Origin of the sequence: Klebsiella quasivariicola (assembly GCF_002269255.1) — a bacterium.
In the GTDB taxonomy this organism is placed as follows: Bacteria; Pseudomonadota; Gammaproteobacteria; order Enterobacterales; family Enterobacteriaceae; genus Klebsiella; species Klebsiella quasivariicola.
Map to the genome: position 1 here is coordinate 4,554,944 of NZ_CP022823.1, position 57,324 is coordinate 4,612,267.

The 57,324-nt window shown below is 55.5% G+C and carries 54 protein-coding genes (2 of these 54 only partly in view); 19 read left to right on the forward strand and 35 right to left on the reverse strand.

The annotated features are described in order from the left end of the window. The 6 genes in view from B8P98_RS23020 to B8P98_RS31940 are tightly spaced (each overlapping or abutting the next) and all read right to left on the reverse strand, a layout consistent with a single transcriptional unit that may run on beyond the window. Window positions 1–252 carry the beginning of a DUF927 domain-containing protein gene (locus B8P98_RS23020; RefSeq protein ID WP_095033441.1) on the reverse strand. 1,878 nt of this gene lie to the left of the window's left edge, so 252 of the gene's 2,130 nt are visible here — the first part of the coding sequence; it begins with the start codon at window positions 250–252; the stop codon falls past the left edge of the window. Beyond that, window positions 249–620: a hypothetical protein gene (locus B8P98_RS23025; protein ID WP_095033442.1), complete on the reverse strand. Its 372-nt coding sequence runs from the start codon at window positions 618–620 to the stop codon at window positions 249–251. Before B8P98_RS23025 ends, B8P98_RS23020 begins: the two co-directional genes overlap by 4 nt. Continuing rightward, window positions 613–810, reverse strand: coding sequence for a hypothetical protein (locus B8P98_RS23030; RefSeq protein ID WP_095033443.1), 198 nt, complete (start codon window positions 808–810; stop codon window positions 613–615). The genes B8P98_RS23025 and B8P98_RS23030 overlap by 8 nt, the downstream gene beginning before the upstream one ends. Beyond that, complete coding sequence (locus B8P98_RS23035) at window positions 803–1,081, reverse strand: host cell division inhibitor Icd-like protein (protein ID WP_064377760.1); 279 nt, start codon at window positions 1,079–1,081, stop codon at window positions 803–805. Before B8P98_RS23035 ends, B8P98_RS23030 begins: the two co-directional genes overlap by 8 nt. Beyond that, window positions 1,074–1,274 carry a hypothetical protein gene (locus B8P98_RS23040; RefSeq protein ID WP_064377759.1) on the reverse strand — a complete coding sequence of 67 codons (201 nt, stop codon included), beginning with the start codon at window positions 1,272–1,274 and terminating at the stop codon, window positions 1,074–1,076. The genes B8P98_RS23035 and B8P98_RS23040 overlap by 8 nt, the downstream gene beginning before the upstream one ends. Continuing rightward, the gene (locus B8P98_RS31940) at window positions 1,267–1,611 is read right to left on the reverse strand and encodes a host cell division inhibitor Icd-like protein (RefSeq protein ID WP_313899254.1); all 345 of its coding nucleotides are present in this window, start codon (window positions 1,609–1,611) and stop codon (window positions 1,267–1,269) included. The genes B8P98_RS23040 and B8P98_RS31940 overlap by 8 nt, the downstream gene beginning before the upstream one ends. A 64-nt stretch (window positions 1,612–1,675) precedes the next feature. On the opposite strand from B8P98_RS31940, the gene B8P98_RS31735 reads away from it, so the two are divergent. After that, a complete protein-coding gene (locus B8P98_RS31735) occupies window positions 1,676–1,861 on the forward strand; it encodes a YlcI/YnfO family protein (protein WP_064158208.1) in 186 nt (61 codons plus the stop codon). 369 nt (window positions 1,862–2,230) lie between these two features. Here B8P98_RS31735 and B8P98_RS23055 read toward each other — a convergent pair whose 3' ends face one another. The 5 genes from B8P98_RS23055 to B8P98_RS31205 form a co-directional block, all read right to left on the reverse strand. Next, window positions 2,231–2,848, reverse strand: coding sequence for a BRO-N domain-containing protein (locus B8P98_RS23055; protein WP_095033444.1), 618 nt, complete (start codon window positions 2,846–2,848; stop codon window positions 2,231–2,233). A gap of 138 nt (window positions 2,849–2,986) precedes the next feature. Further along, on the reverse strand, window positions 2,987–3,271 hold the full coding sequence (locus tag B8P98_RS23060; protein WP_053289919.1) for a helix-turn-helix transcriptional regulator: 285 nt from the start codon (window positions 3,269–3,271) through the stop codon (window positions 2,987–2,989). Window positions 3,272–3,367: 96 nt separating this feature from the next. After that, a complete protein-coding gene (locus tag B8P98_RS30545; RefSeq protein WP_053289920.1) occupies window positions 3,368–4,207 on the reverse strand; it encodes a hypothetical protein in 840 nt (279 codons plus the stop codon). Between the two features lie 92 nt (window positions 4,208–4,299). Next, window positions 4,300–5,526 carry a tyrosine-type recombinase/integrase gene (locus B8P98_RS23070; RefSeq protein WP_053289921.1) on the reverse strand — a complete coding sequence of 409 codons (1,227 nt, stop codon included), beginning with the start codon at window positions 5,524–5,526 and terminating at the stop codon, window positions 4,300–4,302. 195 nt (window positions 5,527–5,721) lie between these two features. Then, the gene (locus B8P98_RS31205) at window positions 5,722–5,850 is read right to left on the reverse strand and encodes a hypothetical protein (RefSeq protein WP_165931888.1); all 129 of its coding nucleotides are present in this window, start codon (window positions 5,848–5,850) and stop codon (window positions 5,722–5,724) included. 70 nt (window positions 5,851–5,920) lie between these two features. Here B8P98_RS31205 and B8P98_RS23075 point away from each other — a divergent pair, with 70 nt between their 5' ends. Further along, window positions 5,921–8,311, forward strand: coding sequence for a glucose/quinate/shikimate family membrane-bound PQQ-dependent dehydrogenase (locus B8P98_RS23075; protein ID WP_025714112.1), 2,391 nt, complete (start codon window positions 5,921–5,923; stop codon window positions 8,309–8,311). 73 nt (window positions 8,312–8,384) lie between these two features. Here the strand turns inward: B8P98_RS23075 and cueO are convergent, their stop codons facing one another. After that, complete coding sequence (gene cueO, locus B8P98_RS23080) at window positions 8,385–9,986, reverse strand: multicopper oxidase CueO (protein ID WP_087805074.1); 1,602 nt, start codon at window positions 9,984–9,986, stop codon at window positions 8,385–8,387. Window positions 9,987–10,131: 145 nt separating this feature from the next. Between cueO and B8P98_RS23085 the strand changes: the two genes are divergently transcribed. From B8P98_RS23085 to speD, 5 genes are all read left to right on the forward strand, one after another. Continuing rightward, window positions 10,132–10,479, forward strand: coding sequence for a YacC family pilotin-like protein (locus tag B8P98_RS23085; protein ID WP_002888808.1), 348 nt, complete (start codon window positions 10,132–10,134; stop codon window positions 10,477–10,479). Between the two features lie 247 nt (window positions 10,480–10,726). Next, a complete protein-coding gene (locus tag B8P98_RS23090) occupies window positions 10,727–11,137 on the forward strand; it encodes a hypothetical protein (RefSeq protein WP_025714694.1) in 411 nt (136 codons plus the stop codon). 740 nt (window positions 11,138–11,877) lie between these two features. After that, entirely contained in the window at window positions 11,878–13,068 is a 1,191-nt protein-coding gene (locus B8P98_RS31495; RefSeq protein ID WP_165931889.1) for an FKBP-type peptidyl-prolyl cis-trans isomerase, read from the forward strand. A 145-nt stretch (window positions 13,069–13,213) separates the two neighbouring features. Beyond that, window positions 13,214–14,074, forward strand: a complete 861-nt coding sequence (speE, locus tag B8P98_RS23100) for a polyamine aminopropyltransferase (protein ID WP_025714692.1) — start codon at window positions 13,214–13,216, stop codon at window positions 14,072–14,074. Between the two features lie 24 nt (window positions 14,075–14,098). Further along, window positions 14,099–14,893, forward strand: coding sequence for an adenosylmethionine decarboxylase (gene speD, locus B8P98_RS23105; protein WP_080897868.1), 795 nt, complete (start codon window positions 14,099–14,101; stop codon window positions 14,891–14,893). A 157-nt stretch (window positions 14,894–15,050) separates the two neighbouring features. Here speD and yacL read toward each other — a convergent pair whose 3' ends face one another. Both yacL and acnB read right to left on the reverse strand, forming a co-directional pair. Further along, window positions 15,051–15,413: a protein YacL gene (gene yacL / locus B8P98_RS23110; protein ID WP_004204373.1), complete on the reverse strand. Its 363-nt coding sequence runs from the start codon at window positions 15,411–15,413 to the stop codon at window positions 15,051–15,053. A gap of 187 nt (window positions 15,414–15,600) precedes the next feature. Beyond that, window positions 15,601–18,198, reverse strand: a complete 2,598-nt coding sequence (acnB, locus tag B8P98_RS23115) for a bifunctional aconitate hydratase 2/2-methylisocitrate dehydratase (RefSeq protein WP_016160302.1) — start codon at window positions 18,196–18,198, stop codon at window positions 15,601–15,603. A 432-nt stretch (window positions 18,199–18,630) separates the two neighbouring features. Between acnB and B8P98_RS23120 the strand changes: the two genes are divergently transcribed. Further along, entirely contained in the window at window positions 18,631–20,241 is a 1,611-nt protein-coding gene (locus B8P98_RS23120; RefSeq protein WP_095033446.1) for a DUF3300 domain-containing protein, read from the forward strand. Window positions 20,242–20,252: 11 nt separating this feature from the next. Beyond that, on the forward strand, window positions 20,253–21,053 hold the full coding sequence (locus tag B8P98_RS23125) for a DUF2950 family protein (RefSeq protein ID WP_095033447.1): 801 nt from the start codon (window positions 20,253–20,255) through the stop codon (window positions 21,051–21,053). Window positions 21,054–21,098: 45 nt separating this feature from the next. Here the strand turns inward: B8P98_RS23125 and B8P98_RS23130 are convergent, their stop codons facing one another. The 5 genes from B8P98_RS23130 to pdhR form a co-directional block, all read right to left on the reverse strand. Further along, window positions 21,099–21,383 (reverse strand): hypothetical protein, encoded by a 285-nt coding sequence (locus B8P98_RS23130; RefSeq protein ID WP_025710972.1) that lies wholly within the window; start codon window positions 21,381–21,383, stop codon window positions 21,099–21,101. Between the two features lie 164 nt (window positions 21,384–21,547). Further along, complete coding sequence (gene lpdA / locus B8P98_RS23135) at window positions 21,548–22,972, reverse strand: dihydrolipoyl dehydrogenase (RefSeq protein ID WP_002888731.1); 1,425 nt, start codon at window positions 22,970–22,972, stop codon at window positions 21,548–21,550. A gap of 206 nt (window positions 22,973–23,178) precedes the next feature. Next, window positions 23,179–25,074, reverse strand: a complete 1,896-nt coding sequence (gene aceF, locus B8P98_RS23140; protein WP_087805024.1) for a pyruvate dehydrogenase complex dihydrolipoyllysine-residue acetyltransferase — start codon at window positions 25,072–25,074, stop codon at window positions 23,179–23,181. A gap of 14 nt (window positions 25,075–25,088) precedes the next feature. Then, on the reverse strand, window positions 25,089–27,752 hold the full coding sequence (gene aceE, locus B8P98_RS23145; protein WP_025710975.1) for a pyruvate dehydrogenase (acetyl-transferring), homodimeric type: 2,664 nt from the start codon (window positions 27,750–27,752) through the stop codon (window positions 25,089–25,091). A 136-nt stretch (window positions 27,753–27,888) separates the two neighbouring features. Then, window positions 27,889–28,668 (reverse strand): pyruvate dehydrogenase complex transcriptional repressor PdhR, encoded by a 780-nt coding sequence (gene pdhR / locus B8P98_RS23150; RefSeq protein WP_002888699.1) that lies wholly within the window; start codon window positions 28,666–28,668, stop codon window positions 27,889–27,891. Window positions 28,669–29,310: 642 nt separating this feature from the next. Between pdhR and aroP the strand changes: the two genes are divergently transcribed. The 3 genes from aroP (at window position 29,311) to B8P98_RS23165 (ending at window position 33,222) form a co-directional block, all read left to right on the forward strand. Beyond that, window positions 29,311–30,681 carry an aromatic amino acid transporter AroP gene (aroP, locus tag B8P98_RS23155; RefSeq protein WP_080924727.1) on the forward strand — a complete coding sequence of 457 codons (1,371 nt, stop codon included), beginning with the start codon at window positions 29,311–29,313 and terminating at the stop codon, window positions 30,679–30,681. Between the two features lie 184 nt (window positions 30,682–30,865). Further along, entirely contained in the window at window positions 30,866–32,272 is a 1,407-nt protein-coding gene (locus tag B8P98_RS23160; RefSeq protein ID WP_080924728.1) for a glycoside-pentoside-hexuronide (GPH):cation symporter, read from the forward strand. Beyond that, window positions 32,272–33,222, forward strand: coding sequence for a glycoside hydrolase family 43 protein (locus B8P98_RS23165; RefSeq protein WP_080924729.1), 951 nt, complete (start codon window positions 32,272–32,274; stop codon window positions 33,220–33,222). Before B8P98_RS23160 ends, B8P98_RS23165 begins: the two co-directional genes overlap by 1 nt. A 221-nt stretch (window positions 33,223–33,443) precedes the next feature. Here B8P98_RS23165 and ampE read toward each other — a convergent pair whose 3' ends face one another. Both ampE and ampD read right to left on the reverse strand, forming a co-directional pair. Then, entirely contained in the window at window positions 33,444–34,298 is an 855-nt protein-coding gene (gene ampE / locus B8P98_RS23170) for a beta-lactamase regulator AmpE (protein ID WP_025710979.1), read from the reverse strand. Beyond that, window positions 34,295–34,858, reverse strand: a complete 564-nt coding sequence (ampD, locus tag B8P98_RS23175; protein ID WP_025710980.1) for a 1,6-anhydro-N-acetylmuramyl-L-alanine amidase AmpD — start codon at window positions 34,856–34,858, stop codon at window positions 34,295–34,297. Before ampD ends, ampE begins: the two co-directional genes overlap by 4 nt. 133 nt (window positions 34,859–34,991) lie before the next feature. On the opposite strand from ampD, the gene nadC reads away from it, so the two are divergent. From nadC to hofC, 4 genes are all read left to right on the forward strand, one after another. Beyond that, window positions 34,992–35,885 (forward strand): carboxylating nicotinate-nucleotide diphosphorylase, encoded by an 894-nt coding sequence (nadC, locus tag B8P98_RS23180; RefSeq protein ID WP_025710981.1) that lies wholly within the window; start codon window positions 34,992–34,994, stop codon window positions 35,883–35,885. A gap of 181 nt (window positions 35,886–36,066) precedes the next feature. Next, entirely contained in the window at window positions 36,067–36,498 is a 432-nt protein-coding gene (gene ppdD, locus B8P98_RS23185; RefSeq protein WP_025710982.1) for a prepilin peptidase-dependent pilin, read from the forward strand. Between the two features lie 10 nt (window positions 36,499–36,508). Further along, window positions 36,509–37,894, forward strand: a complete 1,386-nt coding sequence (gspE, locus tag B8P98_RS23190) for a type II secretion system protein GspE (protein WP_025710983.1) — start codon at window positions 36,509–36,511, stop codon at window positions 37,892–37,894. Next, window positions 37,884–39,089, forward strand: a complete 1,206-nt coding sequence (gene hofC / locus B8P98_RS23195) for a protein transport protein HofC (protein WP_025710984.1) — start codon at window positions 37,884–37,886, stop codon at window positions 39,087–39,089. Before gspE ends, hofC begins: the two co-directional genes overlap by 11 nt. A gap of 36 nt (window positions 39,090–39,125) precedes the next feature. Here the strand turns inward: hofC and B8P98_RS23200 are convergent, their stop codons facing one another. Continuing rightward, window positions 39,126–40,169 (reverse strand): GMP reductase, encoded by a 1,044-nt coding sequence (locus B8P98_RS23200; RefSeq protein WP_025710985.1) that lies wholly within the window; start codon window positions 40,167–40,169, stop codon window positions 39,126–39,128. Between the two features lie 343 nt (window positions 40,170–40,512). Here B8P98_RS23200 and coaE point away from each other — a divergent pair, with 343 nt between their 5' ends. Genes coaE through yacG form a run of 3 tightly spaced genes read left to right on the forward strand, consistent with a single transcriptional unit; the run spans window position 40,513 to window position 42,080 of the window. Then, entirely contained in the window at window positions 40,513–41,133 is a 621-nt protein-coding gene (gene coaE / locus B8P98_RS23205) for a dephospho-CoA kinase (RefSeq protein ID WP_025710986.1), read from the forward strand. Beyond that, the gene (zapD, locus tag B8P98_RS23210) at window positions 41,133–41,876 is read left to right on the forward strand and encodes a cell division protein ZapD (protein ID WP_025710987.1); all 744 of its coding nucleotides are present in this window, start codon (window positions 41,133–41,135) and stop codon (window positions 41,874–41,876) included. The genes coaE and zapD overlap by 1 nt, the downstream gene beginning before the upstream one ends. A gap of 9 nt (window positions 41,877–41,885) precedes the next feature. After that, on the forward strand, window positions 41,886–42,080 hold the full coding sequence (yacG, locus tag B8P98_RS23215) for a DNA gyrase inhibitor YacG (protein WP_025710988.1): 195 nt from the start codon (window positions 41,886–41,888) through the stop codon (window positions 42,078–42,080). A 53-nt stretch (window positions 42,081–42,133) separates the two neighbouring features. On the opposite strand, the gene mutT is transcribed toward yacG, so the two are convergent. The 13 genes from mutT to mraY all read right to left on the reverse strand — a co-directional run. Next, a complete protein-coding gene (mutT, locus tag B8P98_RS23220; protein ID WP_025710989.1) occupies window positions 42,134–42,526 on the reverse strand; it encodes an 8-oxo-dGTP diphosphatase MutT in 393 nt (130 codons plus the stop codon). A 52-nt stretch (window positions 42,527–42,578) separates the two neighbouring features. Next, on the reverse strand, window positions 42,579–45,284 hold the full coding sequence (gene secA / locus B8P98_RS23225) for a preprotein translocase subunit SecA (RefSeq protein ID WP_080897855.1): 2,706 nt from the start codon (window positions 45,282–45,284) through the stop codon (window positions 42,579–42,581). Window positions 45,285–45,347: 63 nt separating this feature from the next. Continuing rightward, entirely contained in the window at window positions 45,348–45,845 is a 498-nt protein-coding gene (secM, locus tag B8P98_RS23230) for a secA translation cis-regulator SecM (RefSeq protein ID WP_202806976.1), read from the reverse strand. A 323-nt stretch (window positions 45,846–46,168) separates the two neighbouring features. Next, a complete protein-coding gene (gene lpxC, locus B8P98_RS23235; protein WP_025710992.1) occupies window positions 46,169–47,086 on the reverse strand; it encodes a UDP-3-O-acyl-N-acetylglucosamine deacetylase in 918 nt (305 codons plus the stop codon). 100 nt (window positions 47,087–47,186) lie between these two features. Further along, a complete protein-coding gene (gene ftsZ / locus B8P98_RS23240; RefSeq protein WP_002888628.1) occupies window positions 47,187–48,338 on the reverse strand; it encodes a cell division protein FtsZ in 1,152 nt (383 codons plus the stop codon). A gap of 62 nt (window positions 48,339–48,400) precedes the next feature. Beyond that, window positions 48,401–49,663, reverse strand: coding sequence for a cell division protein FtsA (gene ftsA, locus B8P98_RS23245; protein ID WP_002888625.1), 1,263 nt, complete (start codon window positions 49,661–49,663; stop codon window positions 48,401–48,403). Further along, window positions 49,660–50,493 (reverse strand): cell division protein FtsQ, encoded by an 834-nt coding sequence (gene ftsQ, locus B8P98_RS23250; protein ID WP_025710995.1) that lies wholly within the window; start codon window positions 50,491–50,493, stop codon window positions 49,660–49,662. Before ftsQ ends, ftsA begins: the two co-directional genes overlap by 4 nt. Window position 50,494: 1 nt before the next feature. Further along, a complete protein-coding gene (locus B8P98_RS23255) occupies window positions 50,495–51,415 on the reverse strand; it encodes a D-alanine--D-alanine ligase (protein ID WP_025710996.1) in 921 nt (306 codons plus the stop codon). Continuing rightward, entirely contained in the window at window positions 51,408–52,883 is a 1,476-nt protein-coding gene (murC, locus tag B8P98_RS23260) for a UDP-N-acetylmuramate--L-alanine ligase (protein WP_025710997.1), read from the reverse strand. Before murC ends, B8P98_RS23255 begins: the two co-directional genes overlap by 8 nt. A 47-nt stretch (window positions 52,884–52,930) precedes the next feature. Beyond that, entirely contained in the window at window positions 52,931–54,001 is a 1,071-nt protein-coding gene (murG, locus tag B8P98_RS23265) for an undecaprenyldiphospho-muramoylpentapeptide beta-N-acetylglucosaminyltransferase (protein WP_025710998.1), read from the reverse strand. Then, window positions 53,998–55,272, reverse strand: a complete 1,275-nt coding sequence (ftsW, locus tag B8P98_RS23270) for a cell division protein FtsW (RefSeq protein ID WP_025710999.1) — start codon at window positions 55,270–55,272, stop codon at window positions 53,998–54,000. Before ftsW ends, murG begins: the two co-directional genes overlap by 4 nt. Beyond that, the gene (gene murD / locus B8P98_RS23275) at window positions 55,272–56,588 is read right to left on the reverse strand and encodes a UDP-N-acetylmuramoyl-L-alanine--D-glutamate ligase (RefSeq protein WP_025711000.1); all 1,317 of its coding nucleotides are present in this window, start codon (window positions 56,586–56,588) and stop codon (window positions 55,272–55,274) included. The genes ftsW and murD overlap by 1 nt, the downstream gene beginning before the upstream one ends. Before the next feature lie 2 nt (window positions 56,589–56,590). Beyond that, window positions 56,591–57,324 carry the 3' portion of a phospho-N-acetylmuramoyl-pentapeptide-transferase gene (gene mraY, locus B8P98_RS23280; protein WP_004204335.1) on the reverse strand. The gene runs 349 nt beyond the window's last position, so the window shows 734 of its 1,083 coding nt (coding positions 350–1,083); its start codon lies beyond the right edge, outside the window — the gene reads right to left on this strand; its stop codon occupies window positions 56,591–56,593.

Consider the following 57,324-nt stretch of genomic DNA (forward strand, 5'->3'; position numbering starts at 1 on the left):
CTGTATCGGTTCAATATCTCCGGCCAGATATACGCGGGCACTCCGTCGCCCTTTATCGACAATATTCAGGTTTGCCAGCTCAGCCAGCTGTTTTGGTCCCAGGTAGATAGGAGGGGTTGTATCCTCTGCAACCTGTTTACCCAGGCCTTCCTCCCATCCTTTTGCATGCGCATATGCATCTGCTCCCGCAAAAATAATCGCCTCAGTAAATTTTTCCCTGGGAAGATGTTTAAGGTTCGGTGCATTTTTCACTTAGGGATCCCTCCGCTCATCTGGAATTTACCTAACAACGGGTGATACCAGTAGGCCGATCCGTATTTACGTTTAGCGCCACGTAACACCTGCCTGGCCACTTCCCTGAATTTCTCTTCCGGCGCAACAAAGCCACCCGCTTTTAACTTCACCATCATCACGCCAGTATTTTTCGCCAGCTCTTCCGCCTTTTTGGTGGAAATACCGAACTCAGCGGCCAGAGTAGATACCGGCGCCATACCAGGGGGTATTTCTCCCCCCTGGCTGTCAGTCAGTGATTTGATCTGCAGCTCAAGGAACAGCACCTTTTCAGTCAGCAGGTCCACACGCCGTTCAAGCGATTCGTTTAACTCAGCCGGGTTATGCATGGCCTACCTCCGGCAATTCTTGTTCAAGCATGAAGGAAGCAAGCTCACACGAAATGTCGTAAGCAAGCTCGACCAGAGATTGCCTTTCATGCTCCTGCATAGCGTTCTGTGAAATCACCATAAGCAGCGTTGAAAGCTGTAAAGTTCTCGATTTCGCCTTCTTCGGGGTCAATATTTCGAGCTTAGACATTGCCGGCCCCCTTCATTTGCTGAAGTGAGGCGTCAGCATCGCAGCCCATGACAGACCACAAAACAGAACTATCCCGATCCACCCAATGACAGGTGAGAGGACAATCGGAACGGATTTTAGCCGCGAATGTCAGAGAAAAATCACCAGCAAGCTGCGAACGCGCTTCATCTTCGGTATTAGCCTGAGTGCGCAGAACGACAGGGAGCGCCCATGGATCGGCGTAAGTGGCCAGAAACAACCAGGTAAAGTTTTTAGGCTGAGGGTTACGCATTTTCCTCCTCCTCGCGTAATGCTTCTTCACCAAGAAAACCACCTACATCGCCAATCAAACTTTTTATCACCTGGATCAGTGCATTGATTTCGCAATCCTCCATGCTTTCAGCTTTCTTTTCTTTCATCAGAGCGAGAATAATTTCTGCCTGAAATGCTTTTTCAGCAGCCTGATGGACGGTTAGATCACTCATGGCGCACCTCCATAGCCTGAAAGGCATGGTATGGGAGGCGGGAGTCGAGAATGAGGCTTACTCCCGGCATAGTGTCGCGGGCCTCCTGCTCGCTGGATGCGTTGACATAAATAACCAACGGTCTGGCGACAGGAGAACGCTCAGAAATCGAGAGAAAACGCCATGTAAATTTGGGGTGAGTTTGGGTATGCTGTTGATCAGCCATAACTGTTACCTCGACTAACGGTTTGTGGTTAGACGCCCCGCCCGCGCTTCCGACGCTGGTGGGGCGTTGTTTTTTTGTGAATGCAAAAACACTCATCTGGCACCCACTATAATCAACAACTGGCACCCACATCAAGTGTTTTAGTTTGCTTTTTTTTGTGTATACTGGCACCCACAACAAAGTAAGGAGTCCAGTTATGGCAGTAGATAACGTCAACAATAAATCACAAAAGATGAGCGCTCGCGTTCCACACGAAATAGCCAGTAGTGTAGAAAGCTTAAAGGAGCCAGGAGAAAGCACTGCGCAATTTATCGTCACTTCATTGCAGGGCGAGATCAAACGCCGGCAGCGCAAGAAAGCCAAGGCTGAGCCAGAGGAATGAGTTATGCCTGACTCAACACGGGGTAAATGGCGAGACGCAATCGCTGTTGTTTTTTTAGTTGCAACTGCGTATTCCTCATACTGGGTAGTTAAGGCTATCGTGTCGCTAATCAGGTAACTGAGTTGGAAAAGCATAAAGCAGAGGGTAGGATTCGGAATCCTGCCCTTTTTCCCCAAAGTGAGGATTGTTGCAATAATCAATGGCTTAGGCACAATGCTTATTTTTGAGTTTCGGCATAAAAGCTGAATAAAATCAGCGTACTCAATATTGAGCCGGCTCATTCTTTGACCACCAGCATTAACCCTGGTATGCTGGCTCTGCTTGGATATTCCGTAGTGACATTGGCAGCTCTGCAAAGCTGCCTTTGTTTTATGCATCATCTTCAATTCCCTCCAGCAATCCGGGTTGATACTTTCTCCATAATCCAATTTCTTCCATCTCAAGACGGGCTTTCTCTCCTTTGCACGCCTGTAGGTCACTACCGCACTTACTGGCTTTCTTTGTGTACTGATCCTTGCGGCGGCTGAAGTCATTCAGGAATGAGAACGGGACGCCGTATGAACCGGTTTTACGTATGGACGGGATAACTTCGCGGAATACCCAATTGCTGAAGCGGTGGGCGAACGTCCCAGCAGTGGATGCCTTGCGACTGCGGGCAATCAGTTTATAGAAGCCGGATTCTGCGGCCATATTCCAGCTACGTGCTCCACCACGCTTACCCGAATGACCCTCAGTTAAAGTTAGGGTCATTACCTCGTCACCATCCAGAGAGGCAACGGCACTGGTTGGATTGCTGATTTCCAGCGCCTGGCACACATCAGATACAACGAACCACGGCTCACCGAAAACATTCACGATCCTGACCGTGCGGCCTTCAAATTTAATTACTGAAATATCATTTTCACTTGCCGTGAAATTAGCCTTTTTGCTGGCTTCAGGGTGAGTCTTGCCGCTGCCAGTTAAGGCAGTAAATTTTTTCTGAGTCATTTCTATCGCTCCAAAAGTTGTTATTCAGAGCTGCCGCGACAGCGTTAGGTATGCTGCAATATTTCTAACGCAACACCACGCAACAAATTTTCTTTTCGCTGATCAGACGAAGTTGCGTGTGGTTGCATTGGCCTTGTGTTAGGCCGATTTACGGCTATATGGGTTATTGACGTTAGGTACAGCAGGGGGATTACGAACCCACCAGAGCACATCGGACAAAAGCCAGGCGCAGCTATTGCGGCCAAAGTGGCAGCGCGGAGGAAAGCGGCCCTCTTGCTCCATCTTCCAACGACTGGAGCGGGAAAGGCTTGTGATTTCGCCACATTCATCTTCACGAATCCGGCGATCAAACTTGAAGCCGTACTCCTCAAGAAGGTTACGGCGTTGTTCGGGGTTAGGTGGGGTAAAGATAATATTGTTCATACTGCCTCCACTGTTTCTAGGTTTGTGGAGGTTATTGTTATCAATCAAAAAGAACTTGTCTGAAATATTCCGGAAAATTAACGGAATTTCCGCAGATTACTCATCGACAGAGAAAGGGATATCAACATTATCAACCCATCCCTGAACAGCCCTTCCTGAGGGTGCCACGATGTTAAGATTTTTAAAATCTTTGCTTATATCACTGTCATTTTTATCAAGAAATCGGCGCGGATTTTCTGCCACCTCGTTTCCATAATGAATGCGCAAAAGCGACTTTATAAACTGAGCACGTTTATTTATGGTTTTTGCTGAGTGAGCTTCATCGGGATTTTTTGACGGTTCTATCTTTTCTTTTTCACCATTAATATAACTTGGAAATTCATCACCATCATTACATTTTTTAATTGAAACAAAATCAGATTTAGAAATATAGAGATCTTCAACCTCGAAATTAAGAAATTCATCCGTTTCAAAAGAAACAAACATCTTGCTTTCTGCCGAAAACCAAAAATCATCCAAGCTTGGTTGGAAACTGTAAAGTGCGGTCATTCCGTATGCATTTTGCGGTAAAGCCCATAATCCGCTAAATGAGCAGGGATAAAACCTTTCTTCGCGTGGGAGGTTATCTAAATCTATATCTTCATATCTCATTAATGAGACAACTCTGGAAAATTTATCGATGGTATATTTTTCTTTAAAAAGTTCATCTCTGAGACGTTGAGCAGATTCAAATTGTTCCTCTGTGAATCTCTTTAAATTCCTTTCTTCTTTTTCTACACCATCACCAATAAAACGGACATATCCGCGGCCTTCCTCAAAAGAAACATACAACTTGATTGCTCCAATCGAAGCCCAATGAAGCAAATCTTCAACTTTACATCCGAGCAACTCAGCAGCGCGAACTACTGAGTAATATTCCCGTAATGGCATTCCCATATCGTCACCCTCAACGCCCCTAAATAACTTGCGGGCCAGGCGGGTAGGGTTTCCCGCTTTTCGGTTGGCCGACCTAGACCCGCAATATCAGTTTAATCTCTATTCGCTACAGGTAACAGAACCACATTTTTATGATTACCCGCAAGAAGTTCTAAACGTTCATGCCATTTGTTCAGCGCATCCAGCTTCTCCGGCAAGTACAGGCTACGGTTATATATAGCCATGACGCCCGGTAGAGCATGACCCAGCAGCAACTCTACAATATGCGGTGCTATGCCCATATTGTTTAACCCCGTGGAGAACGTGCGCCGCAGATCGTGAAGTGTCCACGGCTCGTTATGATGGAAATCTTTAAAAAGCCGTCGCCCTTTCAAAGATACAGCTTGCCGGGTGCGCTCTTCTCCCAGCAGCAGGCCTGTTTTACCCGTCTCGCGTTTTAACTCTTCCAGCCACGGGCGTATAGCTTCAGGGATTGATCTCACGATTTTCTCGCGGGTTTTGCTGTGCTCTTTCGGGACTGTCCAAATCCACGAGGTAAAATCCCACTCCGACCATCGAGAGAGGCGAACTTCCATCGTTCGAGCGCCAAACAGCACCAGCATTTTGAGAAGACGTGAATAATACGGCTGCTGATCATCGCTGTCTGTGCAGCGCCATACATCGGCCAGCTCGCTATCTGACAATACGCGGTCACGTTGACCGGATGGCTGGCCTACATCCTGAATGGTGAGAAAGGCTAGAGCATCACTGGCGGCATAGCGGCGAACCTTGCAGAAGCGTAACGCCTGTTTAGAAATCTGGAACATGCGGCCGGCGGTCATGGGTTTGGTCAGATTTATTTCATCAAAACAGGCCACCCAATGACGGGTTTCACATCTGGTGAGGGGATAACGACCAAGGCGCGGGTAAATATGCTTGCGTAGCTGTGCCCTTACCAGCTCCTCATCGCTGCGCTTTCTCCTGGCGTAGTTCACCAGCCAGTATTCGAGAGCATCCTGTACTGTCACAGGTTTAAGCGTTTCTTCGGTGCTCAGTTCAAGCTCTGTTTTTGGATCAAGACCACCAGCCAGCCACTGGCGACACTTTTCCCGCTTTTCTCTCGCCGCTTTTAGCGACAAATCCGGGTAACGGCCAAGCGTTAAACGTTCGAGTTTGCTACCCCTTCCGCCCAATCGGTAAGCGAACACCCAGCTAACGTTACCTTGCTTCGAAACCTTAATGCTCAGTCCTTCACCATCGGCAATCATGATCGGTGCTTCACGCTCAGAACCCTGCAGCGCTTTTAGCTTTTTGTCGCTCAGTTTGTTTGTACCAGCCATAAACCATCCTGAACCTGTTGCGAGTGATACACCGAGTGATACACCGTTCGTTGCTACAGTCAAAAAGAGTGCATAAACACACGGACAAAAAACACCGTATCTTACTGATAATAAAAATTAAATTTGATGATTCACGAAATCATCTAAAAGCATGAAAACATGAAGTTTTATGCTTCTACAGTATGTTTCATAAGACTAACCATTTGATTCTAAATATAAATCATCAAAGCCGCTGCTTTCGCCCCGACGATGACCGGCAAGCCATCCAGTATACCAGCAAAAAGAAATCTTCGGTGCAGGGATTAATAAAGCCCATTTTGTGATTCCGATCACACTTGTTAAAACCTATAATTAATTGCAGTTAAAAAATTAACAAACACATGAGTAACTTTCTATGGCTGAAACAAAGTCTCAACAATCAAGGCTCCTGGTGACGCTGACTGCGCTATTTGCAGCGTTCTGCGGCCTCTATCTTTTAATCGGCGGAGCATGGCTGGTCGTGCTTGGCGGCTCCTGGTACTACCCTATCGCTGGTCTGGTGATGCTGGGCGTGACCGTAATGCTGTTCCGCGGCAAACGCGCTGCGCTGTGGCTATACGCCGCGCTGCTGCTGGCGACGATGATCTGGGGCGTCTGGGAAGTCGGCTTCGACTTCTGGGCGCTGACGCCGCGTAGCGACATCCTCGTCTTCTTTGGTATCTGGTTGATCCTGCCCTTTGTCTGGCGCCGCCTGCCTATCCCTTCCGCTGGCGCCGTAGGTGCCCTGGTCGTCGCCCTGCTGATTAGCGGCGGCATGCTGACCTGGGCCGGCTTTAACGACCCGCAGGAAGTCAACGGCACCCTGAGCGCCGACGCCACCCCGGCTGCACCCATCTCCACCGTCGCCGACGGCGACTGGCCGGCCTATGGACGTAACCAGGAAGGCCAGCGCTTCTCCCCGCTGAAGCAGATTAACGCTGAGAACGTGAAGAATCTGAAGGAAGCCTGGGTGTTCCGCACCGGCGACCTGAAGCTGCCAAACGATCCGGGTGAAATCACTAACGAAGTGACGCCGATTAAAGTCGGCGACACGCTCTTCCTGTGTACCGCCCACCAGCGTCTGTTCGCCCTCGACGCGGCGACCGGTAAAGAGAAGTGGCATTTTGACCCGCAGCTGAACGCCGATCCGTCGTTCCAGCACGTTACCTGCCGCGGGGTCTCTTATCACGAAGCGAAAGCGGACAACGCGCCTGCCGACGTCGTGGCCGACTGTCCGCGCCGCATTATTCTGCCGGTGAACGATGGCCGCCTGTTCGCGGTGAATGCTGACAACGGTAAGCTGTGCGAAACCTTTGCCAACAAAGGTATTCTCAACCTGCAGACCAACATGCCGGTCACCACGCCGGGCATGTATGAACCCACTTCCCCACCGATTATCACCGATAAGACCATCGTGATTGCCGGCGCGGTCACCGATAACTTCTCAACCCGTGAGCCGTCAGGCGTGATCCGCGGCTTTGATGTGAATACCGGTAAACTCTTGTGGGCCTTCGATCCGGGTGCGAAAGACCCGAACGCCATCCCGAGCGATGAGCACCACTTCACGCTCAACTCACCGAACTCCTGGGCGCCTGCCGCCTACGACGCGAAGCTGGATCTGGTCTATCTGCCGATGGGCGTGACCACCCCGGATATCTGGGGCGGCAACCGCACGCCGGAGCAAGAGCGCTACGCCAGCTCGATTGTGGCGCTGAACGCCACCACCGGTAAACTGGCCTGGAGCTACCAGACCGTCCACCACGATCTGTGGGATATGGACATGCCTTCCCAGCCGACGCTGGCTGACATTGAGGTCAACGGCAAAACCGTGCCGGTCATTTATGCTCCGGCGAAAACCGGTAACATCTTCGTACTGGATCGCCGTAACGGCGAGCTGGTAGTGCCGGCGCCGGAAAAACCGGTTCCGCAGGGTGCTGCCAAAGGGGATTACGTCACCAAAACCCAGCCCTTCTCCGATCTGAGCTTCCGTCCGAAGAAAGATCTCACCGGGGCGGACATGTGGGGCGCCACCATGTTCGACCAGCTGGTGTGCCGGGTGATTTTCCATCAATTGCGTTATGAAGGTATCTTCACCCCGCCGTCCGAGCAGGGCACCCTCGTCTTCCCGGGTAACCTGGGGATGTTTGAATGGGGCGGTATTTCCGTCGATCCGAACCGTCAGGTGGCTATTGCCAACCCGATGGCGCTGCCGTTCGTCTCTAAACTGATCCCGCGCGGCCCGGGTAACCCGATGGAGCCACCGAAAGATGCGAAAGGCTCTGGCACCGAGTCCGGCGTGCAGCCGCAGTACGGTGTCCCGTACGGCGTGACCCTGAACCCGTTCCTGTCGCCGTTTGGCCTGCCGTGCAAACAGCCGGCATGGGGCTATATCTCCGCGCTGGATCTGAAAACCAATGAAGTGGTATGGAAAAAACGTATCGGTACGCCGCAGGATAGTCTGCCGTTCCCGATGCCGGTTAAGCTGCCGTTCACTATGGGTATGCCAATGCTGGGCGGGCCGATCTCCACGGCCGGTAACGTTCTGTTCATTGGCGCGACCGCGGATAATTACCTGCGCGCGTACAATATGAGCAATGGTGAGAAACTATGGGAAGCCCGTCTGCCAGCTGGCGGTCAGGCGACGCCGATGACTTACGAAGTGAATGGCAAACAGTATGTTGTCATCTCTGCCGGCGGTCACGGTTCGTTCGGTACTAAAATGGGCGATTACATCGTCGCCTATGCGCTACCGGATGACGCGAAATAAAACGCAAAACGGCAACGAAAGTTGCCGTTTTTTTGGGTTATCCCAGCTCCCCACGCTTTCGCGCCGTACCGCCCTAAACCGTGAATCCCAACATCATGCCAGTGTCTTCATGCTCCAGCAGATGGCAGTGGGCCATATAGGCAAACTCCTTCGGTGCCGGATGATCAAACTTCACTAACACTTCACTAATTTCACCTTCCACGCGGACGGTGTCTTTCCAGCCGCTACGATGCGCCGCAGGCGGCTTACCGTTCTCGCTGAGGATACGGAACTGGGTGCCGTGGATATGAAACGGATGCAGCATCATGTCGCCCTTACCCGAAATCACCCAGCGCTCATACTGCCCTCTGGCGGCGGCAAACATCGGCACATTCATGTCGAAGGCTTTGCCGTTGATGCGGTTGGCGTTATGGAAATCAAAGCCCTTTCCTGATGACATGCCATGCCCCATGCCGGCCCCGTGGTTCATGTTACTCATGTCGCCGTGGTGCATATTCCCCATGCCGCCCGTCCCGCCATGGCCCATCATGCCGTGGTCCATTCCCGCCATCGCCTGGTCGCCATACTTCTCCATCAGCGCCTGCATGCCCATTCTGTCGAGCATCGGATCCATCGACAGCTGGAGTTGACGCTGCGACAGCCCCGTCAGGGACGGTAACGCCGGCAGAGCGGCCAGGGTATCCAGCAGCTTGCCGGAGGCAGGAATGACCAGCGGCTGGATGCGCAGCACCGGCTGCGGTTTATCAAAAGGCGCAATGGCCATGCCCATCTGGCTCACCGGCAGGGTCACCAGATCAAAAGGTTTTCCGTCGCTGGTGTCCACCAGCACCTCAAAGCGTTCCCCCATTAATACCGGCAATTCATCGACCTTCACCGGCTCGGCCAACAGACCGCCGTCGCTGGCCACCACGTACAGCGGCCGCTTATCGCTGGTCGCAAAATTAAGGGAACGGGCATTGCAGCCGTTTAACAAACGCAGGCGTAGCCAGCCGCGCGGCGCGGCATGTTCGGGATAGAGGGCCCCATTGGTCAGTAGCGTATCGCCAAACCAGCCGACGGCGGCGCTCATCACATCCAGCTGATAGTCGATCTCGCCGGCGGCGGTGAACTTCTTATCCTGGACGATCACCGGCACATCATCGATCCCCCACTGCTTAGGCAGCAGCAGGCGCCCGCTCTCTTCATCCTCGATCAGCACCAGGCCGGCCAGCCCCATCGCCACCTGCCGGCCGGTGCTCCCATGCTGATGCGGATGAAACCAGCAGGTCGCCGCCCGCTGCGTTGGCGTGAAGCTTACCGTGCGGGTGGCGCCCGGCGCGATAACCCCCTGTGGCCCCCCGTCGACCTCGCCCGGTACCTCCAGACCATGCCAGTGCAGCGTGGTCTCTTCCGCCAGCTGGTTAGTAATATCCACCGTGACGGTCTTCCCCTGCGTCAACTGCAGCGCAGGGCCCAGCAGCGACCCGTTGTAGCCCCAGGTAGTGGCATTCAGGGCGCCAAACCGCGTTTTGCCCGCCTGGATCCTGAGCGCGATGCGGTTGCGCGCATCGGCGGCTAACAGCGACGGTATCGGCAGAGCCGGGCTACTGGCGGCAAAGACCGCCCGGCTCCATAACGGCAATGCGCTGGCCATGCCGACCGCGGCGGTCAGTTTGAGGAAGTCTCGACGTTGCATATTCACATCCTTTTATTCTGCGGGCGAATATTTGAGCTTAAACCCTACCGTAACGGGAAGGTCAAGCAGAAGAGTAAGAATAAAGATCGGCGCTGTGTAAAGAAGTATGCTAATTTGAAGCGTCGGTGATCTAATGGTAGAAAAAATGAAGACGCTTTTCAGAACAATGGTACTCGGCAGCCTGCTTGCTCTCTCCGCCAACAGCTACGCGCTCAGCGAATCAGAAGCGGAAGATATGGCTGATTTAACCGCGGTTTTTGTGTTTCTGAAAAACGACTGTGGCTACCAGAACCTGCCCAACACGCAGATCCGTCGCGCACTGGTGTTCTTTGCTCAACAGAACCAGTGGGACCTCAGCAACTATGACAGCTACAACATGAAAGCGCTTGGCGAAGACAGCTATCGCGATCTCAGCGGCATTAACATTCCGACGGCGAAAAAATGCAAAGCGCTGGCCCGCGATTCACTCAGCCTGTTGGCTTACGTTAAATAATGCCTTGCGCGGGCGGCGACGCTCCGCGCCTTTACCATTTCCTTTATCTCACTCGAATAGTTATATTTATTATTGTATATAAATAAATCTTATTCCCCTTCAAACATATCAATCCACCAAATAAATTAAACCCCTACTAATAATGAATTACTAAAAAACTAATAAAATATCATTATTCATATATTGCAAAATAAAAAACACCCTTCTAGAATCCGGTGAAAATATACCTACTTCATGGACTGAAATTGTGAATATCTCGCCGACTCTTCGTATTATCCCGCTTACCGCACTTTTATTAGTGGGCTGTAGCAATACCTCATCTCGCCAGCAGGTAAAGCCGATTACCACGCCGCTAACGTCGCAACAACAGGCTGAGCAGGAGCGCGCTGCCAGCGAACAGGAGCGTATTGAGTCCTGCCGTCAGGCGCTGGATTCGCTTAAAGAGGTGAACCCACAGCAGGCAACTAAACTCAGCAACGAGTTCAATGCTCTGGTGCGCGCGGCGTCACAATATAACAAGGTGCGCGAGAAAGTGGCCGATCCAACCCGGATGGGCATTGACTCCATGTATCAGTTCAAATCTATCAAGCTGTGCTCCGATATCCAAAAAACGCTGATCGATAGCCTGGTACAGCGTGGTGAAAGCAAACAACCATGAACAGAACCGCCACGCTGACCCCAAAAGCACCTCTGCTGATGCTCGCCGCGGCGCTGGCGCTTTTACCCTCATTTTACGCCGGCGCCGCGCCGGCCTTCCTCGACTACGCGCAGCAGCAAACTCAGACGCAAGAAAAAAACGATACTGACACCGTAAAGCAAACGGCAGGGGATCGTCCTAACGCGGATAATAAAAAAAATGCGACCAACACCGCACAGTTGCAAAAAAAAATCATCAGTCAGCAGGCAACGATTGCGCAAAAAGATAAAACTATTCAGCAATTAAAAAAAGAGCTTACCGCCACGCCGTCAGCAGAAACATCCACCGCGAATGACCACGCGGAATTGAATAATAAAATAAAACAATTGCAGAAAGCGTTAGCCGCCGCGACCGCGGAAAATGAGGCGTTGATAAAAAAAGGGAGCGTTGCCCAGAATAATAATCTGCAGCAAAGCCAGACTGCCGCGCTTAAACAGATTCAGCAACTCACCTCGCAGCTTCAAAACGCCGAAACTGAAAATCAGCGGCTCAGCGCGAGCCTCACTACGCTGAATACGGATAAGCAAACGCTGACCACCCGACTGGCCGCCGCGGAAAAAGCACAGCAGACCGCCCTTAACCAGGCCAAAGCCCTCGATACTGACAAGCAGTCGCTTATCACCCGGCTGGCCACCGCGGAAAAAGTCCAGCAGATAGCCCTTAACCAGGCTAAAGCTCTCGATACTGACAAGCAGTCGCTCATGACTCAACTGGCCGCCGCGGAAAAAGCGCAGCAGACCGCGCTCGAGCATGCCAAAGCCCTTGATGCCGACAAGCAGTCGCTCGCCAGCCGGTTGGCAGCCGCGGAAAAAGCCAAACAGACTGCTCTCGAGCAGGCCAAAGCGCTTCAGGCCGACAAACAGCCGCAGGCCACCCAGCTGGCCTCAGTGGAAAAAGCACAGCAGGCGGCTCTCGATAAAGTCAAAGCGCTTGATGCCGATAAGCAGTCTCTCACCGCCCAACTGGCCGCTGCGGAAAAAGCCAAACAGGACGCCCTCGATCAGGTCACCGCACTTAAGGCCGATAAGCAGTCCCTCTCCACCCGGCTCGCCGCTGCGGAAAAAACGCCACCTGGCCACGATACCACCGCCGCGGCCACAAAGAGCGAACCTCCGGAGATGGCGGCGGTTGTTGCGGCCTACCGCCTGCAGGCGGACAAAGACAACGCCCAGCTAAGGATGAAAGAAGACGAAATCCAGTTGCTGAAAACCCAGCTGTCGGTGCAGCCTAAAATCGCGGGTAGCAAGACTGCCAGCGCCAAACTCAACGCCTCGGGCGAGCAGCAGGCTTATGCCATCGGCGCCTCAATGGGCACCGAGGCCCTTAACGTCCTCACCACCCGCCGCACACAGGGAATTATCGTCGATGCCGGACTGGTGCTGCAGGGTATCGAAGATGCCTTTAGCGGGCAGCTTCGCCTCGGAGAACAGGAGCGGAACAAAGCGCTGTTTGACATTTCGCAGCAGGTGTTCCAGAACCTGAATAAAATCGAACAGAAAAACATCAGCGCGGGCAAAAAATATCAACAGGCGTTTGCGCGCAAAAAAGATGTGGTCTTCAAAGAGGGCGTCTACAGTCGTGTCGATTACCTGGGTAAAGGTAAAATAAGCGGCAACGACATAGTCACCGTGGTGATCAAAGAGATGCTGACGGATGGGACAGTGATCAACGATATGGAAGCGAAAGATCAGGCGCTCACCCAGAAGCTGGATGCCTATCCGCCGGTGTTTCGCGGACCGCTGCAACGTCTGCAGAACCACGGTTCCATTACGCTGGTCGTACCGCCCGACAAAGCCTATGGCAGTAAAGGACTACCGCCGAAAATCCCGCCTGGCGCCACGATGGTCTATTCCGTACGAATAGTGGATACGCAACCTGCACCGGCGAAATAGTTCCGCGCCCACCGCCCTCTCCGGGCGGTGGCGTTATCCCTGCCGCATTGCTGCAATAACCGCCGTGCATCCTCATCTATAGTTGTCTATGATGTTGCACTCGTTTTACGGGTGTAACAGATGTTAACGAAGGAGGAGCCTCATCGTGGCCGATTACCCACAGTGGCATGAAACGCTGCATGACCATTTTGGTCAGTACTTTAGCGTTGATAACGTGCTGTACCACGAAAAAACCGATCATCAGGATCTAATCATCTTTGACAACCGCGCTTTTGGCCGGGTGATGGCGCTGGATGGCGTCGTACAAACCACCGAACGCGATGAGTTCATCTACCACGAAATGATGACCCACGTGCCGCTGCTGGCTCACGGCAACGCGAAGCATGTGCTGATCATTGGCGGCGGTGACGGCGCGATGCTGCGCGAAGTCTCTCGTCACCATAGCATCGAAACCATCACCATGGTGGAAATTGACGCTGGGGTAGTCTCATTCTGCCGCCAGTACCTGCCCAACCATAGCGCCGGCGCCTATGATGATCCGCGTTTTACGCTGGTGATTGATGATGGCGTCAATTTTGTTAACCAGACAACGCAAACGTTTGACGTGATCATTTCTGACTGCACCGACCCTATCGGTCCGGGCGAAAGTCTCTTCACTTCAGCTTTTTATGAAGGCTGCAAACGCTGCCTGAACCCGGGAGGCATCTTCGTTGCGCAGAACGGTGTCTGCTTCCTGCAACAGGATGAAGCGGTAGGTAGCCATCGCAAGCTGAGCCACTATTTTCGCGACGTCAGCTTCTACCAGGCGGCAATTCCAACCTATTACGGCGGGATCATGACCTTTGCCTGGGCAAGCGACAACGAAGCGCTACGTCATCTCTCCAGTGAAATCATTCAGGCGCGTTTTCACAAAGCCAACCTGACCTGCCGTTATTACAATCCGGCAATACATACGGCGGCCTTCGCCTTACCACAATATCTGCATGATGCTCTGTCCGCACCGTGACGCGAAGTAAGGGGGTGAACTAAATTGAAAAAATTGAAGCTGCACGGCTTTAACAACCTGACCAAAAGCCTGAGTTTTTGTATCTACGATATCTGTTACGCCAAAACGGCCGAAGAGCGCGACGGCTACATCGCCTATATCGACGAACTCTATAATGCCAATCGCCTGACGGAGATCCTGACAGAAACCTGTTCTATTATTGGCGCCAATATCCTGAATATCGCCCGCCAGGATTATGAGCCCCAGGGCGCCAGCGTGACCATTCTGGTCAGCGAAGAACCTGTCGATCCTAAGCTGATTGACCAGACCGAACACCCCGGCCCGCTACCGGAAACCGTGGTTGCCCATCTCGATAAGAGCCATATCTGCGTGCATACCTACCCGGAGAGCCATCCGGAAGGCGGGCTGTGTACTTTCCGCGCCGATATCGAAGTGTCAACCTGCGGCGTCATTTCACCGCTCAAAGCGCTGAACTATCTGATCCACCAGCTGGAATCAGACATTGTGACCATTGACTACCGCGTGCGCGGCTTTACCCGCGATATCAACGGGATGAAGCATTTTATCGATCATGAAATTAATTCGATTCAGAACTTTATGTCTGACGACATGAAGTCGCTGTATGACATGGTCGACGTCAACGTTTATCAGGAAAATATCTTCCATACCAAAATGTTGCTCAAGGAATTCGACCTTAAGCACTATATGTTCCATACCCGACCGGAAGAGTTAACCGTCGAAGAGCGCAAGGTCATTACCGACCTGCTGTGGAAAGAGATGCGCGAGATTTACTACGGCCGCAATATCCCTGCCGTGTAATGCCTGACATGCCCGGCGGCGCCTTTGCTTGCCGGGCCTGGGATTCTGTGCCACCTGGCAGCACGAGCAAGGTGCCAGCGGCCAGCCGGGGATTTACCCTGCTTATGCTACGCTTAGCCGGGCTACGGTCTTGCGTCACACCGCATAAACGTCGTCATTAACGCTGCTGCATAAATTCACGATAAGCGGCAACCACCTGCAGGAAATCCTCCACGCCGCACAGGGAGAGGCTCTCTTCGTCGTAGTAGCTCATCCCCTCCTCGATTTCATCGCCAGAAAATTCCAGCTGATTGGCGCGGATCATTACCTCTTCGCCATCCAGCCACAGCGTATATTCATGGCCGGCCCGCTGCCAGGAACGTTCACTGCCCTTCACGGTGCGCGCAGCCTGCTCCACTTCGTCCAGCAGAGCAAGATTGTCTTTCACCTCTTCGTTGAACCAGTGGCCGATCGCCTCATGATCCATCGACATTCGCACCTTTACCACTCCGGTAATATCGCGCAGAAATTCGTAGTCCATAGTCTTTTCCTCTGCAAGGGCAATGCGTCACCGCTGCACTGTACCCATGCTGTAATTATCGCAGCAGACAGAAAGAAAAAAAGCGTAGCGGGCAGGAGGTTTGGAAATAAAAATGCCCGGTGACGCAATGTTCACCGGGCATTGGGGAGTTTATAACCAAACGATCAGACGGGCTGACCGTTTTGATTTAGACGGCGGTCTGGAAGATCACGCCGTCAGCTTTCTCAGTGTACTGATCCAGCTGGTTGAAGTTCAGATAACGGTAGGTATCTTCCGCGGTCTTATCCACCTGCGCCACGAAGGTCTGGTACTCTTCCGGCGTCGGCAGTTTGCCGAGCAGAGAGGCTACCGCGGCCAGTTCGGCAGAGGCCAGATAGACGTTAGCGCCAGTACCTAAACGGTTCGGGAAGTTACGGGTGGAGGTGGAAACCACCGTCGCGCCGTCTGCCACGCGCGCCTGGTTACCCATACACAGGGAACAGCCAGGGATTTCGATACGCGCACCGCTCTTACCAAACACGCTGTAGTAGCCTTCTTCGGTCAGCTGCGCGGCGTCCATACGGGTTGGCGGCGCCACCCACAGACGAGTCGGCAGCTGGCCTTTGTGGCTGTCCAGCAGCTTACCGGCGGCACGGAAGTGGCCGATGTTGGTCATGCAGGAGCCAATGAACACTTCGTCGATCTTCTCGCCCTGCACGTCAGACAGCAGACGAGCATCGTCAGGATCGTTCGGCGCGCACAGGATCGGCTCTTTGATATCCGCCAGATCGATGTCGATCACTGCCGCGTACTCCGCGTCAGCATCGGCTTCCAGCAGCTGCGGATCCGCCAGCCATTTCTCCATGCCCTGGATACGACGCTCCAGGGTACGGCGGTCGCCGTAGCCTTCGGCAATCATCCACTTCAGCAGGACGATGTTGGAGTTCAGATACTCAACGATCGGCTCTTTGTTCAGCTTGATGGTGCAGCCGGCGGCAGAACGCTCAGCCGAGGCATCGGTCAGCTCGAATGCCTGCTCGACTTTCAGATCCGGCAAGCCTTCGATCTCAAGGATGCGGCCAGAGAAGATGTTTTTCTTACCTTTCTTCTCAACGGTCAGCAGGCCTTGCTTGATGGCGTACAGCGGGATGGCGTGGACCAGATCACGCAGGGTGATACCCGGCTGCATTTTGCCTTTGAAGCGTACCAGCACCGACTCCGGCATATCCAGCGGCATCACGCCGGTCGCAGCGGCGAAAGCCACCAGACCAGAGCCTGCCGGGAAGGAAATACCAATCGGGAAGCGGGTGTGGGAGTCACCACCTGTACCCACGGTATCCGGCAGCAGCATGCGGTTCAGCCAGGAGTGAATCACGCCGTCGCCCGGACGCAGCGAAACCCCGCCGCGGTTCATGATGAAGTCCGGCAGAGTATGGTGCGTGGTGACGTCAACCGGCTTCGGATAGGCCGCGGTGTGGCAGAAGGACTGCATCACCAGGTCCGCAGAAAAGCCCAGGCACGCCAGGTCTTTCAGTTCATCACGGGTCATTGGACCGGTGGTGTCTTGAGAACCGACGGAGGTCATTTTCGGTTCGCAATAAGCGCCCGGACGGATACCGGCAACGCCGCAGGCACGGCCAACCATTTTCTGCGCTAGAGAGAAACCGCGGGTGCTTTCCGCCACGTCTTTCGCCTGACGGAAAACATCGCTGTGCGGCAGGCCCAGCGCTTCACGCGCTTTGGTGGTCAGGCCGCGACCGATGATCAGCGGAATACGGCCGCCGGCGCGCACTTCGTCGATCAGCACATCGGTTTTCAGCTCGAAGCTGGCCAGCAGTTCGTTAGTCTCGTGGTTACGCACTTCGCCTTTGAACGGGTAAACGTCGATCACGTCGCCCATGTTCAGGTTTGACACATCCACTTCGATAGGCAGCGCGCCCGCATCTTCCATGGTGTTGAAGAAGATTGGTGCGATTTTGCCGCCCAGGCACAGGCCGCCGCCGCGCTTGTTCGGTACGTTCGGGATATCGTCGCCCATAAACCACAGCACAGAGTTGGTGGCGGATTTACGCGAAGAACCGGTACCGACAACGTCGCCGACGTAGGCCAGCGGGTAGCCTTTCTGCTGCAGGGCTTCGATCTGCTTGATCGGGCCAACCACGCCGGGCTGATCGGGATCAATACCTTCACGGGCGTTTTTCAGCATCGCCAGCGCGTGCAGCGGGATATCCGGACGCGACCAGGCATCCGGCGCCGGAGAGAGATCATCGGTGTTGGTTTCGCCGGTGACCTTGAAGACGGTAACCGTGATTTTCTCTGCCAGCTGAGGACGGTTCAGGAACCACTCAGCGTCAGCCCAGGATTGCATGACCTGTTTAGCGTGCTCGTTACCTGCTTTGGCTTTCTCTTCTACATCGTAGAAGTTATCAAACATCAGCAGGGTATGAGACAGCGCTTTCGCGGCAATCGGCGCCAGTTTCGCGTCGTCCAGCGCATCGATCAGCGGATGAATGTTGTAACCACCCTGCATGGTGCCCAGCAGTTCAACGGCTTTTTCAGGGGTTACCAGGGGGGAGGTCGCTTCGCCCTTGGCGATCGCGGCAAGGAATCCAGCTTTCACATAGGCGGCTTCGTCGACGCCCGGCGGTACACGGTTAATCAGCAGGTCTAACAGGAATTCTTCTTCGCCCGCAGGCGGGTTTTTCAGCAGTTCTACCAGCGCGGCCATTTGGGTTGCATCTAAGGGTTTGGCAACAATCCCCATGGCGGCACGCTCAGCTACGTGCTTACGGTATTCTTCTAGCACGACGGTTCTCCTCGCTTCTCATTGTCATAATGCGGCCTACACGTCTTCTATCAATCTGCTTCGGTATTGGCTTCGTTTGCCGCGTGACGCATCTTGAAGGATTTAGTGGCTGGGCGATTTTCTTCACGCTCCTGTGAGACAGCAGTTTGTAGGGTAAATGCCCGATACCGCGTCGGCAGCATAGCAGGATTTTTGAAAGGTGTTAATCTGTTTACAAAAAAGCAACATTAAAATTTAGCTGAATCGTTAAGGGCAGGATATTGCAGGCTTTCTGTTCAAATCCCGCGACAAAAATTCCTGTCCGCATACAACGCTACGGGTCGATCCCAACAATAATCAATAAAAAGCCGTACCGCATACCTATACTCAGCAGACGAGCCGTTTTCGCCGATACTTAAGCGAGATGGGTTACCTTTTGGGTCAGGAGCTTCCATGTCACTGCCGTTTAAACCCCATATTATCGCCCTGCTCTGTAGCGCTGGCTTACTCGCGGCGGCGGGAACACTCTATGTGCAAAGCCGAACCCCGGCGACGATCGCTGAACCGCCAGCCCAAGCCCAGCCAGCGCCCGCAGCGTCGACGACGCAGCCGGTGACCACCACCTACACCCAGGCGCAAATTGACCAGTGGGTCGCGCCTATCGCGCTCTACCCGGACAGTCTGCTGTCGCAGGTGTTGATGGCCTCCACTTATCCCGACAACGTCATGCAGGCGGTACAATGGTCCCAGGATAACCCCGCGATGAAAGGGGATGCGGCGGTTCAGGCGGTTGCCAGCCAGCCGTGGGATCCCAGCGTCAAATCCCTTGTCGCTTTCCCTGCCCTGCTGGCGATGATGGGCGAAAATCCGCCCTGGGTGGAGAACCTCGGCAATGCGTTTTTGGCCCAGCCGCATGATGTGATGGATTCAGTGCAGCGCCTGCGCGCCATTGCCCAACAGACCGGGACGCTTAAATCCACACCGCAGCAGAAAGTGATTGTCACTCCTGCCGCACCGGTTGCTGCCAGCAGCAGCACGGCAGCAACGTCCACCACCCACTCGGCGGCGCCTGCGCCCACGCAGGTCATTAAAATAGAACCGACCAATCCGCAGGTGGTCTATGTTCCCAGCTATAACCCCTCCACCGTCTATGGCACCTGGCCGAACAGCGCCTATCCTCCGGTCTACCTGCCGCCGCCTCCCGGGGAGCAGTTTACCGATAGCTTCGTCAAAGGCTTCGGTTACAGCCTGGGCGTGGCCACTACCTGGGCGTTATTTAGCAGCATCGACTGGGATGATGATGATGACCACCACCATCACGATGACGACTATCACCACGGCGATTACTCGCATAATGGCGATAACATCAATATTAATGTAAATAATTTCAATCATATAACGGGAGAAAACCTGCCGGGTAACCACGTTAACTGGCAGCACAATCCTGCCTATCGCGGTCACACACCGTATCCCGATAATACGGTTGCTCAACGCTTCCATCAGACCAACGTTTCCGGCGGACTAAGCGCGACCCAACATGCGCCAGTCGATCGCGAAGCGCAGCGCCAGGCAGCGATGACCCAGCTGCAGCATAACGTACCGGCGGCGACAGCGGGCAACCTGGCGGCAAACAACGCCTCACGCGATGCCCAGCGTCAGGCAGCTTCGGCGCAGCTGAAGCAAGCCACCCAGCGCAGTAATTACCGCGGTTACGACAGTACGCCGACCCAGCAACAGCGTCGCGAGGCGGCAAAAACGCAGCTGAAAAATACCGCGCCGCAGCAACAGCAGCGTCGGGAAGCCGCCAGGAGCCACGAGCAGAACCGCACACCTCAGCAGCAGCAGCGCCGGCAGCAGTTCCAGTCCGCCACGCCAGCCCAGCGTCAGCAGACGGTCAGCCATCTGCGCGCCAACGCCCTTAGCGGCAACGAAAGCCGCGCTCCCTCCTGGCAAGCACAACAGGAACGAGGACTGCAAAGCCGCCAGTTTTCCGGCGTAAACCGCGAGTCACGCGACGGCGCCAGAGAGCGTTTTTCCGAACACCATGAACTGCGCCGTCGCTAAGGATGAGCAGAATGAGAAATCCATTATCCATCACCCTGTTCACAATACTGCTGTCGCCGCTTGCCGCCTTCGCTCAGCAGCAGTTTGCCACGCCGGAACAGGCCGCAACTGCGCTGGCCGAAGCGATCAGCCAGCCAAATGAAGACGCGCTGAGCGAAGTACTCGGCGATAACTGGCAGCAATTTTTACCCACCGATGGGATCGACCCCACGGCCGTCGACCGCTTTCAACGCGACTGGCAGGTGAAACACGTTATTGTCCAGCAGGGTGATAAAGCCTGGCTCGATGTCGGCAGCGAGGCATGGCGACTGCCCGTGCCCATCGTAAAAGCACCGAAGGGTTGGCGCTTTGATATGGCCGCTGGCGAAGAAGAGATCCTCACCCGCGCAATCGGCCGCAATGAGCTGTCAGCGATCGCCGCCATGCACGCCTACGTTGATGCCCAGCAGGATTACTATCAACTGAATCACCGCTGGGCACAGAAAATCATCAGCAGTGAAGGCAAAAAAGATGGTTTGTACTGGCCGACATCGCCTGGCGAAGCGCCAAGTCCGCTTGGCCCGGCCTTCAGCCCGACGGAGCCCGGCAGCGGTTATCATGGCTACCGCTTCCGGATGATTGCGGGTCGCGATGATCAGAGCGTCGCCCTGCTGGCCTGGCCAGTGGAGTGGGGAGAAACTGGCGTGATGAGTTTTATGATCGATCAGCACGATACGGTCTATCAGGCCAATCTCGGTGAAGAGAGTGCCGTAAAAGCACAGGCGATAACGCACTTTGCCCTTGACGCCGGCTGGCAGGTGGTGAAACCATAAAAAAACGCCCGGTTGCTTGCATGCAACCGGGCGTTTTATATTCGCTTAGCCCTGATGAGGCATCAGAGAAGGATCGCCGGCAAACGCCGGTTTAGTGCTGGATAATGCCGCTTCGTCAGCGCTGATACTGCCGGAATTCGCCGCCCATACCCCTTCATGCGTTTTTGTCACCTGCTGATGCTGAGCATTCAGATCCTGACCTACGGCCGCAATATGGGTCGTTTCCGTACCGCCGCTGTTGTCGGCCCAGGGAATGTTAGCGTCAGCGGCGCAGGCCACGCCGGTAAAAAATGTTGCAGCGACCAGCGCTGTGGTTAAAAAGCGTTTCATCTCACACCTCATCGATATCATTAACTGCCTATAAGTTTACTGAGTGACTATTTTCAAAGTATGTATGAGGTGTAGCGGTTTATGAACAGCGACATAGTTCTAAACATCGGACATAAAAAAAGCGGCTCCGGGAGCCGCTTATGCTTTTTGCCTGAAAGAAAAAGTTACTTTTTCTTCGCTTTGGCGTTTGGCAGGTCGGTGATGCTGCCTTCGAAGACTTCTGCCGCCAGGCCAACGGACTCATGCAGAGTCGGGTGAGCGTGGATAGTCAGCGCGATGTCTTCAGCGTCGCAGCCCATTTCGATAGCCAGACCGATTTCACCCAGCAGCTCGCCGCCGTTGGTGCCGACAATCGCGCCGCCGATCACACGGTGGGTCTCTTTGTCGAAGATCAGTTTGGTCATACCGTCTGCGCAGTCGGAAGCGATAGCACGGCCGGAAGCCGCCCACGGGAAGGTGGCAGTTTCATAGCTGATGCCTTTCTCTTTCGCTTCTTTCTCAGTCAGGCCAACCCATGCCACTTCTGGCTCGGTGTAGGCGATGGACGGGATCACTTTCGGATCGAAGTAGTGTTTCAGGCCGGAAATAACTTCTGCGGCAACGTGACCTTCATGGACACCTTTGTGTGCCAGCATCGGCTGACCGACGATATCGCCGATAGCAAAGATGTGCGGCACGTTGGTGCGCATTTGTTTGTCAACGCGGATGAAGCCGCGATCGTCCACTTCCACGCCGGCTTTGCCTGCATCGAGGTTTTTGCCGTTCGGTACTCGACCGATAGCGACCAGCACCGCGTCGTAACGCTGCGCTTCCGCAGGGGCTTTTTTGCCTTCCATGGAAACGTAAATACCGTCTTCTTTCGCTTCAACGGCAGTGACTTTGGTTTCCAGCATCAGGTTGAATTTCTTGCTGATGCGTTTGGTGAAGACTTTAACGACGTCTTTATCGGCAGCCGGGATAACCTGGTCGAACATTTCCACCACGTCAATCTCTGAACCCAGCGCATGGTATACGGTACCCATTTCCAGACCGATGATACCGCCGCCCATGACCAGCATGCGTTTCGGTACGGACTTCAGTTCCAGCGCGTCGGTGGAGTCCCATACGCGCGGATCTTCATGCGGGATAAACGGCAGCTGAATCGGACGGGAACCCGCCGCGATGATCGCGTTGTCGAAGTTGATGACGGTTTTGCCGTTCTCGCCTTCCACTTCCAGGGTGTTAGCGCCGGTAAATTTACCCAGACCGTTAACCACCTTCACTTTACGGCCTTTGGCCATGCCAGCCAGACCACCGGTCAGCTGAGTGATGACTTTTTCTTTCCAGGTGCGGATCTTGTCAATGTCAGTTTTCGGCTCGCCGAAAACGATGCCGTGTTCGGCCAGCGCTTTCGCTTCTTCGATAACTTTTGCTACGTGCAGCAGCGCTTTAGAAGGGATACAACCCACGTTCAGACAAACACCACCGAGGGTGCTGTAACGTTCTACGATGACGGTTTCCAGACCTAAATCAGCGCAACGGAAGGCTGCAGAGTAACCTGCGGGGCCTGCCCCAAGTACCACGACCTGAGTTTTGATTTCAGTACTCATCATGACCTCTGTAATTTATATCCGGCGGGTCTGACGCTATTATTCTTACGCCCAAGTCCACCGGGACGTTCTATCCGCGTGTATTTTACAAAATTGTTAACAATTTTTAAACAACAAACGGCAAACGATTTTGTCCTTTGTTGCTGATAATCCCCAACAGCCTGAGGTTATCAGAAAAAAGCCGGCCGTCAGGCCGGCTTTTTCGCTTACATCACCAGGCGGCGAATGTCGCTCAGGGTGTTGTTAATGATGGTAATGAAGCGGGCACCATCAGCACCGTCGATGACGCGGTGGTCGAAGGACAGAGAGATCGGCATCATCAGACGCGGAACGAACTCTTTACCATTCCATACCGGCTCCATCGCGGACTTAGACACGCCGAGGATGGCCACTTCCGGCGCGTTAACAATCGGCGCGAAGTGGGTAGTCCCCAGGCCGCCGATGCTGGAGATGGTGAAGCAACCGCCCTGCATTTCGCCAGCCGTCAGCTTGCCATCGCGCGCTTTCTTGGAGATGGTGGTCAGCTCGCGAGACAGCTCGGTGATGCTCTTCTTGTTCACGTCTTTAAAGACCGGAACCACCAGACCGTTCGGAGTATCAACCGCCACACCGATGTTGATGTATTTCTTCAGCGTCAGGCGCTGACCATCTTCGGACAGCGAGCTGTTGAAGCGCGGCATCTGCTCAAGCGCAGCGGCAACCGCTTTCATGATGAAGACCACTGGGGTGAATTTCACGTCCAGTTTACGCTTCTCAGCTTCGGCATTCTGCTGCTTACGGAACGCTTCCAGATCGGTGATATCGGTTTTGTCGAAGTGGGTAACGTGCGGGATCATCACCCAGTTACGGCTCAGGTTAGCGCCAGAGATTTTCTGGATACGCCCCAGTTCCACTTCTTCGATTTCGCCAAACTTGCTGAAGTCAACCTTCGGCCATGGCAGCATGCCCGGGATACCGCCGCCTGCGGCAGCCGCCGGTGCGGATTCAGCGCGTTTAACCGCTTCTTTCACGTAAGCCTGGACGTCTTCGCGCAGGATACGACCTTTACGGCCGGTCCCTTTCACTTTCGCCAGGTTTACGCCGAACTCGCGCGCCAGGCGGCGAATCAGCGGCGTCGCGTGAACGTAAGCGTCGTTTTCAGCGAATTCGGTTTTACCTTCTGCTTTCGCAGCCGGTGCCGCGGCAGGCTTAGCGGCCTGAGTCGGGGCAGCAGCCGGTGCCGGTGCCGCAGCCTGAGCCGGAGCAGGCGCAGCGCCTTCCACTTCGAAGACCATAATCAGGGAACCGGTTTTGACTTTATCGCCGGTGCTGATTTTGATCTCTTTAACGGTACCCGCGAACGGCGCCGGCACTTCCATAGACGCTTTGTCGCCTTCGACGGTGATCAGGGACTGTTCCGCCGCGACTTTATCGCCAACTTTAACCATCACTTCGGTGACTTCAACTTCGTCGCCGCCGATATCCGGGACGTTAACGTCTTTCACGCCAGCGGCAGCGGCCGGAGCCGCGGCAGCCGCCGGAGCAGCAGCCTGTGCCGGAGCGGCCGCAGGCGCTTCGCCCGCCACGTCGAATATCATGATCAGGGAGCCGGTGGAGACTTTATCGCCGGTGTTGATTTTGATCTCTTTCACGGTACCCGCGAACGGCGCCGGGACTTCCATAGAGGCTTTATCGCCTTCTACGGTGATCAGGGATTGCTCAGCGGCGATGGTGTCGCCTACTTTCACCATGATCTCGGTGACTTCAACTTCATCGCCACCGATATCCGGGACGTGCACTTCTTTCGCTGCCGCGGCAGCTGCCGGAGCAGCAGCAGCCGGAGCGGCTTCTTTCTTCTCTTCCTGCGCAGGTGCAGCAGCTGCTGCACCGTCGGCGGAATCGAAAATCATGATCAGTTTACCGGTCTCGGTTTTGTCGCCGACGGAGACTTTAATCTCTTTCACGACGCCAGCCTGCGGAGACGGCACTTCCATAGAGGCTTTGTCGCCTTCTACGGTGATCAGCGACTGTTCAGCTTCTACTTTGTCGCCAACTTTGACCAGGATCTCGGTGATTTCAACTTCATCAGCCCCGATGTCCGGTACTTTGATTTCGATAGCCATTATTCTTTTACCTCTTACGCCAGACGCGGGTTAACTTTTTCTGCATCGATGTCGAATTTCGCGATAGCGTCAGCCACCACTTTCTTATCGATTTCACCACGTTTAGCCAGTTCGCCCAGCGCTGCTACGACCACGTAGGAAGCATCAACTTCGAAGTGGTGACGCAGGTTTTCACGGCTGTCGGAACGACCGAAGCCATCGGTACCCAGTACGCGGTAATCATCAGCCGGTACGTAAGTACGAACCTGCTCGGCGAACAGTTTCATATAGTCAGTGGATGCCACTGCCGGAGCGTCGTTCATCACCTGAGCGATATACGGCACGCGCGGGGTTTCCAGCGGGTGCAGCATGTTCCAGCGTTCGCAATCCTGGCCATCACGCGCCAGTTCGGTGAAGGAGGTGACGCTATACACGTCAGAACCCACGCCGTACTCTTTCGCCAGGATCTGCGCTGCTTCACGCACGTGACGCAGGATAGAACCGGAGCCCAGCAGCTGAACTTTACCTTTGCTACCTTCGAGGGTTTCGAGTTTGTAGATACCTTTACGGATACCTTCCTCGGCGCCTTCCGGCATGGCCGGCATGTGGTAGTTTTCGTTCAGCGTCGTGATGTAGTAGTAAACGTTCTCTTGCGCTTCGCCGTACATACGGACCAGACCATCATGCATGATGACAGCCACTTCATAGGCGTACGCCGGGTCGTAAGAGATACAGTTCGGGATAGTCAGTGACTGAATGTGGCTGTGACCATCTTCGTGCTGCAGACCTTCGCCGTTCAGGGTAGTACGACCGGAAGTCCCGCCAATCAGGAAGCCGCGAGCCTGCTGATCGCCAGCCGCCCAGCACAGATCGCCGATACGCTGGAAGCCGAACATCGAGTAGTAGATGTAGAACGGGATCATCGGCAGGTTGTTGGTACTGTAAGAGGTCGCTGCAGCCAGCCAGGATGCGCCTGCGCCCAGCTCGTTGATCCCTTCCTGCAGAATCTGGCCTTTCTCGTCTTCTTTGTAGTAAGCAACCTGCTCACGGTCCTGCGGGGTGTACTGCTGACCGTTCGGGCTGTAAATACCGATCTGACGGAACAGACCTTCCATACCGAAAGTACGCGCTTCGTCAGCGATGATCGGCACCAGACGATCTTTGATCGACTTGTTCTTCAGCATCACGTTCAGGGCACGAACGAAAGCGATAGTGGTGGAAATTTCTTTGTTTTGCTCTTCCAGCAGCGCGCTAAAGTCAGCCAGGGTCGGCAGCTCCAGTTTCTCAGTGAACTTCGGCTGACGAGTCGGCAGGTAGCCGTTCAGCTTCTCACGTTGCGCATGCAGGTAGGTGTGCTCTTCGGAACCTTCCGGGAAGGTCACGTACGGCAGTTTTTCGAGATCGGCATCAGCCACCGGCACATTGAAACGATCGCGGACATAGCGAACGCCGTCCATGTTCATTTTCTTAACCTGGTGCGCGATGTTCTTACCTTCAGCGGTATCGCCCATACCATAACCTTTGATGGTATGCGCCAGGATCACGGTCGGCTGACCTTTGGTCTCCTGCGCTTTCTTCAGTGCAGCGTAGACTTTCTTCGGATCGTGACCACCGCGGTTCAGGGCCCAGATCTGCTCATCAGTCCAGTCAGCAACCAGGGCAGCGGTTTCCGGATATTTGCCAAAGAAGTGCTCACGAACGTAAGCGCCGTCTTTGGATTTGAAGGTCTGGTAGTCGCCGTCAACGGTTTCGTTCATCAGCTGAATCAGCTTACCGCTGGTGTCTTTACGCAGCAGCTCATCCCAACGACCGCCCCAGATAACCTTGATAACGTTCCAGCCCGCACCGCCAAAGATGCCTTCCAGTTCGTTAATGATTTTACCGTTACCCGTTACCGGGCCGTCCAGACGCTGCAGGTTGCAGTTGATGACGAAGACCAGGTTATCCAGTTTTTCACGAGTTGCGATGGTGATAGCGCCTTTAGATTCCGGCTCATCCATCTCACCGTCGCCGAGGAAGGCGTAAACGGTTTGCGCAGAGGTGTCTTTCAGACCACGGTGTTCCAGATATTTCAGGAACTTAGCCTGATAAATCGCACCCAACGGCCCCAGACCCATGGATACGGTCGGGAACTGCCAGAACTCCGGCATCAGTTTCGGGTGCGGATAAGAGGACAGACCATTACCGTGAACTTCCTGACGGAAGTTGTTCATCTGCTCTTCGGTCAGACGGCCTTCCAGGAAGGCACGTGCATATACGCCCGGAGAGATGTGGCCCTGGAAGTAAACCAGATCGCCGCCATCTTTTTCAGTGCGCGCACGGAAGAAGTGGTTGAAGCAGACTTCGTAGAAAGTCGCAGAAGACTGATAGGACGCCATGTGGCCGCCCAGTTCAAGATCTTTTTTCGATGCGCGCAGAACGGTCATGATGGCGTTCCAGCGAATCGCAGAACGAATACGACGTTCCAGATCCAGATTGCCCGGGTATTCCGGTTCATCTTCAACGGCAATAGTGTTGACGTAGTTGCCGGCGGAAGAGCCTGCCGCAACCTTCACTCCGCCTTTACGGGCTTCAGAAAGGAGTTGGTCAATCAGATACTGAGCGCGCTCAACACCTTCTTCACGGATGACCGATTCGATCGCCTGTAGCCAGTCGCGAGTTTCGATCGGATCCACGTCATTGTGTAAACGTTCTGACATGGGGGTATTCCTTATCTATCTAATCGTTGATTAATCTGGAACCTGTCCCATTGAACTCTGTGTTCTTCACGCTGGAACAACCCAAAATTCAATAAGACAGGTTCTGCGTTTAGTTGCCGCGCTCTAAAAATGGCGCTTAAGAACCGGAGTTCTCGTCCTTTCGTTGCTGTAAACGACGCAGTGAACGCTCTCGACGGCTCTGCTCACGGCTACGATCCAGCAAAATTTCCTCAATGAACGCCAGGTGACGGTGCGACGCCTCACGCGCCTGCTCCGGCTCCCCGGCCATTATCGCCTCGAAAATACGAGTACGATGGTTGCTGACCAACGGGAGCATTTCCCGGCGGGCATACAGCAATTCAAAGTTCTGACGAACGTTCTGTGCCAGCATCGGCTCCATACACCTTAGCAGATGGAGCAACACCACATTGTGTGCCGCCTCGGTGACGGCGATTTGATACTGGACGACGGCGCCGGACTCGGCGTCGAGGTCGCCGGACTGTTGGGCCCGTTCAATAGCCTGATGCAGCTCGCGGATACGATCGCGGTCTTCATCGTTGCTACGCAGCGCCGCGTAATAGGCTGCAATGCCTTCCAGCGCGTGACGGGTCTCAAGCAGATCGAATTGGGATTCAGGGTGATCGGACAGCAGCTCGACCAGCGGATCGCTGAAGCTCTGCCATAGGCGGCTCTGAACAAACGTTCCACCTCCCTGACGACGAAGCAACAAGCCCTTGGCTTCGAGGCGTTGAATCGCCTCACGTAGCGAGGGGCGGGAAACATCGAACTGTTTAGCCAGTTCGCGTTCAGGCGGGAGTTTTTCACCGGGGCGCAATGTCCCCTCAAGGATCAGAAACTCCAGCTGCTGCTCTATCACATCGGATAATTTTGGTTGGCGGATTTTGCTGTAGGCCATATTCCCTGTCTCTGCCATTAGCCCGGAGTCAATTGGTCTTACCAATTTAAAGTTCGTAGCGCTAAAGTAACAAAGTATTCACCTTCTGTCCATACAGGTTTTGATTGAAATCAGTAAACCACGGACATTTTAACAACCTTACAGAAATAACATTTCAGAAATGTAACCTTGCACAAATGTTACGTTTACTCATAAAGAGGTAGCGTTAACTTAATAGAAACGAAAAATTACGCTTTCTGAACCGATTCAACTCTGCAATATACGAATAAAAAATCAAACAAAATGAATAAATAGACAGCACAGGACATGCATGTGAATATGACAAATTGTGACTATTGATGTCTTTTTAGACACTTCGTCATCATCCCTTCATAAAGCAGGTGCATTCAAACGCGCTTACCACTATTCTCCCTGAGACGAAAGGCCTTTTTCTGAATTAACGCCTAGCCTTCCGTAAACAAAACAATACAGAAACGGAAGTCGCAAAATACACAAACACAACAATATGTGCGCGACATCACTCGGGTAAAAAGCGGGCCACAGCGCCCAAATTTTCGCTGGCTATGCTTTCTGCAGGGACAGCAGTGAAGCAGCAACCTGACGGATGACGTACACAAAAAATAACCACACACGAGGTTTCATATGGAAGGTCAACAGCACGGCGATCGGCTGAAGCGCGGCCTGAAAAACCGCCACATTCAGCTCATCGCGCTGGGCGGGGCTATCGGCACCGGCCTGTTTCTGGGGAGCGCGTCCGTCATTCAGTCCGCCGGCCCGGGTATCATTCTTGGTTACGCTATCGCCGGCTTTATCGCTTTTCTGATCATGCGTCAGCTGGGTGAAATGGTGGTGGAGGAGCCGGTAGCCGGCTCGTTTAGCCACTTCGCATATAAATACTGGGGCGGCTTTGCCGGCTTCGCTTCCGGCTGGAACTACTGGGTGCTGTATGTCCTGGTGGCCATGGCGGAACTGACCGCTGTGGGCAAATATATCCAGTTCTGGTGGCCCGAAATCCCGACCTGGGCCTCGGCGGCGGTCTTCTTCATCGCTATCAACGCCATTAACCTGACCAACGTGAAAGTGTTCGGTGAAATGGAGTTCTGGTTCGCGATTATCAAAGTAGTCGCCGTGGTGGCAATGATTCTGTTCGGTGGCTGGCTGCTGTTCAGCGGCAACGGCGGCCCGCAGGCGACGGTACGTAACCTGTGGGACCAGGGTGGCTTCCTGCCGCACGGCTTTACCGGTCTGGTGATGATGATGGCGATCATCATGTTCTCCTTCGGCGGTCTGGAGCTGGTGGGCATCACCGCCGCGGAAGCGGATAACCCGGAGCAAAGCATTCCGAAAGCCACCAACCAGGTTATCTACCGTATCCTGATCTTCTACGTTGGCTCACTGGCGGTGCTGCTCTCTCTGCTGCCGTGGACCCGCGTGACCGCAGACACCAGCCCGTTCGTCCTCATCTTCCATGAACTTGGCGATACGCTGGTGGCTAACGCCCTCAACGTAGTGGTGCTGACGGCCGCTTTGTCGGTTTACAACAGCTGCGTCTACTGCAACAGCCGGATGCTGTTCGGCCTTGCCCAACAGGGTAACGCGCCGAAAGCGCTGCTCAGTGTCGACAAACGCGGCGTGCCGGTGAATACCATTCTCGTCTCTGCCCTGGTCACCGCGCTGTGCGTGCTGATCAACTATATGGCGCCGGAGTCCGCTTTTGGTCTGCTGATGGCGCTGGTGGTCTCCGCTCTGGTGATCAACTGGGCGATGATTAGCCTGGCGCATATCAAATTCCGTCGCGCCAAGCAGCAGCAGGGCGTCGTCACGCGCTTCCCGGCGCTCTTCTACCCGCTGGGCAACTGGCTGTGCCTGCTGTTTATGGCGGCGGTGCTGGTGATTATGCTGATGACCCCGGGGATGGCGATTTCCGTCTGGCTGATCCCGGTCTGGATCGCGGTGCTGGGCGTGGGCTATTTGTTTAAACAGAAAGCCGCCGCCACCATAAAAGCACAATAATACATCTCATCAATAGCGCTCTTTGCTCTGCGTCTGCTTGTGAATAACGGGCGCAGAGCATTGTTATCTGCTTCACACTTTCCTCTCCATAGCTGTTTTATCCATATCGTCAACGAGTTACTGCAACGTATTTCCCTCCATAGCAGCCAATAATTCTCTCCATACTGCAACGGAGAGACCGCACATGGCAGACAACAAATTATCTATAAAAGAGAAGATTGGTTACGGGATGGGGGATGCCGGATGCAATATTATCTTTGGCGCCATCATGCTGTTTGTGAACTATTTTTATACCGATATTTTCGGCCTGGCGCCGGCGCTGGTGGGCGTATTACTGCTGTCAGTGCGCGTTATCGACGCGGTGACCGACCCGATTATGGGCGCCCTTGCCGATCGCACCCGCAGTAAATATGGCCGCTTTCGTCCATGGCTGCTGTGGATTGCCTTCCCCTACGCCCTGTTTAGCGTGCTAATGTTCACCACCCCTGAGTGGACCTACAACAGCAAAGTTATCTATGCGTTTGTCACCTACTTTCTGCTGTCGGTGACCTATACCGCGATTAATATCCCTTACTGCTCGCTGGGAACGGTGATGACCGCAGACCCGAAAGAGCGCGTGGCCTGCCAGTCCTATCGTTTTGTCATGGTGGGTATCGCCACGCTGCTACTGTCATTGACGCTGCTGCCCATGGCCGACTGGTTTGGCGGTGCCGATAAAGCGAAGGGCTATCAGATGGCGATGACCGTACTGGCCTTTATCGGTATGTGCATGTTTTTATTCTGCTTCGCCACCGTGCGTGAACGCATACACCCGGCGGTACAAACCAATGACGAGCTGAAGAAAGACCTCAAAGATGTGTGGAAAAATGACCAGTGGGTGCGCATCCTGCTGCTCACGCTGTGTAACGTTTGCCCGGGCTTTATCCGCATGGCCGCCACGATGTACTACATTACCTGGGTAATGGGACAAAGCACCCATTTTGCCACCCTGTTTATCAGCCTCGGCGTGGTCGGGATGATGATTGGCAGCATGCTGGCGAAAGTCCTCACCGACCGCTGGTGCAAGCTACAGGTCTTCTTCTGGACCAACATCGTGCTGGCGATCTTCTCCTGCGCCTTCTATTTCTTCAATCCGCACGCCACCACGTTGATTATGGTGCTCTACTTCCTGCTCAATATCCTGCATCAGATCCCTTCCCCGCTGCACTGGTCGCTGATGTCCGACGTTGACGACTATGGCGAGTGGAAAACCGGTAAGCGCATCACCGGTATCAGCTTCTCCGGCAATCTGTTCTTCCTCAAGGTCGGCCTGGCGGTCGCCGGAGCGATGGTCGGTTTCCTGCTGTCATGGTATGGCTACGATGCTGGCGCGAAAGCACAAAGCGCCTCCGCGCTGAACGGTATCGTGCTGCTGTTCTCGGTCATCCCCGGCGTCGGCTATCTGATCACCGCCGGCGTGGTACGCCTGCTCAAGGTTGACCGCACCCTGATGCGCCAGATTCAAAGTGATTTAGAGAAGCGCCGCAGCAACTACAGCGAGCTGAACGAATACCAGGAACTGAAAACCAGTGAACACGTAAGGAAAGCCTGATGAACAACTGGCCAAACCCGTTTATTGAACAGCGCGCAGACCCCTTTATTCTGCGCCACCTTAATCACTACTACTTTATTGCCTCGGTCCCGGAATATGACCGGCTGGAGATCCGGCGCGCGGCAACCCTTGAAGGATTGCGCGATGCTGAGCCGGTGGTGGTCTGGCACGCGCCGCAAAGCGGGCCGATGAGCCAGCTGATTTGGGCGCCGGAGCTGCACGAAATAGACGGTAAGTGGTATATCTATTTTGCCGCCACCCATACTCACGATTTGGATGCGCTGGGGATGTTCCAGCATCGCATGTTCGTTCTCGAGTGTGCTGACAGCGATCCGCTAACCGGCCGCTGGCAGGAAAAAGGCCAGGTCGTCACGCCTTTCGATACCTTCGCCCTCGATGCCACCACCTTTACCCATCAGGGGAAACGCTGGTATCTGTGGGCGCAAAAATCCCCGCATATCGAAGGCAACTCAAACCTGTATCTCGCCGAAATGGCTAATCCGTGGACGCTAAAAGGCGAGCCGGTCATGCTGAGCAAGCCGGAGTTCGACTGGGAGTGCCAGGGATTTAAGGTCAACGAAGGTCCCGCGGTGCTGGTGCATGGCGATAAGCTGTTCATCAGCTATTCCGCCAGCGCTACCGATGAAAACTACTGCATGGGGTTACTCTGGATCGATCTGCAGGCCGATCCGCTGCAGCCGACGAACTGGCATAAAGCCCCGCAGCCGGTCTTTCGTACCAGCTATGAAAACCGCCAGTATGGCCCGGGTCATAATAGTTTTACCCAAACGCCGGAAGGAGAAGATGTGCTGGTGTATCACGCGCGGAATTACACCGAGATAGAAGGCGATCCGCTGTATGACCCCAATCGCCACACGCGGTTAAAACTGGTCAACTGGCGGGAAGACGGGATGCCCGACTTCGGTATTCCACCAGCGGATACGCTGTAGCGATTCGGTATATGACCCGCTAGCGCAGGTTCTGCAGGCCGGGTCAGGCGAAGCCGCCACCCGGCAATATGACGGGCACGGCGTCTGATATCTCGCCCGGCGGCGCTGTTGCCTGCCGGGCCTGCGTGGTGTGAGCCCCAGGCCGGATAAACGCAGCGCTATCCGGCAAGCAAAGTCCCGCTGGTACATGTACTGTGGCTGGCAGAAGCGGGCTCAGGCCGTTAAACCAGGGTACCGTAAATCGTCAACAGCGCCATGATCACCACTACCACCAGCGACGTTTTCTTGGCCATCGATACGGCGGCTTTGGGCGTCGCCACTTTATCCACGTGCGGTTCACGGGCCAGGGAATACTGCGCCAGGCGCGTCAATACCTGATACTGCGACGAATGGCGGTCGCCTAACGAGGCAAACCACGCCGGCAGCGCTTTCTCACCATGCCCCACCAGGGCATAGACTACCCCCACCAGGCGTACCGGCAGCCAGTCCACAATATGCAGAATTCCATCGATCCCGGACTGCAACCGATGGTGCGGCGTCTGGTAGCGAGCCAGCCATGTCTGCCAGGCGCGCAGTACGCTGTAAGCGATAAGCGTCAGAGGGCCCCACGCCCCACCCACCACAAACCAGAACAGCGGCGCCAGATAGTATCGATAGTTAATCCACAGCAGCGCATTTTGCAGCTCACTCAGGTATTCACGCTCATCGCAGCCCGGAGGGACGCCGTGGATCAGCGTCAACTCGCTGGCCATGGCATCGCAGGCGCGACTGTCATTGCGCGACGCTGCTTTCAGATAAGCATGATAATGCAGCCGAACCTTGCCTGCCCCAATGCACAGCAGGCCCAGTAAGATCCAGAACACCAGCAGCGGTACGTTAAACAACTGCCCCTGCAGCAGGCGCTGAATGATATAGACGACCACAACGGCCACCAGCGTCATCAGTAGCGTGCCCAACAGAGAAAAATGTTTTATCCGGCGGAACACCACCTCCAGCCGATGATCAAGCTGCCAGTGTTCGCCCAGCTTAAACAGCCGTTCGGCGATAAGCACCAGCAGCGTCGTAAACAGCGTCATGAGGTCTCCTTTTCTGACGGTACGCTAAGTAGCGCCCGGTATTTTTGCCAGTTAAAGGCCGGTCCCGGATCGGTCTTGCGCACGGGCGCAATATCGCTATGACCTGCAATGTTGTTAGCGATGGCCGGATAACGCGTGATGAGGAGATCGGTTATCGCCGCCAGCTGTCGGTACTGCGCATCGGTATACGCCAGGGTATCCGTGCCTTCCAGCTCAATACCGATGGAAAAATCATTGCAGCGTTCGCGTCCCTGATAACAGGAGACCCCCGCATGCCACGCACGCTTATCGAAAGGCACATACTGCACGATTTCACCATCACGGCGAATCAGACAATGTGCGGAAACACGCAGATGAGCAATCTCCGCAAAGAAAGGATGTGCCTGCGGATCCAGGGTGCCGGTGAACAGCGCATCAATCCACGGGCCACCAAATTCGCCTGGTGGCAAGCTAATGTTATGCACCACCAGTAAGGAAGGGGTTTCTTCATCCGGACGGCAGTCATGGTGCGGCGAGGGAACCCGACGCGCGCCGACCAACCATCCCTCGTTCAACTGCATGCGGGATCTCCTTTCGCGAACTCATGCTTCCGGGCCACACGCCGGCCCAAAGGATGAAGTGTGTATGGTACTGAAACGTCGTTCAGGTTAGCATGTTTCCCACTTCTGAATCTTATCTATCTGGAGCTTTATCATGTCGCCTCGTCGTTATAACCCCGACCGCCGCCGTGACGTGCTGCTGGAACGTATTAATCTCGATATTACCGATGCTGTCGCACACTCCCTGCGGGAAGATTTGGGCGGCGAAGTCGACGCCAACAACGATATTAGCGCACAATTATTGCCACAGGATGCACGCTCTCATGCAGTGGTCATTACCCGCGAAGATGGTGTCTTCTGTGGGAAACGCTGGGTGGAAGAGGTCTTTATTCAGCTCGCCGGCGATGACGTGAACATCACCTGGCATGTGGCCGATGGCGACGCCGTCAAAGCCAACCAGCCGCTGTTCGAACTGGAAGGCCCGTCGCGTATCCTGCTCACCGGCGAACGCACAGCACTGAACTTTGTGCAAACCCTCTCCGGCGTCGCCAGCGTCGTCCGTCGCTATGTCGACCTGCTGGCGGGCACTAAAACTCAACTGCTTGATACGCGTAAAACCCTGCCAGGGCTGCGTACCGCGCTAAAATATGCCGTACTCTGCGGCGGCGGAGCCAACCACCGCCTGGGTCTGTTCGACGCTTTCCTGATTAAAGAAAACCATATCATTGCCTCCGGCTCGATCCGCCAGGCGGTGGAAAAAGCGTTCTGGCTGCACCCTGACGTGCCGGTGGAAGTGGAAGTGGAAACCCTGGATGAGCTGGAGCAGGCGTTAAAAGCCGGCGCTGATATTATTATGCTCGATAACTTCACCACCGACCTGATGCGTGAGGCGGTGAAAATCACCGCGGGCCAGGCGGCGCTGGAGGTTTCCGGTAACGTCACCTTTGACACCATCCGCGAATTTGCCGACACCGGCGTCGACTACATCTCCGTCGGCGCCCTGACCAAACATGTGCAGGCGCTCGACCTGTCGATGCGCTTTCGCTAAGGTTCAGGCCTTCACGTTCTGCTACGTGAAGGCCTAAATTTGCGACCCGTCTCGCAGCCCCCCATGCTCACCCTGCAATCAGAGTAAAAACCCTGGAACCCGGTTTCCCGGATCGTTTTCGTCTCCTCGCCTGGTTCGCGAGATCCCGTCACAGTGCTCCTCTCACAACAAGGAGCGACTTATGGATAAACAACGAGGTTTTACCCTGATTGAACTGATGGTGGTTATTGGGATCATCGCCATTCTCAGCGCCATCGGCATCCCGGCCTATCAAAACTATCTGCGTAAAGCGGCCCTCACCGACCTGCTGCAGACCTTTGTCCCCTACCGGACGGCCATCGAACTTTGCGCGCTCGATCATGGCGGCCTGACGGTATGCGACGGCGGCAGCAACGGCATCCCCTCGCCCACCACCACGCGCTACCTCTCCGCGATGAGCGTGGCCAAAGGCGTCGTCACCCTTACCGGCCAGGAGAGTCTGAATGGACTGGGCGTCACCCTGACCCCGACCTGGGATAACGCCGAGGGCATCACCGGCTGGCAGCGGGTCTGCACCATCACTGGCAACAGCGCGCTTCAGCAGGCCTGCGAAGACGTCTTTCGGGTGAAGTGAGGGCGAAAAGATGAAAACAGAACAGCTGATCCCACTTTGTCGTCGCTATCACGCCCTGCTGTTGCATAGCGATGAGCAGACCATTTCTATTGCGGTGGTGGATACCCCACCGGCGGAGCTGATGGAGGCGCTGCGCTTCGCGACACAAAAACGGATCGATATTGAATGCTGGAACCAGGAACAGATGGACAAGCGTCTGCAGGCCCAGGAAAAGCAGGCGCAACTGGCGCAAAACGCAGGACCAGAAAATATCGCCGAGCGGGTCAACCAGATCCTCGAGCAGGCTCTGCGACAACGAGCATCCGATATCCATATTGAGCCTACGGAAACCCACTTACGCATCCGCCTGCGAGTCGACGGCGTCCTTCACGCCCTGCCGCTACTGGCGCCCGAGCTGGCCGCACCGGTTATCGCGCGACTCAAGGTGATGGCCAGTCTGGATATCGCCGAGCATCGTTTGCCGCAGGACGGCCAGTTCGCCCTCAACCTCGCCGGACGGTCACTCTCCTTTCGTATCGCCACTCTGCCCTGCCGCTATGGCGAAAAAATTGTTCTGCGCCTGCTACATCAGGTGGATCAAGCGCTGGATCTGGAGGCTCTCGGCCTCTCATCCTCCCAGCTGGCGGCCTTTCGCCAGGCGCTGAACCAGCCACAGGGGCTGCTGCTGGTCACCGGCCCAACCGGCAGTGGTAAAACGGTGACCCTCTACAGCGCCCTGCAGGCCAGAAACCGGGAGCAAGTAAACATCTGTAGCGTGGAGGATCCGCTGGAGATCCCTATCGCCGGAATGAATCAGACGCAAATCAACCCCCGCGCCGGACTGACCTTTCACAGCGTGCTGCGCGCCCTGTTACGCCAGGACCCGGATATTGTGATGGTGGGTGAAATCCGCGATGCCGAGACCGCTGAAATCGCGCTCAAAGCCGCCCAGACCGGTCATCTGGTACTGTCCACTCTGCACACCAACTCCACCAGCGAAACCCTGACTCGTTTGCAGCAAATGGGCATTGCTCGCTGGATGATCTCTTCTGCGCTCTCGCTGGTTATCGCCCAGCGTCTGGTCCGCAAGCTGTGTCCCCACTGTCGGCGCAATGCCGGCAGCGCCGCCGACCTGCCGCACAGCCTGTGGCCACGCCCGCTGCCACGCTGGCAGGCGACGGGCTGCGAACACTGCTATCACGGGTATTATGGGCGTCTGGCGCTGTTCGAAGTATTACCTGTCACCCCAGCATTACGTCAGGGAATAGTCCAGGGGTTGAACGCTATTGAAATTGAATCTCTGGCGCGAGCAGCGGGCATGATGACGCTCTTTGAAAGCGGCTGTCAGGCTATCGAGCAGGGATTGACCAGTCTTGAAGAGGTGGTGCGGGTGCTGGGGATACCTCATGGCGACTAAGCGTCTCTGGCGCTGGCGAGGTGTCGATGCGCAGGGCGCGCCTCGTCAGGGGATGTTATGGCAAGCCAGTCGTCTGGAGGCGCTGCACCACCTCCAGCAACAGCGCATCATGCCGCTGGCCGTGCGCCGCTGTCCAGTGAAGCAGAGCCTGTGGCATCCGCGCTACAGTAGCGAAACGATCCGTCAGCTCGCCACTCTTCTGGCGGCCGGGCTGCCGCTGGCGGACGGGTTAACGCTGCTGGCGCAGCAGCAACCGCATGCGCAGTGGCAGGCGCTGCTTGAGGCACTGGGCCGCGAGCTGGCTCAGGGCGTAGCGTTCTCTACCGCGCTGGCGCAGTGGCCGCAGGCCTTTCCGCCCCTTTATCTGGCGATGATTAGCACCGGCGAACTAACGGGCAAGCTTGACATCTGCTGCCTGCAGCTGGCCAACCAGCAGCAGGAGCAGCAGCGGCTTGCCGGTAAGGTCAAAAAAGCGCTGCGCTACCCGCTGATCGTGCTCTCCCTGGCGTTGGTGGTGGTGCTGGGAATGCTCTATTTTGTCCTGCCCGAGTTTACTGCCATCTACCAAACGTTCAATACGCCGCTGCCGCTGTTGACGCGGATCGTCATTGCGGCAGGCGATATGCTGAGTCGTGGTTGGGCACTGCTGTTGGCCATTCTGCTCAGCCCATTGCTGCTCAACCAACTGGTCCGGCAGCGTAGCGACTGGCTGCTGCGTCGCCAGCGTTTGCTTAACGCGCTCCCCCTCGTCGGCCCCCTGATCGGCGGCCAACAGCTGAGTCTGATATTTACCATCCTGGCATTAACCCAAAGCGCTGGCATTAGCTTCCTGCAAGGGCTGCAAAGCGTTGAAGAGACCCTGTCGTGTCCACTGTGGCGTCAGCGCCTGGCACAGGCACGTGAGCGGATAGCGCAAGGAGAACCCATCTGGCAGGCGTTAAGCCGCTGCGGTGGTTTTACACCGCTGTGTCTGCAGCTCATTCGCACCGGTGAAAGCGCGGGGGCCCTGGATCAGATGCTGGAAAACCTGGCACACCATCATCGGGAGCAAACCCATCAGCGCGCCGACAGTCTGGCTGCGCATCTGGAACCTCTCATGCTGGTGATAACCGGCTCGCTGGTCGGCATCCTGGTGGTGGCGATGTATTTGCCCGTTTTTCACCTCGGCGATGCCATTGGCGGGGCGGGAGGATGAGAAATGCTGGCACCGCACTGGCGCCAGCGCAGCCGGTTACAGGCTGTTGAAAACCCGGTTCTCTTGTTCCTGAACGCGGATAAAGGTCGTCCGTTTGGTCAGCTCTTTCAGTCGCGAGGCGCCAACATAGGTGCAGGCAGAACGCAGGCCGCCGAGAATGTCGCGTGCGGTATTGTCCACCGGACCACGCAGCGGCAGCTTAACGGTTTTGCCTTCCGCCGCGCGGTATTTCGCCACACCGCCCACATGGCGCGTCATCGCCGACTCGGAGCTCATGCCGTAGAACAGCATGAATTTCTCGCCGTTTTCTTCAACGATGGTGCCGCCGCTCTCTTCATGGCCTGCCAGCATGCCGCCAAGCATCACGAAATCGGCGCCGCCGCCAAAGGCTTTCGCGACATCGCCAGGCATTGTGCAGCCGCCGTCACTGATGATCTGGCCGCCCAGGCCGTGCGCCGCATCAGCGCACTCAATCACGGCGGAGAGCTGCGGATAGCCGACGCCAGTTTTGACGCGGGTAGTACAGACAGAGCCCGGGCCAATCCCAACTTTCACAATATCGGCGCCGGAGAGGATCAGCTCTTCACACATTTCACCGGTAACTACGTTCCCGGCGATAATGGTTTTCTGCGGCCAGGCTTCGCGGGCTTTCGCCACGAACTGGACGAAGTGCTCAGAGTAGCCGTTGGCGACATCAATGCACACGAAGCTCAGTTGTGGGTTCTGAGAGAGGATCTGTTGGGTCTTTTCGAAATCCGCATCGGAAGTACCGGTGGAAACCATCACATGCTTGAGTGTGTCTGCGGAGGCTTCCTGCACAAACGCCTGCCACTCTTCAGCAGTGTAATGCTTGTGTACCGCGGTCAGAATGCCAAAAGTGGCCAGTGCTTTCGCCATGCTGAAGGTGCCGACGGTATCCATGTTAGCCGCAATAATTGGCACACCGGACCAGGTCTGGCCTGAATGTTTAAAGGTGAATTCACGTTCCAGCTCAACATCAGAACGACTTTTGAGGGTAGAGCGTTTCGGGCGGATAAGAACGTCTTTGAAACCAAGCTTCAGATCTTCTTCAATACGCATGTGCGAATTCCTGGGGTTAATGGCATTAATGTGAGAGCACAACTCCAGTGACGTTATCATACGCACGAATCAGGCCCGCGCAAGACTGCGATTTTCACTTTTTTTACGCTACAATCGTATAAATTTACCTGGTGAATAGTGAAAAAAGCGCTAACGCCTTCACCCGCCAGTGTATTATTTTTAACCATTTGATTTGCTTGATTAAAAGAAACAGAATAGCGGACGGCGTTCCCGGTTGGCACGGGACCTCACAACATGATCACTGTTGCCTCCCCGGCGTACCGCCAGTTATCGCTGTCTGAATACAAATAAATACGAGCAATCCGTTTCAGGGTCAGAAGATATGGGGTACACAGTCGCGTTAACAGGCGGGATCGGTAGCGGTAAAAGTACGGTCGCCGACGCCTTCGCGCAGCTCGGGGTTAACGTTATCGATGCCGATGTCATCGCCCGTCAGGTCGTCGAGCCCGGTACCCCGGCACTCCAGGCCATTGCCGGCCACTTCGGGCCACAGATGATTGCCGCCGACGGCACGCTAAACCGTCGCCTGCTACGGGAAAAAATTTTTGCTCATGTGGAGGAAAAAGCCTGGCTCAACGCGCTGTTGCATCCGCTGATTCAGCAGGAAACGCGCCGCCAGATGCAGGCCGCTACCTCCCCTTATCTCCTCTGGGTCGTACCTTTGCTGGTCGAAAACCGCCTGTCCAGCCAGGCCGATCGCGTACTGGTCGTCGATGTGCCAAAAGAGACGCAAATCGAACGCACTATGCTGCGCGATAAGGTCAGCCGCGAACATGCTGAACATATTCTTGCCGCCCAGGTCTCGCGCGAGCAGCGCCTGGCCATCGCGGACGATGTTATTGAAAACACTGGCACGCCGGATGCAGTGGCATCGGATGTTGCCCGCCTGCACGAAAAGTATTTAACGCTGGCATCGCAGGCCGCCTCACAGGAAAACTCGTAATGCATACCCCCGTTCTGTTTGAACATCCTCTTAATGAGAAAATGCGCACCTGGCTGCGCATTGAATTTCTGATCCAGCAGATGGCTTTCCATCCCCTGATTGCCAGCCATGCCGATGCGCTCCATTTTTTCCGTAACGCCGGCGATCTGCTGGATGTTCTGGAGCGTGGCGAGGTACGTACCGACCTGGTCAAAGAGCTGGATCGTCAGCAGCGTAAGCTCCAGTCCTGGGCAGAAGTGCCGGGCGTCGATCAGGAGCGTATTAACGAGCTGCGCCAGCAGCTGAAGCAGTCCTCCAGCACCCTGATGGCCGCGCCGCGCATTGGTCAGTTTCTGCGTGAAGATCGCCTGATTGCGCTGGTGCGTCAGCGCCTGAGTATTCCTGGCGGCTGCTGTAGCTTCGATTTACCGACCCTGCATATCTGGCTCCATATGCCGCAGTCACATCGTGATGAACAAATAGCCAGCTGGCTTGCCAGCCTCGATCCGCTGGTCCAGTCCCTGAGCCTGATCCTCGATCTGATCCGTAACTCTGCTCAGTTTCGTAAACAGACCAGCCTCAATGGCTTTTACCAGGATAATGGCGAAGACGCCGACCTGCTACGACTGCGTCTCGATCTGGCCTATCAGCTCTATCCACAAATTTCCGGCCATAAGAGCCGTTTCGCCATCCGTTTCCTGCCGCTGGACAGTGAATATGGGATCGTGCCGGAACGCTTTGATTTTGAACTGGCCTGCTGTTAAGGAGATATCATGTCAGAAGAGACTATCGTCCACTGCCCGACCTGCGGCAAAAACGTGGTGTGGGGCGAGCAGAGCCCGTTTCGTCCGTTCTGTAGCAAGCGTTGCCAGCTGATCGATCTGGGAGAATGGGCAGCAGAAGAGAAGCGTATCCCCAGCGCGGGCGATCTCTCCGACAGCGATGACTGGAGCGAACAGCAACCCTGAGGCACTGGGCAGGCTAACCCGACAGGTTTCGGGTTAGCCTCGTAACCTGGGGCTCAGCCCTGGGCAATGAGTTTACTGATAACCGGTTCATTCGCTGGAGGAAACGCTGCCGGATCCAGCGCCAGTCGAGCCATCCAGCATCCCGGCTGTCCCTCTTTGCCCCACGGCTCGCCTTCCCAGTCCTCCACGAGGAAAAACCACAGTGTAATGTGACGATCGGGGAACTGATAATCCAGCTTATCGAAGAGCGTTGCAGTCGTTACCGTAATCCCGACCTCTTCCTGCAGCTCGCGTACTAGCGCCTGCTCCGGCGTTTCATCAGATTCAATCTTCCCGCCCGGGAACTCCAGCTTATTCGCCATGTGGGCATCAGCAGAACGCTGGGTTATAAAGATTTCGCCTTGCGGATTGCGAATGATCCCGACGGCAATTTGCAGTGTTTTCATTAAATCAGCTCCATAAAAAAGGCGCAGAACTCTGCGCCTTTTTTATCAGCCCTTAGCTCAGACGGCCGTGGCACTGTTTGTATTTTTTACCGGAACCGCACGGACAGGGATCGTTACGCCCCACTTTACGCTCGCCGGTTTGTGCCGCCAGATCCTGGGCTGCGGCTTCATCATCGCTCTGATGGCTAAGCTGCTGCATCTGCGCCAGGCGCTCGGCCTCTTCACGACGCTGCTGTTCCATCGCCTCGACTTCTTCCGGCATCCGCACCTGGACTTTGCTCAGGGTGCTGATCACTTCATACTTCAGTGACTCCAGCATCGCCGCAAACATAGAGAACGATTCGCGCTTGTACTCCTGCTTCGGATCTTTCTGCGCATAGCCACGCAGATGGATCCCCTGGCGCAGGTAATCCATCGCCGCCAGGTGCTCTTTCCACAGCGAATCCAGGGTCTGCAGCATCACGCCTTTCTCGAAGTGGCGCATCATCTCGGCACCGACCACTTCTTCTTTACGCTGGTAGGTTTCTACCGCGCTCTGCAGAATACGTTCGCGCAGGGTCTCTTCATGCAGCTCCGGCTCTTTATCCAGCCACTCTTTAATTGGCAGGTCGAGGTCGAAATCGTTTTTCAGGCGCTCCTGCAGACCTTCGATATCCCACATCTCCTCCAGCGACTGCGGCGGAATATGGGCGTCGATCGTTGCTTTAAAGACGTCTTCGCGGATGCTGTTAATGGTTTCGCTGACGTCAGACACATCCAGCAGCTCGTTACGCTGGGTGTAGATCGCCCGGCGCTGGTCGTTGGCCACATCATCATATTCCAGCAGCTGCTTACGAATATCGAAGTTACGGCTTTCCACTTTACGCTGCGCGTTGGCGATAGCCTTGGTGACCCACGGGTGCTCAATAGCTTCACCCGGCTTCATCCCCAGTTTGCGCATCATACCGGACACACGATCGGAGGCGAAGATACGCATCAGGGCATCTTCCATCGACAGATAGAAGCGGGAAGAACCGGCATCCCCCTGACGACCGGCACGGCCACGCAGCTGGTTATCGATACGGCGTGATTCATGACGCTCGGTGCCGATGATGTGCAGACCGCCTGCCGCCAGGACTGCATCATGGCGCACCTGCCAGTCAGCTTTGATTTTTTCAATCTGCTCTGGCGTTGGATTTTCCAGCGCGGCGACTTCGGCCTGCCAGCTACCGCCCAGCATAATATCGGTACCACGACCCGCCATGTTGGTGGCGATGGTCACCGCGGAAGGGTAGCCCGCCTGGGCGACGATATCCGCTTCGCTGGCGTGGAATTTGGCGTTCAGGACGTTGTGTTTAATGCCCGCTTTGGTCAGCTCACGAGAGACCACTTCAGATTTTTCGATCGAGATAGTACCGACCAGCACCGGCTGACCGGCAGCGGTACGGTCTTTAATATCTTCGATAATTGCCTGAATTTTTTCCGCTTCGGTCATATAGACCAGGTCCGCCATGTCTTTACGGATCATCGGACGGTTGGTCGGCACAACCACGGTATCCAGCTTATAGATCGAACTGAATTCGAAGGCTTCGGTATCCGCTGTACCGGTCATCCCCGCCAGCTTCTCGTACAGACGGAAATAGTTCTGGAAGGTGATTGAAGCCAGAGTCTGGTTCTCGTTCTGGATCTCCACGCCCTCTTTGGCCTCAACGGCCTGGTGCAGACCATCGGACCAGCGGCGCCCCTGCATCGTACGGCCAGTGTGCTCATCGACGATAATGACTTCACCATCTTTAACAATGTAGTCAACGTCGCGGGTGAACAGCGCGTGGGCACGTAGCGCGGCGGTCACGTGGTGCATCAGCATAATGTTGGTCGGGGAGTACAGTGACTCGCCTTCATCCATAATGCCTTCCTGTACCAGCAGCTCTTCAATCAGCACCAGACCACGTTCGGTCAGGTTAACCTGGCGCGCTTTCTCGTCAACGGAGAAGTGGCCTTCACCAGTAAAGGTATCCGAATCCTCTTTTTCCTGGCGGATCAGGTGCGGAATGATCTTGTTGACCTTACGGTACATTTCCGAGCTGTCTTCCGCCGGGCCGGAAATGATCAGCGGGGTACGCGCTTCGTCGATCAGGATGGAGTCCACCTCATCCACCAGCGCATAGTGCAGTTTACGTTGAACGCGCTCTTCCGGGCTGAAGGCCATGTTGTCGCGCAGATAGTCGAAGCCGTATTCGTTGTTGGTGCCGTAGGTGATATCGGCAGCGTAGGCTTCACGCTTCGCTGGCGCTGGCAGGCCGGACATGTTGATGCCAACCGTCATGCCAAGGAATTCAAACAGCGGGCGGTTATTTTCGGCGTCACGCTGGGCCAGGTAGTCGTTGACGGTCACCACGTGAACGCCTTTCCCGGTCAGCGCGTTGAGGTACGCCGGCAGGGTTGCGGTCAGAGTTTTACCTTCACCGGTACGCATCTCGGCGATGCAGCGATCGTTAAGCACCATACCGCCCAGCAGCTGGACGTCAAAGTGCCGCATGCCGAACACGCGCTTACTGGCTTCGCGAACGACGGCGAAGGCTTCCGGGATCAGATTCTCCAGCACTTCGCCTTTTTCCAGACGCGCGCGGAATTCCGCGGTTTTCGCTTTAAGCTCGTCATCAGAGAGTTTTTCCATCGCCGGTTCCATACCATTGATGATATTGACGACTTTGCGCATACGACGCAGCGTACGGTCGTTACGGCTACCGAAAACCTTAGTTAACATTTTAATAAGCATAATAAAATCTCAAACGCCCCGCGGTGCGGAGTCACAAAAAAATAAGATGGTCCGTGTTTATTTTCAGCTGAGACGTTGAGGCCCTGCGCGGATCCCTGTCACCTGGCTTATCCAGGCGCTGACGCGGAACGCAGAATATGAGGAAGGGATATATGCCGCCTGGCGGATCACCACCGGCGGCGTGCTGTCCTGAGTCAGCAGCGCGCTGAGTGTATCGAGCAGCGCCAGATGCTGCGCCTGCAATGGGGACGCTTCTTCCGCCACTGGCAACGCCTGCGGTGCCATGGCGAAGGAGAGATGGCGAATAACGGTGCGAATGGCGTGCTGATGCCAGTAATCGACGGTAAAGTTGGGCCGACGATTGGTCTCCAGCAGCGCCAGCTGAGAGAAATTAACTTTGCTCGGATTGTGATTGCTGGCGGTCGCTTTCGCCGGCGCCGTGGTCTCATGGCCGTTGCTTAACGCAGGCAGGCCGAGGCTGGCCGCGACCATCCCCAACAGGAGATGCGGCCAAAAATACCGTCTGCCAAACTGTCGCCAGCGCGTCAGCAATCCACTCACGTTCATTACCTTTCTTTGGTATACCCGTTATCGTTCAGGCTGTCTCTTTATTGACGTTTTTCGCAGGACAACCTGATGTCTACGGGGTAAAGCAATCCGGAGAAATAATTTTGCGCTCAAATACTAACATTAATACCGCGCAGAGGCAGCAGGAATGAAGGCCATTGCCGGGGGAAAACGCTTAATAAAGCAGCGAACGCGCGCTAACTATTGCCCAGCAATCACTACGAAAAATAACTGGAAGTGGTTATAAAAGAAAAACGACTGGCTCCCTGGTCGGAGAGAGTACCAGGTTACCAGTCGAATTTACTGAATGGTCAGGCTTACGCCAGAACCATCGACGGTGCGCGGAACGCCAGTGGCAGTTTTGCGTCGTCTTCGAAGGTCACATACTCCCAGGCTTCCTGTTTTGCCAGAACAGCCTGCAGCAGTTTGTTATTTAACGCGTGACCCGATTTGTACGCCGTGAATGCGCCGATAATGTTGTGACCACACATAAACAGGTCACCGATCGCATCCAGCATTTTGTGACGCACAAATTCGTCTTCAAAGCGCAGACCGTCTTCGTTCAGTACGCGATAATCGTCAACAACGATGGCACAATCGAAGCTGCCGCCCAGGCACAGGCCGCGGGACTGCAGATATTCGATATCGCGCATAAAACCGAAGGTACGCGCACGGCTAATCTGGCGCATGAACGCATCGGCCGAGAAGTTCAGCGTATAGCGCTGGGTGCTGGCATCAATTGCCGGATGGTTAAAATCGATGGTGAAATCCAGCGAAAAACCATTGTACGGTTTGAATTCAGCCCATTTGTCGCCATCTTCGACGCGAACCGTCTCTTTGATACGAACAAATTTCTTGGCGCAGTTCAGTTCATCAATGCCGGCGTCCAGCAACAGATAAACGAACGGAGCCGCACTACCGTCCATAATCGGGATTTCTGGCGCATCGACTTCAACAATGATGTTGTCGATACCCAGGCCAGCCAATGCGGCGTTCAGGTGTTCAACCGTAGAAATCCGCACGTCATGCTCATTAACCAGGCAAGTACAGAGCATGGTATCACGCACAGATTTGGCATCAGCCGGAAAATCAACCGGTGGATTCAAGTCGGTGCGACGATAGATGACCCCGGTATTTGCCGGCGCAGGGCGTAACGTCAGCGTGACTTTCTTGCCGGTATGCAAACCGACACCAGTCGCCTGAACGATACGTTTAAGAGTCCTTTGTTTGATCATCGTATAATCTCGCCAATTTACCTATCCAACCGAAGTGTACACCACTATCGGGAGGCCAGTTTAGCACAAAGAGCGCAGATGCCCAACTTCCAGTCGATTCTTAATCGGCTTGCTTACGCAGGAAGGCTGGGATATCCAGATAATCTGGCTCTTTCGCGGTTTGCGGCGTGTTGTCGTTCACCACTTTTGCTGCCGGCTTCTGCTCTTGCGTCAGCGGCGACATACCGTGCTGCTGGTAGCGATCCATCACCGGCTGCTGAACCTGTTTGTTGGTCACCAGGGTAATTTCCGGACGCTTGTCCATACCGATACCGGTGGCAACAACGGTGACACGCAGCTCGTCGTTCATATCCGGGTCCAGAGAGGTACCGATAACCACGGTCGCGTTATCCGAAGCAAAGGCGCGGATAGTGTTACCCACGGTCTCGAACTCATCCAGACGCAGGTCAAAGCCGGCGGTGATGTTGACCAGTACGCCGCGCGCACCGGACAGATCGATATCTTCCAGCAGCGGAGAAGAGATAGCCATTTCAGCCGCTTCTTCCGCACGGTCTTCACCGCTCGCCACGCCGGAGCCCATCATGGCGTAGCCCATTTCCGACATCACGGTACGCACGTCCGCGAAGTCGACGTTCATCAGACCCGGACGGGTAATCAGTTCAGCAATACCCTGCACCGCGCCTTTCAGTACGTCGTTCGCCGCGCCGAAAGCGTCGAGCAGAGAGATACCGCGACCCAGTACTTTCAGCAGCTTGTCGTTCGGGATGGTGATCAGTGAGTCAACGTGCTTGGACAGCTCGGTGATCCCCTGCTCAGCAAACGCCATGCGCTTCTTGCCTTCAAAGTTAAACGGCTTAGTGACGACCGCAACGGTCAGGATCCCCAGATCCTTCGCCACTTCCGCAACAACAGGTGCCGCACCGGTACCGGTACCGCCGCCCATGCCTGCCGCGATGAACACCATGTCTGCGCCATCAAGAGCCGCACGCAGCGCTTCACGGTCTTCGTCAGCCGCGTTACGGCCGACTTCCGGGTTCGCGCCTGCGCCCAGACCTTTGGTAATACCACTACCGATCTGGATAGTCTGGCCAACAGCCGTTTTACGCAGCGCCTGCGCATCGGTGTTCACCGCGAAGAATTCAACACCCTCAATGCGCTCGCGCACCATGTGTTCAACGGCATTACCGCCGCCGCCACCGACGCCGATGACTTTAATCACCGCGTCGTTGGTCAGTTCCATAGGTTCAAACATAGTTTCTCTCCGTCTTGTGCCTGTCGCCTGAGAACGCTAATTGTCTGCGTTCTCTTAAAAAATTAAAACTCTTTTCGCAGCCAGCTGTTCAGTCGTTTGATCCACGACCCTACTGAGGCTGTCACACGTTTTTCCACTTCTGCCTCACCACTGAGATGTGACTCTTTCCCGTAGTGCAGCAGACCCACTGCCGTTGAATAATACGGCTCTTGGGCATAATCCGTTAAACCGGTGATATTCAGCGGCGCGCCAATACGCACTTGCGTATGGAACACCCGCTGAGCACAGGCGGCAAGCCCTTCAATTTGCGCCGCGCCGCCGGTTAAAACAATTCCCGCTGCCAGATGATGTTTGACACCCTGCTGGCGGAGCTGTTCCTGCAGCTGCAGGATCTCTTCATTGACCAGATTAAGCAGCTCGGTGTAGCGTGGTTCAATGACCTCTGCCAGCGTCTGACGCTGCAGGCTACGCGGCGGACGCCCGCCAACGCTCGGCACTTCGACGTTTTCGTCTTTGCCGACAATGGAACCTAATGCACAGCCGTGACGAACCTTGATCGCTTCGGCATCGCTCGGCGGTGTACCGAAGGCATAGGCGATATCGCTGGTTACCACGTTCCCTGCATAAGGGATCACCTTGGTGTGACGCAGCGCGCCACCGGTGTAGACCGCGATATCCATTGTACCACCGCCGATGTCTACGACGCAGACGCCCAGCTCACGTTCGTCTTCTGTTAATACGGAATAACTGGCCGCTAAGCCGGCGAAAATCAGTTGGTCAACTTTCAGACCACAACGTTCCACCGCTTTAACAATGTTTTTCGCCATATCGTTATGGCAGGTAATCAAATGTACCTTCGCCTGCATACGCACGCCGGACAGTCCTACCGGGTTTTTAATCCCTTCCTGATAGTCGATAGCGTATTCCTGCGGGATGACGTGCAGGACGCGATGTTCATCGCGTACACGAACCGACTTCGCGGTATGGACCACGTTCTCGACGTCGTCCTGCGTCACTTCTTCTTCCGAAATCGGTACCATCCCGATTTCATTCTGACAGCTTATATGTTTACCCGAAAGTGCCAAATAAACTGATGAAATCTGGCAATCCGCCATCAGTTCGGCCTGATCGATGGCGCGCTGTACGCATTTCACCACCGACTCAAGGTCGTTCACACCGCCTTTATCCATACCCCGCGATGGGCAACTGCCCACGCCGATGATATTAATCATGCCGTCGGGCAGAACTTCCCCTACTAAAGCGGCCACCTTGGCGGTGCCAATCTCCAGTCCAACTACCAGTTTTCTGTCCGTCGCCTTGATCATTGTTGTTCTGCCTGTGCCTGATTCTGTTGTTGATTAGTTTCCTCTGCGGGAGCAGGTACCCAGCCCACTGCCGCACCCGAGTCATAACGCAAATCAACGTAGCTAATCCGTTTGCCGTCGGTCTGCGCCTGTTGCTGAAGAACCGGGTAGAGTTCCATAAAGCGCTGAAGCCGTTTCATGGTATCGCCACGGCCAAGGTTGAGCTTAATGTCATTATTAAGCGTCAACTGCCAGGAGCGACGGGCGGTCATCGCCGCCACTTTCAACGTGAATTTATCCTTTGCCAGCACCTGCCCCATGTCACGATACCCCTGCAGCACTTCGTTCTCGCTGCCTTCCGGGCCGTACAACATCGGTAAATTCTGTTTGCTGGTGCGATCCGCCGGCACGCTGAAGGCATTTCCTTCTGCATCCACCATATGTTGATCATTCCAGCGCGCAATCGGCACATATTCAACCAGATGAATCTTCAATTCATCGGGCCACTGCTTTCTGACACTCGCCTGCTTAATCCACGGCAGGCGTTCAATTTGACTCTGAATGATATTCACATCCTGAGTCATAAAGGTTCCCGGCGAACCCAGCGCCAGGATCGCCTGGCGAATGTCATCATTGCGCGTATAGTGGCGCTCGCCGGTGACGACCATCTTCGACAGCGGTAAGCGCTGCGCATCTTCCATCCAGCCAAGAACCATCCACCCGCTGACCAACACGGTACACAAGACCGCCAGCAGGAAAACGATACCTGCCAGCCGGGTTCCATTATTCCGACGCGAAGAAGCAATCGACTCTTCTTCCTGGTTCCGCGTATTCAGCGCAGCCTGCGACATATCACCCCGCCAGGTCCAGAATTCGTACAACAAGCTGCGAGAAGCTCATCCCCGCCTGACGCGCCGCCATCGGTACAAGGCTATGGCTGGTCATGCCCGGGGAAGTATTCGCTTCCAGCAGATAAAACTGGCCATCGCTGTCCAGCATCACGTCAATACGGCCCCAGCCTTTGCAACCCAGAACATTCCAGGCTTTAAGCACCAGGCTCTGGATGGCTGACTCACGCGCGGGATCTTCAAATCCTGGGCAGAAATATTGCGTCTCATCAGAGAGATACTTCGCCTCATAATCATAGAAGGTTCCCGCGGCCTGGATACGTATTGACGGTAAAATTTCTTCACCGACGATGGCGACGGTAAATTCCGGCCCACTGAGCCATTTTTCAACCAAAACTTCATCATCATGCTGAAAAGCCAGCGCCAATGCACTCGGTAAATCACAGCTTTCACTGACTTTCGACATCCCGACGCTTGAGCCTTCACGGCTGGGCTTGATGATGACCGGCAGCCCCAGCGCCGCAATCTGTTGTTCATCTTCAGCAGAAAGCCCGGCGTTGAACTGGGCGCGGGTCAGCGCCACCCACGGCGCGACCGGCAATCCCGCCCCCTGCCACAGCCATTTGCTGCGCAGTTTATCCATCGACAGCGCGGAAGCCATCACGCCGCTGCCGGTATAAGGCAGTTGGATCAGATCCAGCAGCCCTTGCAGGGTGCCATCTTCCCCGCCGCGACCATGCAGGGCAATAAACGCTTTCTTAAAGCCCAGATTTTTTAGCTGGGTAATATCGACATCGCGCGGGTCAACCGGATGGGCATCCACCCCGCCTTCACGCAGCCCGGCCAACACCGCGGCGCCTGAATTCAGCGACACTTCACGTTCAGCGGAGGTTCCACCGAAAAGCACCGCGATTTTATCAGCCATGGCGCTCTTCCTCCGTTTTTTGCGGAATCAGTTTGATTTCAGCCAGGTGACGGGCAATTTTTCCGATGTTTCCGGCGCCCTGCACCAACACTAAATCGTTACCGGTCAGTACCGACGCCAGCATCTCCGCCGCCTGAGCCGGATCGGATACCAGGATTGGGTCCACTTTTCCACGGCCGCGAATGGTGCGACACAGGGAACGGCTGTCGGCGCCAGGGATCGGCGCTTCGCCCGCCGGATAGACGTCCAGCATCAGCAGGGCATCGACCTGAGTCAGCACGTTGGCAAAATCGTCATACAGATCGCGTGTACGGGTGTAACGGTGCGGCTGGAAAACCATCACCAGATTTTTATCCGGCCAACCAGCACGTGCCGCTTTAATCGTGGCGTCCACTTCCGTCGGGTGATGACCGTAATCGTCGATCAGCATCGCGCTACCGCTCTTGCCGTTGACTTCCGCCAGCGGATATTCGCCAAGGAAGTCGAAGCGGCGGCCGGTGCCCTGGAAACTTTCCAGCGCGCGCAGGATCGCCTGGTCATCAATCCCCTCTTCCGTCGCCACGGCAACCGCAGCCGCCGCGTTCAATGCGTTATGGCGTCCCGGGGCATTGAGCGTGACCTGCAGGATCTCTTTATCCTGACGCACCAGGCGAAAATGGCCTTGAGCCCCAAGCTGACGGTAGTCCTCGACGCGAACGTCGGCGTCGTCGCTAAAACCGTAGGTCGTGATCTGCCGGCCGACGCGCGGCAGCAGTTCACGAATAACCGGGTCGTCCACGCACATCACCGCACGTCCGTAGAACGGCAGGTTGTGCAGAAAATTAATAAAGGTCTGCTTCAGATTCTCAAAGTCACCATGGTAAGTATCCATATGGTCGGCTTCGATGTTGGTCACAATCGCGACCATCGGCTGCAGATGCAGGAACGACGCGTCGCTTTCATCGGCTTCCGCAATCAGGTAACGGCTGTGGCCGAGACGCGCATGGACGCCCGCCGCTTTGACCAACCCACCGTTGACGAAGGTTGGGTCAAGCCCGGCTTCGGCGTAAATACTCGACACCATCGCGGTGGTGGTGGTTTTGCCATGCGTTCCGGCAATCGCAATCCCGTGGCGGAAGCGCATCAGCTCCGCCAGCATTTCCGCACGGCGGATCACCGGGATGCGCGCCTCGTGCGCGGCAACGATTTCCGGGTTATCCGCGGAGATCGCGCTGGAGACGACAACAACGCTGGCATCGCGCACGTTTTCCGGGCGATGGTTGAAATAAATGGTGGCGCCAAGCTGCGACAGCTGCTGGGTCACCGGATTCGGCGCCAGGTCGGAGCCGCTTATCTGATAACCTTCATTCGCCAACACTTCGGCAATACCGCCCATACCGGCACCACCGATGCCGACAAAGTGAATGTGCCGGACGCGACGCATCTCGGGCACTATGGAACGCAGTTTTGCCAAATCTTGTGTATTCATTCTTTACGCCATCAACTTCTTTATTCGGGCGGTGAAACTCACCGCAATTAGCGCGCCAAAGCTACGGCGCTGACCTCTTCTGCTACTCGCTCGGTGGCGTCCGGAATAGAAGCGCCACGCGCCCGTTCCGCCATATTCACCAGCGTTTCCCGATCCCAGCTCGCCAGGGTAGAAGCCACCGCCTCTGCCGTGAACTCGGGCTGTTCGAGAATTTTCGCCGCGCCGGCTTTCTCCAGCGGCAGCGCATTCCAGTACTGCTGGCGATCCTTATGCTGGAACGGCACAAACAGCGCCGGTAATCCGGCGGCAGCGATTTCGCTAACCGTCAGCGCACCGGAACGGCAAACCACGACATCGGCCCAGGCATAGGCTGCCGCCATATCATCAATAAATTCCGTCACTTTATGCTGCGGTTGTCCCGCAGCGGCATAAGCCTGCTGCACGGTTTGCTGACCGCCTTTGCCGCTCTGATGCCAGATGGTTACCGCATCGCCGAGCTTGGCCGCCACCTGCGGCATGGTCTGGTTCAGGACGCGCGCGCCCTGAGAGCCACCCACCACCAGCACGCGAATCGGCCCCTGACGCCCAACCAGACGCTGACCCGGCAGCGGCAGAGCCAGAACGTCGGTACGTACCGGGTTCCCAACGACGTCCGCATGTGGGAAAGCGCCAGGAAACGCCTGCATCACTTTCTTCGCAATCTTCGCCAGCCACTTGTTAGTCAGGCCGGCAATACCGTTTTGTTCATGGAGGACCACCGGGATCCCCAGCGACCACGCCGCCAGACCGCCAGGCCCGGAAACATAGCCGCCCATGCCCAGCACCACGTCCGGCTGGAAACGCTTCATGATCGCCCGAGCCTGACGCCAGGCGTTGAAGATTCGTACTGGCGCTAACAGCTGCGCTTTGATCCCTTTGCCACGCAGGCCGGAGATACGGATAAAATCAATCTCGATGCCGTGTTTCGGCACTAAATCCGCTTCCATACGATCGGCGGTACCCAGCCAGCGAACCTGCCAGCCCTGGTCCATTAAATGGTGCGCGACCGCTAGTCCCGGGAACACATGCCCACCGGTACCACCCGCCATCACCATCAACCGCTTTTCCTGACCGCTCATCGAACACCCCGTGTAAACGCCTGGGCTTTTTCCAGACGCGTTTCATAATCAATTCGCAACAACAACATGATTGCCGTCGACATAATCAGCAGACTAGAGCCACCATAACTGATCAGCGGCAGCGTCAGACCTTTGGTCGGCAGCATCCCCGCCGCCGCCCCGACGTTAACTAACGCCTGGAAGCTGAACCAGATGCCAATCGCGCAGGCAAGAAAACCGGAAAAGCGATGATCGATCTCCAGCGCTTTACGGCCAATCGACATGGCGCGGAAAGCGACGAAGAATACCATTAAAAGCGCCAGTACCACACCGATATAACCGAGTTCTTCGCCGATAATGGCGAAGATGAAGTCAGTGTGCGCTTCCGGTAAATACTCCAGTTTTTGCACCGAGTTGCCGAGGCCCTGCCCCCACATCTCGCCGCGGCCGAAGGCCATCAGCGACTGAGTCAGCTGATAGCCGCTGCCGAACGGGTCTTCCCACGGGTTCCAGAAGGAGGTGACGCGGCGAATACGGTAGGGTTCGGCGAGGATCAGCAGCACCACCGCCGAGATACCCATGCCGATAATGGCGATGAATTGCCACAGCTTCGCGCCGGCGAGAAACAGCATCGCCAGCGTGGTGACGAACAGCACCACCACCGTACCGAGGTCAGGCTGCGCCAGCAGCAGGATCGCCAGCACGAAAATCACGCCCATCGGTTTTAAGAAGCCGCGCAGGTTGTTACGCACTTCATCGGCTTTACGCACCAGATAGTTGGCGATGTAGCAGAACAGCGACAGCTTGGTGAACTCCGCCGGCTGAATACGCAGCGGGCCAAGGGCTATCCAGCGCGACGCACCGTTAACCGAACTCCCCACCACCAGTACGATCAGCAACATTACAATCGAGGCGATAAGCATCGCGGTGCTGTGGCGCTGCCAGAATTCCATCGGCAGACGGAGCGTAATCATCGCCAGCGCGAAGGCCAGCACAATGTACAGGCCATCACGCTTAGCAAACAGGAACGGATCGTTCGCCAGACGCTGTCCAACCGGCATCGAGGCCGAGGTCACCATGATAAAGCCGATCGCTGCCAGGCCAAAGGTCAGCCACAGCAGCATCCGGTCATACATCACCAGACTGTCGTTATCTTTCGGGCGCGAGCCCATCACCCAGCCTTTCAGCGCGGCGAACAGCCAGGCGAAGATAAACATCCCCGGCAGTCGCGGCAGTCTCAACCGAGGCAGGCTCAGTTGCGGCATTCTCAGGCGTGGGAGAGAAAAACGCATCAACCTAACTCCTTCGCCAGACGGGCAAAAATATCGCCCCGTTGTTCAAAGTTTTTAAACTGATCCAGACTCGCACAGGCCGGCGACAGGAGAACCATATCGCCAGCTTTCACCAGAGTCGCAATCTGGCGCATCGCCTGTTCCATGGTCTCGGTTTGTACCGCCACCTCAGGACGCAGTTCGGCAAGCTCGGCGCCGTCGCGACCAAAGCAGTACAGGCGGATACGATCGCCGCCAAGATAGCGCTTCAGCGGGGTGAAATCAGCGGACTTGCCGTCGCCGCCCAGCAGAAGATACAACGTGCCATCAAGCTGCAGTCCGTTCAGCGCCGCCTCGGTACTACCGACGTTGGTTGCCTTGGAGTCGTTAATCCAGCGTACGCCGTTGTGATCCAGCACCAGCTGGAAACGATGTGCCAGACCGGTAAAAGTGGTCAATGCCTTCAGGCTACTGGCCCGCGGCAGACCCGCGGCATCCGCCAGCGCCAGCGCCGCCAGGGCGTTACTGTAATTATGCTGGCCGGTGAGAGGCATCTCTTTCACATTGAGGACTTTCTCACCTTTGACGCGCAGCCAGGTTTCGCCCTGCTGACGGTTAAGGTGGTAGTCACCAACATCCACACCAAAACTGATGCAGCGATCGTCCGCCCCGCGTACCGGCATGGTGAGCGCATCGTCTGCATTCACCACGCAGGTCTGTGCATTCTCGTAAATCCGCAGCTTCGCCGCACGATACTGCTGCAGACCCAGCGGGTAGCGGTCCATATGGTCCTCAGTCACGTTGAGGATGGTTGCTGCCACCGCCCGCAGGCTGGAGGTGGTTTCCAGCTGAAAGCTGGAGAGTTCCAGGACGTAAAGCTCGCGATCGGTGTCCAGCAGCATCAGCGCCGGCAGGCCGATATTGCCGCCCACGCCGACGTTAACCCCGGCCGCTTTCGCCATCTCGCCCACCAGCGTAGTGACGGTGCTTTTACCGTTAGAACCGGTGATGGCGATAATCGGCGCCTGCGCTTCACGGCAGAACAGTTCGATATCGCCAACGATTTCTACACCTGCATCGGCCGCCGCGCTGAGCGAAGGATGGGCCAGCGCAATTCCCGGACTGGCGACAATCAGATCCGCCGCCAGCAGCCAGGTATCATTGAGTCCGCCGACATGGCACTCGACCGATTCGGGTAATTTATCCAGGCCCGGAGGCGCGACGCGGGTATCCATCACGCGCGGGATAACGCCGCGCGCCATGAAAAAGTCCACGCAAGACAGGCCGGTCATGCCCAGCCCAATAATGACGACTTTTTTACCCTGATAATCTGCCATGATTAACGTACCTTCAGCGTCGCCAGGCCAATCAGCACCAGCATCAGCGAAATAATCCAGAAGCGCACGATAACGCGCGGTTCCGGCCAGCCTTTCAGTTCATAGTGGTGGTGAATCGGCGCCATACGGAAGATGCGCTGGCCGCGCAGCTTGAATGAGCCGACCTGCAGGATCACCGACAGGGTTTCCACGACGAAAACGCCGCCCATGATCACCAGCAGGAACTCCTGACGCAGCAGCACGGCAATAATGCCCAGCGCGCCGCCGAGCGCCAGCGAACCGACGTCGCCCATAAAGACCTGCGCCGGATAGGTGTTAAACCACAGGAACCCCAGCCCCGCGCCGACAATCGCCGTACAAACGATCACCAGCTCGCCGGCATGGCGCAGATATGGAATGTGCAGATAGTTGGCGAAGTTCATGTTGCCGGTGGCCCATGCCACCAGCGCAAAGCCCGCGGCAACGAAAACGGTCGGCATAATCGCCAGGCCGTCGAGGCCGTCGGTCAGGTTGACCGCATTGCCGGTACCGACGATAACGAAGTAAGCCAGCAGGATATAGAACAGGCCCAGCTGCGGCATCACGTCTTTAAAGAACGGCACCACCAGCTCGGTTGCTGGGGTGTCTTTCCCCGCCAGATACAGCGCGAAGGCCACGCCCAGGGCGATCACCGACATCCAGAAATACTTCCAGCGGGCAATCAGGCCTTTGGTATCTTTGCGCACGACTTTACGGT

Excerpts from the sequence above, each read along its gene's own strand:
- B8P98_RS23025 (WP_095033442.1), bottom strand. The coding sequence starts at position 620 with ATGCATAACCCGGCTGAGTTAAACGAATCGCTTGAACGGCGTGTGGAC.
- B8P98_RS23030 (WP_095033443.1), bottom strand. The coding sequence starts at position 810 with ATGTCTAAGCTCGAAATATTGACCCCGAAGAAGGCGAAATCGAGAACT.
- B8P98_RS23035 (WP_064377760.1), bottom strand. The coding sequence starts at position 1,081 with ATGCGTAACCCTCAGCCTAAAAACTTTACCTGGTTGTTTCTGGCCACT.
- B8P98_RS23040 (WP_064377759.1), bottom strand. The coding sequence starts at position 1,274 with ATGAGTGATCTAACCGTCCATCAGGCTGCTGAAAAAGCATTTCAGGCA.
- B8P98_RS31940 (WP_313899254.1), bottom strand. The coding sequence starts at position 1,611 with ATGTGGGTGCCAGTTGTTGATTATAGTGGGTGCCAGATGAGTGTTTTT.
- B8P98_RS31735 (WP_064158208.1), top strand. The coding sequence starts at position 1,676 with ATGGCAGTAGATAACGTCAACAATAAATCACAAAAGATGAGCGCTCGC.
- B8P98_RS23055 (WP_095033444.1), bottom strand. The coding sequence starts at position 2,848 with ATGACTCAGAAAAAATTTACTGCCTTAACTGGCAGCGGCAAGACTCAC.
- B8P98_RS23060 (WP_053289919.1), bottom strand. The coding sequence starts at position 3,271 with ATGAACAATATTATCTTTACCCCACCTAACCCCGAACAACGCCGTAAC.
- B8P98_RS30545 (WP_053289920.1), bottom strand. The coding sequence starts at position 4,207 with ATGGGAATGCCATTACGGGAATATTACTCAGTAGTTCGCGCTGCTGAG.
- B8P98_RS23070 (WP_053289921.1), bottom strand. The coding sequence starts at position 5,526 with ATGGCTGGTACAAACAAACTGAGCGACAAAAAGCTAAAAGCGCTGCAG.
- B8P98_RS23075 (WP_025714112.1), top strand. The coding sequence starts at position 5,921 with ATGGCTGAAACAAAGTCTCAACAATCAAGGCTCCTGGTGACGCTGACT.
- cueO (WP_087805074.1), bottom strand. The coding sequence starts at position 9,986 with ATGCAACGTCGAGACTTCCTCAAACTGACCGCCGCGGTCGGCATGGCC.
- B8P98_RS23085 (WP_002888808.1), top strand. The coding sequence starts at position 10,132 with ATGAAGACGCTTTTCAGAACAATGGTACTCGGCAGCCTGCTTGCTCTC.
- B8P98_RS31495 (WP_165931889.1), top strand. The coding sequence starts at position 11,878 with ATGACTCAACTGGCCGCCGCGGAAAAAGCGCAGCAGACCGCGCTCGAG.
- yacL (WP_004204373.1), bottom strand. The coding sequence starts at position 15,413 with ATGGACTACGAATTTCTGCGCGATATTACCGGAGTGGTAAAGGTGCGA.
- B8P98_RS23120 (WP_095033446.1), top strand. The coding sequence starts at position 18,631 with ATGTCACTGCCGTTTAAACCCCATATTATCGCCCTGCTCTGTAGCGCT.
- B8P98_RS23125 (WP_095033447.1), top strand. The coding sequence starts at position 20,253 with ATGAGAAATCCATTATCCATCACCCTGTTCACAATACTGCTGTCGCCG.
- B8P98_RS23130 (WP_025710972.1), bottom strand. The coding sequence starts at position 21,383 with ATGAAACGCTTTTTAACCACAGCGCTGGTCGCTGCAACATTTTTTACC.
- lpdA (WP_002888731.1), bottom strand. The coding sequence starts at position 22,972 with ATGAGTACTGAAATCAAAACTCAGGTCGTGGTACTTGGGGCAGGCCCC.
- aceF (WP_087805024.1), bottom strand. The coding sequence starts at position 25,074 with ATGGCTATCGAAATCAAAGTACCGGACATCGGGGCTGATGAAGTTGAA.
- aceE (WP_025710975.1), bottom strand. The coding sequence starts at position 27,752 with ATGTCAGAACGTTTACACAATGACGTGGATCCGATCGAAACTCGCGAC.
- pdhR (WP_002888699.1), bottom strand. The coding sequence starts at position 28,668 with ATGGCCTACAGCAAAATCCGCCAACCAAAATTATCCGATGTGATAGAG.
- aroP (WP_080924727.1), top strand. The coding sequence starts at position 29,311 with ATGGAAGGTCAACAGCACGGCGATCGGCTGAAGCGCGGCCTGAAAAAC.
- B8P98_RS23160 (WP_080924728.1), top strand. The coding sequence starts at position 30,866 with ATGGCAGACAACAAATTATCTATAAAAGAGAAGATTGGTTACGGGATG.
- B8P98_RS23165 (WP_080924729.1), top strand. The coding sequence starts at position 32,272 with ATGAACAACTGGCCAAACCCGTTTATTGAACAGCGCGCAGACCCCTTT.
- ampE (WP_025710979.1), bottom strand. The coding sequence starts at position 34,298 with ATGACGCTGTTTACGACGCTGCTGGTGCTTATCGCCGAACGGCTGTTT.
- ampD (WP_025710980.1), bottom strand. The coding sequence starts at position 34,858 with ATGCAGTTGAACGAGGGATGGTTGGTCGGCGCGCGTCGGGTTCCCTCG.
- nadC (WP_025710981.1), top strand. The coding sequence starts at position 34,992 with ATGTCGCCTCGTCGTTATAACCCCGACCGCCGCCGTGACGTGCTGCTG.
- ppdD (WP_025710982.1), top strand. The coding sequence starts at position 36,067 with ATGGATAAACAACGAGGTTTTACCCTGATTGAACTGATGGTGGTTATT.
- gspE (WP_025710983.1), top strand. The coding sequence starts at position 36,509 with ATGAAAACAGAACAGCTGATCCCACTTTGTCGTCGCTATCACGCCCTG.
- hofC (WP_025710984.1), top strand. The coding sequence starts at position 37,884 with ATGGCGACTAAGCGTCTCTGGCGCTGGCGAGGTGTCGATGCGCAGGGC.
- B8P98_RS23200 (WP_025710985.1), bottom strand. The coding sequence starts at position 40,169 with ATGCGTATTGAAGAAGATCTGAAGCTTGGTTTCAAAGACGTTCTTATC.
- coaE (WP_025710986.1), top strand. The coding sequence starts at position 40,513 with ATGGGGTACACAGTCGCGTTAACAGGCGGGATCGGTAGCGGTAAAAGT.
- zapD (WP_025710987.1), top strand. The coding sequence starts at position 41,133 with ATGCATACCCCCGTTCTGTTTGAACATCCTCTTAATGAGAAAATGCGC.
- yacG (WP_025710988.1), top strand. The coding sequence starts at position 41,886 with ATGTCAGAAGAGACTATCGTCCACTGCCCGACCTGCGGCAAAAACGTG.
- mutT (WP_025710989.1), bottom strand. The coding sequence starts at position 42,526 with ATGAAAACACTGCAAATTGCCGTCGGGATCATTCGCAATCCGCAAGGC.
- secA (WP_080897855.1), bottom strand. The coding sequence starts at position 45,284 with ATGCTTATTAAAATGTTAACTAAGGTTTTCGGTAGCCGTAACGACCGT.
- lpxC (WP_025710992.1), bottom strand. The coding sequence starts at position 47,086 with ATGATCAAACAAAGGACTCTTAAACGTATCGTTCAGGCGACTGGTGTC.
- ftsZ (WP_002888628.1), bottom strand. The coding sequence starts at position 48,338 with ATGTTTGAACCTATGGAACTGACCAACGACGCGGTGATTAAAGTCATC.
- ftsA (WP_002888625.1), bottom strand. The coding sequence starts at position 49,663 with ATGATCAAGGCGACGGACAGAAAACTGGTAGTTGGACTGGAGATTGGC.
- ftsQ (WP_025710995.1), bottom strand. The coding sequence starts at position 50,493 with ATGTCGCAGGCTGCGCTGAATACGCGGAACCAGGAAGAAGAGTCGATT.
- B8P98_RS23255 (WP_025710996.1), bottom strand. The coding sequence starts at position 51,415 with ATGGCTGATAAAATCGCGGTGCTTTTCGGTGGAACCTCCGCTGAACGT.
- murC (WP_025710997.1), bottom strand. The coding sequence starts at position 52,883 with ATGAATACACAAGATTTGGCAAAACTGCGTTCCATAGTGCCCGAGATG.
- murG (WP_025710998.1), bottom strand. The coding sequence starts at position 54,001 with ATGAGCGGTCAGGAAAAGCGGTTGATGGTGATGGCGGGTGGTACCGGT.
- ftsW (WP_025710999.1), bottom strand. The coding sequence starts at position 55,272 with ATGCGTTTTTCTCTCCCACGCCTGAGAATGCCGCAACTGAGCCTGCCT.
- murD (WP_025711000.1), bottom strand. The coding sequence starts at position 56,588 with ATGGCAGATTATCAGGGTAAAAAAGTCGTCATTATTGGGCTGGGCATG.